Source organism: Litoreibacter sp. GN1-5 (assembly GCF_055693805.1).
The window spans coordinates 1,184,731-1,240,025 of the sequence record NZ_JBVFUP010000001.1 but is presented as its reverse complement, the minus strand read 5'-3'; the positions used below and the strand labels follow the sequence as shown (position 1 = coordinate 1,240,025).

General features: G+C 54.7%; 56 protein-coding genes, 1 tRNA gene and 4 pseudogenes (2 of these 61 only partly in view). 40 read left to right on the top strand and 21 right to left on the bottom strand.

Annotated elements, in window-relative coordinates:
- From ACZ1HF_RS06435 to ACZ1HF_RS06330, 22 genes and pseudogenes are all read left to right on the top strand, one after another.
- Window positions 1-129, top strand: the end of a protein-coding gene (locus ACZ1HF_RS06435) for a hypothetical protein (RefSeq protein ID WP_472656720.1). Its footprint begins 780 nt before the window's first position; only the last 129 of its 909 coding nucleotides appear in the window; its start codon lies off the left edge, out of view; it ends in the stop codon at window positions 127-129.
- Window positions 129-1,286 carry an NADH-quinone oxidoreductase subunit E gene (locus ACZ1HF_RS06430; protein WP_472656719.1) on the top strand — a complete coding sequence of 386 codons (1,158 nt, stop codon included), beginning with the start codon at window positions 129-131 and terminating at the stop codon, window positions 1,284-1,286. The genes ACZ1HF_RS06435 and ACZ1HF_RS06430 overlap by 1 nt, the downstream gene beginning before the upstream one ends.
- 27 nt (window positions 1,287-1,313) lie before the next feature.
- Entirely contained in the window at window positions 1,314-2,042 is a 729-nt protein-coding gene (locus tag ACZ1HF_RS06425) for a hypothetical protein (RefSeq protein WP_472656718.1), read from the top strand.
- Between the two features lie 3 nt (window positions 2,043-2,045).
- Window positions 2,046-2,278: pseudogene (locus ACZ1HF_RS06420) on the top strand (DUF5337 domain-containing protein).
- 3 nt (window positions 2,279-2,281) lie between these two features.
- Window positions 2,282-3,577 (top strand): NADH-quinone oxidoreductase subunit NuoF, encoded by a 1,296-nt coding sequence (gene nuoF / locus ACZ1HF_RS06415; RefSeq protein WP_472656717.1) that lies wholly within the window; start codon window positions 2,282-2,284, stop codon window positions 3,575-3,577.
- Window positions 3,578-3,587: 10 nt separating this feature from the next.
- A complete protein-coding gene (locus ACZ1HF_RS06410; RefSeq protein ID WP_472656716.1) occupies window positions 3,588-4,022 on the top strand; it encodes a DUF5333 family protein in 435 nt (144 codons plus the stop codon).
- 140 nt (window positions 4,023-4,162) lie between these two features.
- Window positions 4,163-4,504, top strand: coding sequence for a hypothetical protein (locus ACZ1HF_RS06405; protein WP_472656715.1), 342 nt, complete (start codon window positions 4,163-4,165; stop codon window positions 4,502-4,504).
- Between the two features lie 3 nt (window positions 4,505-4,507).
- Window positions 4,508-5,005: a DUF3291 domain-containing protein gene (locus ACZ1HF_RS06400; protein ID WP_472656714.1), complete on the top strand. Its 498-nt coding sequence runs from the start codon at window positions 4,508-4,510 to the stop codon at window positions 5,003-5,005.
- Between the two features lie 58 nt (window positions 5,006-5,063).
- A pseudogene (gene nuoG, locus ACZ1HF_RS06395) lies at window positions 5,064-7,080 on the top strand (NADH-quinone oxidoreductase subunit NuoG).
- A gap of 2 nt (window positions 7,081-7,082) precedes the next feature.
- Window positions 7,083-7,483, top strand: a pseudogene (locus ACZ1HF_RS06390) (hypothetical protein).
- A 6-nt stretch (window positions 7,484-7,489) separates the two neighbouring features.
- Window positions 7,490-8,527 (top strand): NADH-quinone oxidoreductase subunit NuoH, encoded by a 1,038-nt coding sequence (gene nuoH / locus ACZ1HF_RS06385; RefSeq protein ID WP_472656713.1) that lies wholly within the window; start codon window positions 7,490-7,492, stop codon window positions 8,525-8,527.
- A gap of 1 nt (window position 8,528) precedes the next feature.
- Entirely contained in the window at window positions 8,529-9,020 is a 492-nt protein-coding gene (nuoI, locus tag ACZ1HF_RS06380) for an NADH-quinone oxidoreductase subunit NuoI (RefSeq protein ID WP_472656712.1), read from the top strand.
- An 11-nt stretch (window positions 9,021-9,031) separates the two neighbouring features.
- On the top strand, window positions 9,032-9,454 hold the full coding sequence (locus ACZ1HF_RS06375) for a DUF4259 domain-containing protein (protein ID WP_472656711.1): 423 nt from the start codon (window positions 9,032-9,034) through the stop codon (window positions 9,452-9,454).
- Window positions 9,451-9,855, top strand: coding sequence for a carboxymuconolactone decarboxylase family protein (locus ACZ1HF_RS06370; protein ID WP_472656710.1), 405 nt, complete (start codon window positions 9,451-9,453; stop codon window positions 9,853-9,855). The genes ACZ1HF_RS06375 and ACZ1HF_RS06370 overlap by 4 nt, the downstream gene beginning before the upstream one ends.
- Window positions 9,855-10,469, top strand: coding sequence for an NADH-quinone oxidoreductase subunit J (locus ACZ1HF_RS06365; RefSeq protein WP_472656709.1), 615 nt, complete (start codon window positions 9,855-9,857; stop codon window positions 10,467-10,469). The genes ACZ1HF_RS06370 and ACZ1HF_RS06365 overlap by 1 nt, the downstream gene beginning before the upstream one ends.
- Window positions 10,469-10,618: a hypothetical protein gene (locus ACZ1HF_RS06360; protein ID WP_472656708.1), complete on the top strand. Its 150-nt coding sequence runs from the start codon at window positions 10,469-10,471 to the stop codon at window positions 10,616-10,618. Before ACZ1HF_RS06365 ends, ACZ1HF_RS06360 begins: the two co-directional genes overlap by 1 nt.
- 30 nt (window positions 10,619-10,648) lie before the next feature.
- Window positions 10,649-10,954, top strand: a complete 306-nt coding sequence (gene nuoK, locus ACZ1HF_RS06355; protein WP_472656707.1) for an NADH-quinone oxidoreductase subunit NuoK — start codon at window positions 10,649-10,651, stop codon at window positions 10,952-10,954.
- A gap of 122 nt (window positions 10,955-11,076) precedes the next feature.
- Window positions 11,077-13,182, top strand: coding sequence for an NADH-quinone oxidoreductase subunit L (gene nuoL / locus ACZ1HF_RS06350; RefSeq protein WP_472656706.1), 2,106 nt, complete (start codon window positions 11,077-11,079; stop codon window positions 13,180-13,182).
- Entirely contained in the window at window positions 13,182-14,723 is a 1,542-nt protein-coding gene (locus ACZ1HF_RS06345) for an NADH-quinone oxidoreductase subunit M (RefSeq protein ID WP_472656705.1), read from the top strand. The genes nuoL and ACZ1HF_RS06345 overlap by 1 nt, the downstream gene beginning before the upstream one ends.
- An 11-nt stretch (window positions 14,724-14,734) precedes the next feature.
- The gene (nuoN, locus tag ACZ1HF_RS06340; RefSeq protein WP_472656704.1) at window positions 14,735-16,174 is read left to right on the top strand and encodes an NADH-quinone oxidoreductase subunit NuoN; all 1,440 of its coding nucleotides are present in this window, start codon (window positions 14,735-14,737) and stop codon (window positions 16,172-16,174) included.
- Window positions 16,164-16,916, top strand: a complete 753-nt coding sequence (locus ACZ1HF_RS06335; protein WP_472656703.1) for a biotin--[acetyl-CoA-carboxylase] ligase — start codon at window positions 16,164-16,166, stop codon at window positions 16,914-16,916. The genes nuoN and ACZ1HF_RS06335 overlap by 11 nt, the downstream gene beginning before the upstream one ends.
- A 140-nt stretch (window positions 16,917-17,056) precedes the next feature.
- Window positions 17,057-18,469, top strand: a complete 1,413-nt coding sequence (locus tag ACZ1HF_RS06330) for a DEAD/DEAH box helicase (RefSeq protein ID WP_472656702.1) — start codon at window positions 17,057-17,059, stop codon at window positions 18,467-18,469.
- A 3-nt stretch (window positions 18,470-18,472) separates the two neighbouring features.
- Here ACZ1HF_RS06330 and ACZ1HF_RS06325 read toward each other — a convergent pair whose 3' ends face one another.
- The 6 genes from ACZ1HF_RS06325 to ACZ1HF_RS06300 form a co-directional block, all read right to left on the bottom strand.
- Window positions 18,473-19,717, bottom strand: a complete 1,245-nt coding sequence (locus ACZ1HF_RS06325; protein ID WP_472656701.1) for an NAD(P)/FAD-dependent oxidoreductase — start codon at window positions 19,715-19,717, stop codon at window positions 18,473-18,475.
- Window positions 19,718-19,816: 99 nt separating this feature from the next.
- Complete coding sequence (locus ACZ1HF_RS06320; RefSeq protein WP_472656700.1) at window positions 19,817-21,481, bottom strand: ribonuclease J; 1,665 nt, start codon at window positions 21,479-21,481, stop codon at window positions 19,817-19,819.
- Entirely contained in the window at window positions 21,481-22,254 is a 774-nt protein-coding gene (locus ACZ1HF_RS06315) for a type III pantothenate kinase (RefSeq protein ID WP_472656699.1), read from the bottom strand. Before ACZ1HF_RS06315 ends, ACZ1HF_RS06320 begins: the two co-directional genes overlap by 1 nt.
- 102 nt (window positions 22,255-22,356) lie before the next feature.
- A complete protein-coding gene (locus tag ACZ1HF_RS06310) occupies window positions 22,357-23,082 on the bottom strand; it encodes a C40 family peptidase (RefSeq protein WP_472656698.1) in 726 nt (241 codons plus the stop codon).
- Window positions 23,083-23,168: 86 nt separating this feature from the next.
- Window positions 23,169-24,776 (bottom strand): peptide chain release factor 3, encoded by a 1,608-nt coding sequence (locus ACZ1HF_RS06305; protein WP_472656697.1) that lies wholly within the window; start codon window positions 24,774-24,776, stop codon window positions 23,169-23,171.
- Between the two features lie 59 nt (window positions 24,777-24,835).
- Window positions 24,836-25,282 (bottom strand): hypothetical protein, encoded by a 447-nt coding sequence (locus tag ACZ1HF_RS06300; protein ID WP_472656696.1) that lies wholly within the window; start codon window positions 25,280-25,282, stop codon window positions 24,836-24,838.
- A gap of 318 nt (window positions 25,283-25,600) precedes the next feature.
- Here ACZ1HF_RS06300 and ACZ1HF_RS06295 point away from each other — a divergent pair, with 318 nt between their 5' ends.
- The 3 genes from ACZ1HF_RS06295 to ACZ1HF_RS06285 all read left to right on the top strand — a co-directional run bounded on the left by ACZ1HF_RS06295 (window position 25,601) and on the right by ACZ1HF_RS06285 (window position 29,007).
- Window positions 25,601-26,380 (top strand): SDR family oxidoreductase, encoded by a 780-nt coding sequence (locus ACZ1HF_RS06295; protein WP_472656695.1) that lies wholly within the window; start codon window positions 25,601-25,603, stop codon window positions 26,378-26,380.
- A gap of 105 nt (window positions 26,381-26,485) precedes the next feature.
- On the top strand, window positions 26,486-27,865 hold the full coding sequence (locus tag ACZ1HF_RS06290; RefSeq protein WP_472656694.1) for an SLC5/6 family protein: 1,380 nt from the start codon (window positions 26,486-26,488) through the stop codon (window positions 27,863-27,865).
- A gap of 65 nt (window positions 27,866-27,930) precedes the next feature.
- Window positions 27,931-29,007 (top strand): ABC transporter ATP-binding protein, encoded by a 1,077-nt coding sequence (locus ACZ1HF_RS06285; RefSeq protein ID WP_472656693.1) that lies wholly within the window; start codon window positions 27,931-27,933, stop codon window positions 29,005-29,007.
- A gap of 4 nt (window positions 29,008-29,011) precedes the next feature.
- Here ACZ1HF_RS06285 and ACZ1HF_RS06280 read toward each other — a convergent pair whose 3' ends face one another.
- The gene (locus ACZ1HF_RS06280; protein WP_472656692.1) at window positions 29,012-30,178 is read right to left on the bottom strand and encodes a cytochrome P450; all 1,167 of its coding nucleotides are present in this window, start codon (window positions 30,176-30,178) and stop codon (window positions 29,012-29,014) included.
- Window positions 30,179-30,311: 133 nt separating this feature from the next.
- Here ACZ1HF_RS06280 and ACZ1HF_RS06275 point away from each other — a divergent pair, with 133 nt between their 5' ends.
- From ACZ1HF_RS06275 to ACZ1HF_RS06265, 3 genes and pseudogenes are all read left to right on the top strand, one after another.
- Entirely contained in the window at window positions 30,312-31,316 is a 1,005-nt protein-coding gene (locus ACZ1HF_RS06275; protein WP_472656691.1) for a DctP family TRAP transporter solute-binding subunit, read from the top strand.
- Between the two features lie 49 nt (window positions 31,317-31,365).
- Complete coding sequence (locus tag ACZ1HF_RS06270) at window positions 31,366-32,025, top strand: TRAP transporter small permease (protein WP_472656690.1); 660 nt, start codon at window positions 31,366-31,368, stop codon at window positions 32,023-32,025.
- Window positions 32,025-33,412: pseudogene (locus tag ACZ1HF_RS06265) on the top strand (TRAP transporter large permease). The gene ACZ1HF_RS06270 and the pseudogene ACZ1HF_RS06265 overlap by 1 nt, the downstream one beginning before the upstream one ends.
- Window positions 33,413-33,422: 10 nt before the next feature.
- On the opposite strand, the gene tpiA reads toward ACZ1HF_RS06265, so the two are convergent.
- From tpiA to ACZ1HF_RS06245, 4 genes are read right to left on the bottom strand one after another with little or no spacing between them, the layout of a single operon-like run.
- Window positions 33,423-34,175: a triose-phosphate isomerase gene (gene tpiA / locus ACZ1HF_RS06260; protein ID WP_472658992.1), complete on the bottom strand. Its 753-nt coding sequence runs from the start codon at window positions 34,173-34,175 to the stop codon at window positions 33,423-33,425.
- A gap of 60 nt (window positions 34,176-34,235) precedes the next feature.
- Window positions 34,236-34,610, bottom strand: coding sequence for a TfoX/Sxy family protein (locus ACZ1HF_RS06255; RefSeq protein WP_472656689.1), 375 nt, complete (start codon window positions 34,608-34,610; stop codon window positions 34,236-34,238).
- Window positions 34,611-34,958 carry a HesB/IscA family protein gene (locus tag ACZ1HF_RS06250; RefSeq protein WP_472656688.1) on the bottom strand — a complete coding sequence of 116 codons (348 nt, stop codon included), beginning with the start codon at window positions 34,956-34,958 and terminating at the stop codon, window positions 34,611-34,613.
- Entirely contained in the window at window positions 34,958-35,320 is a 363-nt protein-coding gene (locus ACZ1HF_RS06245; protein ID WP_472656687.1) for an SUF system Fe-S cluster assembly protein, read from the bottom strand. Before ACZ1HF_RS06245 ends, ACZ1HF_RS06250 begins: the two co-directional genes overlap by 1 nt.
- A gap of 192 nt (window positions 35,321-35,512) precedes the next feature.
- On the opposite strand from ACZ1HF_RS06245, the gene ACZ1HF_RS06240 reads away from it, so the two are divergent.
- Entirely contained in the window at window positions 35,513-35,902 is a 390-nt protein-coding gene (locus tag ACZ1HF_RS06240) for a BrnA antitoxin family protein (RefSeq protein WP_472656686.1), read from the top strand.
- A gap of 439 nt (window positions 35,903-36,341) precedes the next feature.
- Here ACZ1HF_RS06240 and ACZ1HF_RS06235 read toward each other — a convergent pair whose 3' ends face one another.
- The gene (locus tag ACZ1HF_RS06235; RefSeq protein WP_472656685.1) at window positions 36,342-37,178 is read right to left on the bottom strand and encodes a class I SAM-dependent methyltransferase; all 837 of its coding nucleotides are present in this window, start codon (window positions 37,176-37,178) and stop codon (window positions 36,342-36,344) included.
- Between the two features lie 9 nt (window positions 37,179-37,187).
- A complete protein-coding gene (gene ettA / locus ACZ1HF_RS06230; RefSeq protein WP_472656684.1) occupies window positions 37,188-38,843 on the bottom strand; it encodes an energy-dependent translational throttle protein EttA in 1,656 nt (551 codons plus the stop codon).
- Between the two features lie 129 nt (window positions 38,844-38,972).
- Here ettA and ACZ1HF_RS06225 point away from each other — a divergent pair, with 129 nt between their 5' ends.
- Complete coding sequence (locus tag ACZ1HF_RS06225) at window positions 38,973-39,527, top strand: hypothetical protein (RefSeq protein ID WP_472656683.1); 555 nt, start codon at window positions 38,973-38,975, stop codon at window positions 39,525-39,527.
- Window positions 39,528-39,550: 23 nt separating this feature from the next.
- Entirely contained in the window at window positions 39,551-40,138 is a 588-nt protein-coding gene (locus ACZ1HF_RS06220; protein ID WP_472658991.1) for a nicotinate-nucleotide adenylyltransferase, read from the top strand.
- Here ACZ1HF_RS06220 and ACZ1HF_RS06215 read toward each other — a convergent pair.
- Window positions 40,104-40,988 (bottom strand): DMT family transporter, encoded by an 885-nt coding sequence (locus ACZ1HF_RS06215; protein ID WP_472656682.1) that lies wholly within the window; start codon window positions 40,986-40,988, stop codon window positions 40,104-40,106. The two genes, ACZ1HF_RS06220 and ACZ1HF_RS06215, sit on opposite strands and share 35 nt — an antisense overlap.
- A 373-nt stretch (window positions 40,989-41,361) precedes the next feature.
- Between ACZ1HF_RS06215 and ACZ1HF_RS06210 the strand changes: the two genes are divergently transcribed.
- The 3 genes from ACZ1HF_RS06210 to ACZ1HF_RS06200 all read left to right on the top strand — a co-directional run bounded on the left by ACZ1HF_RS06210 (window position 41,362) and on the right by ACZ1HF_RS06200 (window position 43,657).
- Window positions 41,362-41,802, top strand: a complete 441-nt coding sequence (locus ACZ1HF_RS06210) for a DUF2750 domain-containing protein (RefSeq protein ID WP_472656681.1) — start codon at window positions 41,362-41,364, stop codon at window positions 41,800-41,802.
- Between the two features lie 353 nt (window positions 41,803-42,155).
- Window positions 42,156-43,304, top strand: coding sequence for a D-alanyl-D-alanine carboxypeptidase (locus tag ACZ1HF_RS06205; protein WP_472656680.1), 1,149 nt, complete (start codon window positions 42,156-42,158; stop codon window positions 43,302-43,304).
- Between the two features lie 11 nt (window positions 43,305-43,315).
- Window positions 43,316-43,657, top strand: coding sequence for a D-alanyl-D-alanine carboxypeptidase (locus ACZ1HF_RS06200; protein ID WP_472656679.1), 342 nt, complete (start codon window positions 43,316-43,318; stop codon window positions 43,655-43,657).
- 669 nt (window positions 43,658-44,326) lie between these two features.
- Here the strand turns inward: ACZ1HF_RS06200 and ACZ1HF_RS06195 are convergent.
- On the bottom strand, window positions 44,327-44,611 hold the full coding sequence (locus ACZ1HF_RS06195) for a hypothetical protein (protein WP_472656678.1): 285 nt from the start codon (window positions 44,609-44,611) through the stop codon (window positions 44,327-44,329).
- Window positions 44,608-45,210 (bottom strand): TetR/AcrR family transcriptional regulator, encoded by a 603-nt coding sequence (locus tag ACZ1HF_RS06190; RefSeq protein ID WP_472656677.1) that lies wholly within the window; start codon window positions 45,208-45,210, stop codon window positions 44,608-44,610. Before ACZ1HF_RS06190 ends, ACZ1HF_RS06195 begins: the two co-directional genes overlap by 4 nt.
- A 78-nt stretch (window positions 45,211-45,288) precedes the next feature.
- On the opposite strand from ACZ1HF_RS06190, the gene ACZ1HF_RS06185 reads away from it, so the two are divergent.
- The 4 genes from ACZ1HF_RS06185 to ACZ1HF_RS06170 all read left to right on the top strand — a co-directional run bounded on the left by ACZ1HF_RS06185 (window position 45,289) and on the right by ACZ1HF_RS06170 (window position 48,792).
- Complete coding sequence (locus ACZ1HF_RS06185; protein WP_472656676.1) at window positions 45,289-46,014, top strand: DUF1499 domain-containing protein; 726 nt, start codon at window positions 45,289-45,291, stop codon at window positions 46,012-46,014.
- Between the two features lie 22 nt (window positions 46,015-46,036).
- Entirely contained in the window at window positions 46,037-46,576 is a 540-nt protein-coding gene (locus ACZ1HF_RS06180) for a hypothetical protein (RefSeq protein ID WP_472656674.1), read from the top strand.
- 62 nt (window positions 46,577-46,638) lie between these two features.
- The gene (locus ACZ1HF_RS06175; RefSeq protein WP_472656673.1) at window positions 46,639-47,175 is read left to right on the top strand and encodes a cytochrome b; all 537 of its coding nucleotides are present in this window, start codon (window positions 46,639-46,641) and stop codon (window positions 47,173-47,175) included.
- A gap of 75 nt (window positions 47,176-47,250) precedes the next feature.
- Window positions 47,251-48,792, top strand: a complete 1,542-nt coding sequence (locus ACZ1HF_RS06170) for a phospholipase D-like domain-containing protein (RefSeq protein ID WP_472656672.1) — start codon at window positions 47,251-47,253, stop codon at window positions 48,790-48,792.
- Window positions 48,793-49,039: 247 nt separating this feature from the next.
- On the opposite strand, the gene ACZ1HF_RS06165 is transcribed toward ACZ1HF_RS06170, so the two are convergent.
- From ACZ1HF_RS06165 to ACZ1HF_RS06145, 5 genes are all read right to left on the bottom strand, one after another.
- Window positions 49,040-50,059, bottom strand: coding sequence for an IS110 family RNA-guided transposase (locus ACZ1HF_RS06165; protein WP_472655593.1), 1,020 nt, complete (start codon window positions 50,057-50,059; stop codon window positions 49,040-49,042).
- Window positions 50,060-50,072: 13 nt separating this feature from the next.
- Window positions 50,073-50,303 carry a hypothetical protein gene (locus ACZ1HF_RS06160; protein ID WP_472656671.1) on the bottom strand — a complete coding sequence of 77 codons (231 nt, stop codon included), beginning with the start codon at window positions 50,301-50,303 and terminating at the stop codon, window positions 50,073-50,075.
- A 389-nt stretch (window positions 50,304-50,692) separates the two neighbouring features.
- Window positions 50,693-50,769: transfer RNA gene (locus tag ACZ1HF_RS06155), tRNA-Arg, on the bottom strand.
- Between the two features lie 468 nt (window positions 50,770-51,237).
- Window positions 51,238-52,746 (bottom strand): replicative DNA helicase, encoded by a 1,509-nt coding sequence (locus tag ACZ1HF_RS06150; protein WP_472656670.1) that lies wholly within the window; start codon window positions 52,744-52,746, stop codon window positions 51,238-51,240.
- 398 nt (window positions 52,747-53,144) lie between these two features.
- Window positions 53,145-54,068 (bottom strand): AraC family transcriptional regulator, encoded by a 924-nt coding sequence (locus ACZ1HF_RS06145; RefSeq protein WP_472656669.1) that lies wholly within the window; start codon window positions 54,066-54,068, stop codon window positions 53,145-53,147.
- Between the two features lie 153 nt (window positions 54,069-54,221).
- Here ACZ1HF_RS06145 and ACZ1HF_RS06140 point away from each other — a divergent pair, with 153 nt between their 5' ends.
- Together ACZ1HF_RS06140 and ACZ1HF_RS06135 are read left to right on the top strand one after the other, a co-directional pair.
- The gene (locus ACZ1HF_RS06140; protein WP_472656668.1) at window positions 54,222-55,169 is read left to right on the top strand and encodes an SDR family oxidoreductase; all 948 of its coding nucleotides are present in this window, start codon (window positions 54,222-54,224) and stop codon (window positions 55,167-55,169) included.
- 9 nt (window positions 55,170-55,178) lie between these two features.
- Window positions 55,179-55,295, top strand: partial view of an SRPBCC family protein gene (locus ACZ1HF_RS06135; RefSeq protein WP_472656667.1) — the beginning only. 372 nt of this gene lie beyond the right edge of the window; the window shows 117 of its 489 coding nt (coding positions 1-117); the start codon lies at window positions 55,179-55,181; its stop codon lies beyond the right edge, outside the window.

The following is a 55,295-nucleotide window of genomic DNA, read 5'->3' as shown; positions in this document are numbered from 1 at the left end:
GATGTGATGCTGATCGAAACGGAAGATGGATCGCATATGTGCAAGATTGCCTTGGAAGATGCGGTTTTTACTGATGCCGCAGCAGACGCGTCTGCCATTTGTATCCCAGCTGAAGAGTTCAATAACTGATGCTACGCCGCCTTCATCCATCCCAGCCCGAAGCATTTGCCTTCACGCCCGCCAATCAAGCCTGGGCCGAAGCCCAGATTACAAAATACCCCGAGGGCCGTCAGGCCAGCGCGATTATACCGCTGTTGTGGCGCGCACAGGAACAGGAAGGCTGGTTGACCCGCCCAGCCATTGAATCCGTGGCTGATATGTTGGGGATGGCCTATATCAGGGCCTTGGAAGTGGCGTCGTTCTACTTTATGTTTCAGCTGCAACCCGTTGGTTCTGTTGCGCATATTCAAGTATGCGGCACGACGTCCTGCATGATTTGCGGGGCCGAGGACCTGATCGCAGTTTGTAAAGACAAGATCGCGCCTAAACCCCACCAACTTTCTGCGGATGGGAAGTTTTCCTGGGAAGAGGTCGAATGCCTTGGGTCTTGCGCCAATGCGCCTATGGCACAGATCGGCAAGGATTATTACGAAGATCTGACCGCCAAGCGCATGGGCGAAATCATTGATGAATTGGCCGCTGGCAAAGTACCGGTGCCGGGGCCTCAGAATGGGCGGTTTGCGGCGGAACCTTTGAAAGGGCTGACCAGCCTGAAAGAGTTCGATAGCGGCAAGATGAAATACAACGCTTCTGTCCAGCTTGCGGTGGATATTGGTGATACCGTGAAACGTATTGACGGGACAGAAGTGCCGCTGATCACGCCTTGGCAAGGCAAGCCTGCGGGACGATCCAAATCAAAACCAGTGCCCGCGTCCCCTGACCTGTCAGAAGGTACACCAGTTGATGAAACCGGTGTCGACAAACGTGCGGCAGCTGCGAAAAGCAAGGCGCGTCCGCGCAGCACTGAACCTGCGAAAGCTGCCGAAGTAAAAAGTGGAAAGAAGCCTAAATTTCGGAAAGAAGCTCGTAAGGGTGGGCCAGACGACCTGAAGATGATCAAGGGTGTCGGGCCCAAGCTTGAGACGCTGTTACACAAACTGGGTGTTTTTCATTTCGATCAGATATCCAAGTGGGCTGCGGATGAGGTTGCCTGGGTGGATGAAAATCTGGAAGGCTTCAAAGGTCGCGTGTCGCGGGATAAATGGGTTGAGCAGGCTGACAAGCTTGCCAAAGGAGAAGAGACGGAGTTTTCAAACCGTGCGAAAAAAGGCGGTGTCTACAAGTAAGACTATAACGGACTAGGGAGTGGAATAATGAACCAGAATTCCGGAGGACTGACATGCGCAGTGACCTGCTGGCTTATAGCAGCACTTGGGGGCGTGTTTATCGCAACCATGCTGATTGTATTGGCGGGCTTTGCGATTGTCGCAGGTATATTCTTTGGTCTGGTGGTGTGCGCGCTGGCCGGGGTGTTGCTGAGTTGGACATTGTGCAAGCCCTTGCCCGGCCCGAATGAGGTCACGCTTGAACCTACCAAGCCTGCATCTGCTGCAATGGGCTCGACAGTCGTTGGGGAAACAAAACCTGCACCAGCGCCTGAACCTGAGCCAGTCGCAAAGCCTGCACCCGCGCCAGAACCAGTTGCAGAAGCCGCGCCAGCGCCGGAACCTGTTGTTGAGCCAGCACCCGAACCTGCGCCCAAACCGGTAAAGGCAAAACCTGCTGCTGCAGCGAAACCCGTTGCTGCAGACGGCAAGCCAGAATTGCTCAGCGCGCCACGTGAAGGTGGCCCGGATGATCTCAAGCAGATCAAGGGCGTTGGCCCGCAGATGGAAAAGATGTTGAACGAGATGGGCATCTATCACTTTGATCAGGTTGCGTCGTGGCGCAAAAAAGAGGTCGAGTGGGTTGATGGGAACCTACCCAAATTCAAGGGACGCGTCAGCCGCGATAATTGGGTTGATCAGGCCAAGCTTCTTGCTAAAGGAGGCGAAACTGACTTCTCCAAGAAGGTCAAAAAGGGCGGTGTATATGACGCTTAAATCATGACCGGGCCCTCGGATGGGGATCCGCGTCTTGTCAAACAGGCGCGACAAGCGGCCATCGTGATTTTTGTCACGATGTTTGTTTGGATAGGGGCGCAATGGTTAGGGGGCAGTTAGGCTGGCCGGTACGGTTTGCCTTTCTGTTCGATCTGGCCGCAGGGGCTGCGTTCATCTGGGCGCTGGTCGTATTATTTCGGGTCTGGCGTGCGCGCCAGGAACATAAAGGTAGCTAGGCGATGCTGGCAGACAAGGACCGTATTTTCACCAACCTTTACGGGATGCAGGACCGCTCTTTGAGGGGGGCGAAGGCGCGCGGGCATTGGGACGGCACGGCGAATATCATCAAAGGTGGTCGCGACAAGATCATTGATGACATGAAAGCATCGGGCTTGCGTGGGCGCGGTGGGGCAGGGTTTCCAACGGGGCTGAAATGGTCCTTCATGCCGAAAGAAAGCGACGGTCGCCCGGCCTATCTGGTCGTGAACGCCGACGAATCCGAGCCCGGCACGTGCAAGGACCGCGAGATTATGCGCCACGATCCGCATACGCTGATCGAAGGCTGTCTGATTGCCAGCTTCGCGATGAATGCGCATGCGTGCTATATTTATATCCGCGGAGAATATATCCGCGAGAAAGAAGCGCTGCAAAACGCAATTGATGAATGCTACGAGGCGGGCCTTCTGGGCAAGAATGCAGCCAAGTCCGGTTGGGATTTCGACGTTTATCTGCATCACGGTGCTGGCGCTTATATCTGTGGCGAGGAAACAGCGCTTCTGGAAAGCCTTGAAGGCAAGAAGGGTATGCCACGCATGAAACCGCCATTTCCGGCTGGTGCAGGGCTTTATGGTTGCCCGACAACCGTGAATAATGTGGAATCCATTGCTGTCGTGCCGACCATCCTGCGCCGTGGGGCAGAGTGGTTTGCAGGGTTTGGGCGGCCGAACAATGCGGGCACCAAGCTCTTTGCTATTTCAGGCCACGTGAATAACCCTTGCGTCGTTGAAGAGGCGATGAGCATCAGTTTTGAAGAATTGATCGACAAGCACTGTGGCGGTATTCGTGGCGGCTGGGACAATTTGAAAGCTGTGATCCCGGGTGGGTCGTCTGTTCCGATGTTGCCGGGCAAGATCATGAAGGAAGACGCCATTATGGACTTTGACTGGCTGCGCGAACAGCAGTCAGGTCTTGGGACTGCGGCGGTGATCGTGATGGATAATTCCACCGATGTGATCAAGGCGATCTGGCGGTTGTCGAAGTTCTACAAGCACGAAAGCTGTGGCCAGTGTACGCCGTGCCGTGAAGGAACAGGCTGGATGATGCGCGTGATGGACCGACTGGTCAAAGGCGATGCCGAGCCCGAAGAGATCGACATGCTGCTGGACGTCACCAAGCAGGTCGAAGGTCATACGATCTGCGCATTGGGAGATGCCGCCGCATGGCCGATCCAGGGGTTGATCAGGCATTTCCGTGATGAGATCGAAGATCGTATCAAGCACAAACGCGGCGGCGGCGTTCAGGTGGCAGCGGAATAGGAAGACAGTGATGCGTTTTGGAATTTATGTGCTGACATGTGCGCTGTGTGCCGGGGCTCCGGCATTTGCCAATGAAGACGTTTTGAAGAAAACGTTGGAGCTGACTTTTGTTGATATTGTTTTCGCAGGCACTGTTGCACAAAAAATTGGCGCAGAATGTCCTTCTATTTCTTTTGATCAAGCTTCGATCAATAAACAAATAAAGCCTTTGATTAGGGTCGCAGAAACAGTCTACCCATCCTTTGAGGCTTGGGATGAGGCTGTAAGTGTCTATCGTGATGATGAGGTTATGGCGGAAGCGGTTATAGCCTTCTTGAGTGAGCGAGGGGTGACTGAAGGGTCCGACAGCAACGCTTATTGTACCGTTGGCCAAACTTATATGGAATTAGGGACAACGCTTATTTCAAAGATGCTGTTCGAAGCAAATCTTGACGAGAAGAACTAGATGCAACTGTCCGTTCATCACCTTGTAACGCTGAAAGTTGGGTTTGTTTGGGGCCAGATTGATGATCTGCGTGTCAGGTCTTTCATAAATGTTGCCGATTGGATCAATATGTCTGGCAAACACATGTCACTGCGGAGTAAATGATGCGCATCTTTTTGATCCTGCTTCTTGTGACAAGCCTTGCGTCTTGCGGTCTCTTTCGGGGTGGCTCGACCCGAAATGCGCAGAGCGAGCGCGCTCTGCCGTTCAAGGCGAAACTGTCCAAAGGCGAGGATAAGCGGAATTTTTCGGTGTCAGTCGCGAACCGTGGTGCCGGGCTTGATGAAGTGCGTGAAAGCGTGCGGTTTCAGGCTACGCAATATTGTCTTTTCACCTATGGCGGCTCTGACACGCAATGGAAGATCGATCCAGCGACCCGCGATTGGGCCTTCAAGCAGGATGGCGGCAAGCTGATTTTTAACGCAAGATGTACAGCGAGATAACGGATGCAACCAGCCAACCATCACCTTGCGGAACTTAATGTCGGGCGTCTTGTGGCCCCGACAGATGATCCGCGTGTCAAGGATTTCATGGATAATCTCGACCGGATCAACGGGCTTGGCAGGCGAATGCCGGGTTTTGTGTGGATGATGGAAGGCTCGGGCGAGCCTGGGACTGGGAATACGGAAAACGCAATTGATGGCGATCCGCTTCATGTTTCAAACCTTTCGATTTGGGAAGATGCGCCGTCGCTTGAAAAATTCGTTTGGGGGACGATCCACAAGCAATTCTACGAACGCCGTGAAGAATGGTTCGAAGTTATGAACGACATGCATTTTGTCATGTGGTGGGTTCCCGCAGGTCATCGACCTACATTGGATGAAGCACTGGAACGGTTGGATCATTTGCAAAACCATGGTGACAGCGATCATGCGTTTGGTTGGAAATATCTAGAAAACGCGACGATGTGGCAAACCCATGGCTGTCAGGTCGCGGCTGAATGACATGCAAGACCTATTTGGATACGAACACCTACGCCGAAGTTGAGGCAAGAGGATAAAAATGAGCGATCTACGCAAAATCATCATCGACGATCAGGAAATCGAGGTCGATCCGGCCATGACGCTTATTCAGGCGTGTGAGCAGGCAGGGATCGAGATACCGCGGTTTTGTTATCATGAGCGCCTGACCATTGCCGGTAACTGCCGGATGTGTCTGGTTGAAGTCGTGGGTGGCCCGCCCAAGCCAGCGGCCTCTTGTGCAATGCAGGTGCGTGACTTGCGCCCCGGCCCAGAAGGCCAGCCGCCAGTGGTCAAAACGAACAGCCCCATGGTTAAGAAGGCCCGCGAAGGCGTGATGGAGTTCTTGCTGATCAACCACCCGTTGGATTGCCCGATTTGCGATCAGGGGGGAGTGTGATCTGCAGGATCAGGCCATGGCCTATGGTGTTGATTTCTCGCGCTATCGCGAACCCAAACGCGCTGTGACTGATCTGGACCTTGGCCCGCTCGTCGAAACCCATATGACACGCTGCATTTCCTGCACGCGCTGTGTGCGATTTACGTCCGAGGTCGCGGGCATCACGCAGATGGGCCAGACAGGTCGTGGCGAGGATGCAGAGATCACATCATATCTGGGCGAGACGCTGGACAGCAACCTGCAAGGTAACATCATCGATCTGTGCCCGGTTGGTGCGTTGGTTTCCAAACCTTATGCCTTCACCGCGCGCCCTTGGGAGCTGACGAAAACCGAAAGCATCGACGTGATGGATGCGCTTGGCTCGAACATTCGGGTGGATTGCAAGGGGCGTGAAGTCATGCGCTTTTTGCCGCGTAACCATGATGGCGTGAATGAGGAATGGATTTCCGACAAAACGCGCTTTGTCTGGGACGGCTTGCGCCGGCAACGCTTGGATACGCCCTACATTCGCGAGAATGGCAAACTACGCAAAGCCGACTGGGGCGAAGCCTTGACTGCGACGGCGGCGGCAATGAAAGGCAAGAAGGTCATGGGGCTGGTCGGTGATCTTGTGCCCGTAGAAGCAGCATTTGCCTTGAAGCAGTTGGTCGAAGGGCAGAGCGGTCAGGTTGAATGCCGTGTGGATGGCGCAAAACTGCCCGCCGGGAACCGGTCTGCCTATGTGGGTACGGCAAGCATCGAAGATATCGATGACGCGCAGATGATCCAGTTGATCGGCACCAACCCGGTGCTGGAAGCACCAGTGCTGAATGCCCGTATTCGCAAAGCCTGGACCAATGGGTGCAACATTGGCCTTGTTGGCGAAGCCGTTGATTTAACATATGAATATGCTCATGCGGGTACGGATCGGGCAGCGTTGGAAAAGCTGATCGGCCATCAGTTTGGTCCTGTGTTAGAGAAAAACTCGATCATCATTATTGGTCAAGGCGCGCTTCAGGAAGCCGATGGCGAAGCCGTGCTGGCGATGGCGATGGAATTGGCCGAGAAAACCAATTCGAAGTTCATGGTGCTGCATACTGCGGCTGGTCGCGTTGGTGCGATGGATGCGGGATGTACCTCTGACACCGGGATTGGCGGTCTGAAAGATGCCGAGGTGATCTACAATCTTGGGGTGGATGAGGTGGACATCGCGGATGGACCGTTTGTGATCTACCAGGGCTCGCATGGGGATCGTGGGGCGCATCGCGCTGATATTATTCTGCCGGGGGCCGCTTATACGGAAGAACAGGGGCTGTTTGTGAACACGGAAGGCCGCCCTCAACTGGCACTGCGGGCAGGGTTTGCACCAGGCGATGCCAAAGAAAACTGGGCCATTCTGCGCGCGCTTAGCGCCGAGCTGGGCGCGACGCTGCCCTATGACAGCCTTGCGCAGCTACGTCAGGCGCTTGTCAAAGAGGTACCGCATCTGGCGTTGATTGATGAGGTTGCGGAAAATGCATGGCAGCCGCTGAAAACCACAAAACCGGGCAAGGCTGATTTCCGGAACGCAATCAAGGATTTCTATCTTACCAATCCGATTGCACGTGCTTCTGAACTGATGGCAGAGCTAAGCGCCAATGCCAAGGCGCGGGCCTCAGCAACCTCGATGGCCGCTGAGTAAGGGTGTTACGCGGCCCTCATATTGCGGGTCTGGCGCTTGCCTTGACGGGATGTGCCGAGGCACCGCCATCGCAGGACTTAGAAGAAGTCCCTTTTGAGCCCGTCTACAAGGGATCGAGACTCGCAAGCTGGATGACGAATTGGTCAGTTTTCTGGTGACAATGGAAGGCGCGAGGGACAATGAGGACGTGGCAGACTACGGAAAATGCGCCGCAGCGCAGTATGCATTGATCAGAGGATACGGTTTTGCGCGACATCTGCGGACAAATGTTGCGGAAAAGGGTGGCATCTGGCGCGGGGATGCGGTTTACACCATCTCGGCAGCATTGCCCGAAGGATTGAGAACGATTGATGCCGAAGTTGTGGTCGATGACTGCAAGGAAAATGGCATACCGACGGTGTGAGGATATATGGCTGACTTTCTAGCAACCGGACCGGGGATTGCCCTGATCATCGTGGCGCAAGGTCTTGCGGTGATCGCGTTCGTGATGATCTCACTGCTGTTCCTTGTCTATGGCGACCGCAAGATATGGGCCGCTGTGCAGATGCGGCGTGGTCCAAATGTGGTGGGTGTGTTCGGCTTGCTGCAAACAGTGGCGGACGCGCTGAAATACGTCGTCAAGGAAATCGTCATTCCGGCAGGCGCGGACAAGACGGTGTTCATGCTCGCCCCGCTTCTGGCATTTGTGCTGGCGATGATCAGCTGGGCGGTGATCCCGTTCAATGATACTTGGGTATTGGCCGACCTCAATGTCGCGGTTTTGTATATCTTCGCCATCGGTTCTTTAGAGGTCTACGGCGTGATTATGGGTGGCTGGGCCTCGAACTCCAAATACCCGTTTCTTGGATCCCTACGCTCAGCGGCACAGATGATTTCCTATGAGGTCTCGATTGGTCTGATCATTATCGGGGTAATAATCTCGACAGGAAGTCTGAATTTCGGTGATATCGTGCGGGCGCAGGATGGGTCTTATGGCTTCTTTTCATGGTACTGGTTGCCACATTTTCCGATGGTGTTCCTGTTCTTCATCTCGGCATTGGCTGAAACCAACCGCCCCCCATTCGATCTACCAGAAGCGGAATCCGAGCTGGTAGCAGGCTATCAGGTCGAATATTCCTCGACCCCGTTCCTGTTGTTCATGGCGGGCGAATATATTGCCATCTTCTTGATGTGCGCCCTGATCACGCTTCTGTTCTTTGGCGGCTGGCTGTCACCTATTCCGGGTATCCCGGATGGGGCGCTGTGGATGGTTGCCAAGATGAGCGTATTTTTCTTCCTGTTCTCGATGGTCAAAGCCATCGTCCCGCGCTACCGCTACGACCAACTGATGCGTTTGGGCTGGAAAGTCTTCCTGCCATTCAGCTTGGCATGGGTCGTGCTTGTAGCTTTCTTTGCACAATTTGGCGCCTTTGGTGGTACTTACGCCCGCTGGGCTGTTGGAGGCTGATATGGCAACGTCTTTCACGCGCAAAGCAAAATACTTCCTGCTCTTTGACTTCTTCAAAGGGTTCGGGTTGGGGTTCAAATATTTCTTCGCGCCCAAGGCGACAGTGAACTACCCGCACGAGAAAGGGCCTTTGTCGCCTCGTTTCCGCGGCGAACATGCCTTGCGTCGCTACCCGAATGGTGAGGAACGCTGTATTGCCTGCAAGCTCTGCGAGGCGATTTGTCCAGCGCAGGCGATCACCATTGACGCCGAGCCCCGTGATGACGGCAGCAGGCGTACCACGCGCTATGACATCGACATGACCAAATGCATCTATTGCGGCTTCTGCCAAGAGGCCTGTCCGGTGGATGCCATTGTCGAAGGCCCGAATTTTGAGTTCGCCACCGAGACCCGTGAAGAGTTGTTTTATGACAAGGAAAAGCTACTGGAAAATGGAGAGCGCTGGGAAGCCGAGATCGCGCGTAACCTTGAGATAGATGCACCGTATAGGTAGGAAGACTGATCATGGGTGCTTGGGGAATAGGAGTATTTGAGAATGATGATGCCGGAGATTGGCTATACGACTACGAGTCTGCTGGCGCGTTGGCTGTAGCTTCCGCGTTTTCAGATGCATTGGCATCTTTTGATGCAGGGTATCTCGAGGCCCCCGAAGCTTCTATGGGATTAGCGGCCGCCGAAGTCGTGGCGACCGCGTATGGACATCCCAATCCAAAGTTTGACCCCGAGACGCTTACTAATCTTAGAGAGCATTCTACTGAGGTTGCCGCGTTGGATGACGGCCCAAAACAGGCCATCGCTGTAGTCGCAGCGACGATGAAAGATCCGAAAACATCTGAACTTGCCGCACTTTGGGAAGAGGCTGGAGAACTTGGTAGCTTTCAAGCGCTAGTAGCGGAAATTAAGATGCGCCTGGAGATGATCGAATGACGGATGCCAAAAACCCTTTCGACGCTATGATGCGTATGGGCCAGGACATGGCCAAAGCCATGAACCCTGCGCTGGAGGCATTCACGCCCAAAGGTTTTGAGAACATGATGCCTACCATGTCTGCCGAGATGTTGGAGCAGTTCATGGGCAAGACCTTCAACCCGGATGGGCTCGACGCCAAGACGCGGCTGCTTTTGACGCTGACAGGGCTGACCATTCAAGGCGCACAAGCCGAAGCGCAGATCAGGTTGACCGTGCGCCATCTGGTCGAGGCAGGTGCTACGAAACAAGAAATCGCCGAGACTATTGCGCAGGCCGCGATGTTTGGTGGCGTGCCTGCCATGAGCAAGGCAATGGAACTGGCGACCGAAGTTTTGGACACACCTGAAGGAGACACCTAATGGGGTTCGCCGATTTTGCATTCTATATGTTTGCCATAACCGTGGTGACAGCTGGGCTGTTCGTTGTGGTCTCGAAAAATCCTGTGCATTCCGTGCTTTGGCTGATCCTGGCCTTCCTGTCTTCTGCGGGTCTCTTCATTCTGTTGGGCGCTGAATTCGTCGCGATGCTGATGATCATCGTCTACGTGGGTGCGGTCGCGGTACTGTTCCTGTTCGTGGTGATGATGCTGGATGTTGATTTCGCCGAATTGCGAGGGGAGCTGGCGAAGTTCGTCCCGCTTGCAGGGTTAATAGGGGTAATCCTGCTGATGGAACTGGCGCTGGTTTTCGGCGTCTGGGAGACGGCAGAAAACGCGGCTGATCTGCGTGACGCCGTAACGCCCGCACTGTCAGAAACACAAAACACCGTGGCCTTAGGCCAGCTGATCTATACGAAATACATCTACCTGTTTCAGGCGGCAGGTCTGATCCTGCTGGTCGCCATGATCGGTGCCATCGTATTGACCCTGCGCCACCGCGAGGACGTTAAACGCCAGAACATCCTGAGCCAAATTTACCGCGATCCAGCAGAGCAGTTAGAGCTGAAGGACGTCAAACCGGGGCAGGGGTTGTGATGAAACGCGTCGTTATATTCGGCTTCCTTGCGCTGATGTTTGTGCAAATTACAGTGCTTGGTGTTTCGCCTGTGGACCTTGTTCATGGGGGTGGCCATAGCATAACGGGCGGTGGCGCTGTGCCAGCTGAAGGGGCATTTTTCCAATGATGCAGCGATATACTCAAAGAAAGATATGAAATGATCGGACTTGAACATTATCTCACTGTCGCGGCTGCGCTGTTTGTGATCGGCATTTTCGGCATTTTCGTGAACCGTAAGAATGTCATCGTGATCCTGATGTCGATCGAGCTGATGTTGCTGTCTGTCAATATAAACCTTGTGGCTTTCTCCAGCTTTGCGGGTGATTTGGTCGGACAGGTCTTTACTCTGTTCGTGCTCACCGTCGCCGCGGCAGAGGCTGCGATTGGGCTGGCTATTCTGGTCTGTTTCTTCCGTAATCGCGGTACGATTGCTGTTGAAGATGTTAACGTGATGAAGGGCTGAGGATATGACCGGAGCAATGTTGGTTGCCATTTTGATCGCGGGCGTCGGTGGTGGCGCAATGGTGCTTTACTTTGCTTGGCCGGACGTTGCGCCAAAAGACAAGAAGAAAGAGGGTTAAAACCTTGGAAACCATCATCCTCTTTGCCCCAATCATCGGGGCGCTGATCTGCGGCTTTGGCTGGAAACTCATTGGCGAACAGGCAGCCTGCGTGATCGCAACCGGAGGACTCTTCCTTAGCGCAATTCTAAGCTGGGTTGTCTTTCTGACCTTTGATGGTACGACCGAACAGATCGAGATCTTGCGATGGATACAATCGGGCACGCTTGATACATCCTGGGCCATTCGGATGGACCGTCTGACGGCGATTATGCTAATCGTCATTACAACGGTGTCCAGCCTCGTGCATCTGTATAGCTTTGGCTACATGGCCCATGATGAGAACTTCCGCGAAGGTGAAGTCTATAAGCCACGTTTCTTCGCCTATCTGTCCTTCTTCACATTTGCCATGCTGATGCTGGTTACAGCTGACAATCTTGTGCAGATGTTCTTCGGTTGGGAGGGCGTGGGCGTCGCATCCTACTTGCTGATCGGGTTCTACTATCGCAAACCATCCGCCAATGCCGCTGCGATCAAGGCGTTTGTCGTCAACCGCGTGGGTGATTTTGGCTTTGCGCTTGGCATTTTCGGGCTGTTTTATGTGACAGACTCGATCAATTTCTCCGACATTTTCGCAGCCGCCCCAACGATTGCTGAAACGCAACTGACCTTCCTATGGCGCGACTGGAATGCAGCCGAGGTCATTGCTTTCCTTCTGTTCGTTGGGGCTATGGGCAAATCAGCGCAGCTTTTCCTGCACACATGGCTGCCCGATGCGATGGAAGGCCCGACGCCGGTTTCCGCGCTGATCCACGCTGCAACGATGGTCACGGCGGGTGTGTTCCTTGTCTGCCGTATGTCACCCTTGATGGAATTTGCGCCAGGGGCCACGAATTTCATCGTTATCATCGGCGCCTCAACAGCCTTCTTCGCGGCAACTGTCGGGCTTGTGCAGAATGACATCAAACGGGTTATCGCCTATTCGACCTGTTCGCAGTTAGGCTATATGTTCGTGGCGGCTGGCGTCGGTGTTTACTCGGCGGCAATGTTCCACCTGCTAACGCACGCATTTTTCAAAGCGATGCTGTTCCTTGGTGCGGGCTCGGTCATCCATGCCATGCACCACGAACAGGACATGCGCAACTATGGTAACCTGCGCGGCAAGATACCGATGACCTTCTGGGCGATGATGATCGGCACACTTGCCATTACCGGTGTGGGGATACCGCTGACACATATCGGGTTTGCCGGCTTCCTGTCGAAAGACGCGATTATCGAGAGCGCCTATGCCTCAGGCTCGGGCTATGCATTCTGGCTACTGGTTGTCGCAGCACTGTTTACCAGTTTCTATTCATGGCGGTTGATGTTCATGACGTTCTATGGATATGAGCGTGGGGACAAGCACATCCACGAACATGCCCACGAAAGCCCGAAAACGATGCTGGTCCCACTGGGCGCGCTGGCCATTGGTGCGGTCCTGTCGGGAATGGTTTTCTACAAACCTTTCTTCGGTGATCATCATTCGGTCGAAAAATTCTTTGGCATTTCAGGCGAAGAGCACGCTTTGGTTGCCCCAGAGTTGCTCAGCATGACAGCCCTGGCGGCTGATGAGACAGAAGATGACGATGGTGGGGATCATGGCGAAGAGAAAACCGCTGCTGTTCCGGGACAGGGTGCCATTTACATGGCCCCCGATAATCACGTTATGGACGACGCACACCACGCGCCCAAATGGGTGAAGGTCTCGCCCTTCGCTGCGATGCTGATCGGATTTATGACAGCCTGGCTGTTCTATATCAAAAATCCAAAGCTTCCGGGGCGTCTGGCCGAGGCGCAGCGCCCGCTTTACGAATTCCTGCTGAACAAATGGTATTTTGATGAGCTTTACGACATCGTCTTCGTGCGTCCAATTAAATGGCTGGGAAGCTTCCTGTGGAAACGTGGGGACGGTGCTGTCATTGACGGTGGCATCAACGGGCTGGCCATGGGGATCATTCCTTTCTTCACACGCCTTGCAGGGCGCGCGCAGTCAGGTTTCATGTTCCACTATGCTTTCGCGATGGTGCTGGGCGTGGTGTTGCTGATCACTTACTTTGCTATCACCGGCAGTGTTGGTGGAGGGGCTGAATAATGGAAAACCTTCTCTCTATCATCACCTTTATGCCACTGGTTGCGGCACTCATCCTCGCGCTGTTTTTGCGCGGTGATGACGCGGCTGCGCAGCGTAACGCCAAGTGGCTGGCGCTGGTTGCGACCTCGGCCACCTTTGTGGTGTCGATTTTCCTATATACGGGCTTTGACCCTGCCAATACCGGTTTCCAATTCGTGGAAGAACGGGACTGGCTTCTGGGCATGAAATATAAGATGGGCGTGGACGGGATTTCGATCCTTTTTGTCCTGCTGACCACGTTCCTGATGCCGCTGGTGATTGCGTCCTGCTGGGACGTCACCCACCGCGTCAAGGATTACATGATCGCGTTCCTGTTGCTGGAAACGCTGATGCTGGGCGTGTTCTGTGCGCTTGATCTGATCCTGTTTTATCTGTTCTTCGAGGCGGGCCTTATCCCGATGTTCCTGATCATCGGCATCTGGGGCGGTGCGAACCGGATTTATGCGAGCTTCAAGTTCTTCCTCTACACGCTTCTCGGCTCGGTCCTGATGCTGGTGGCGATGATCGCGATGTATGTGGACGCAGGTACAACGGATATTCCCTCGCTGATGACCCACAGTTTCGCATCCGAGACGTTCGATATCGCGGGGGTTACGGTTGTTGGCGGCATGCAAACCCTGATGTGGTTGGCCTTCTTTGCCAGCTTCGCAGTGAAGATGCCGATGTGGCCTGTGCACACATGGCTGCCTGACGCACACGTGCAGGCACCTACCGCAGGTTCCGTCGTGCTGGCGGCAATCCTTTTGAAAATGGGCGGCTACGGTTTCTTGCGGTTCAGCCTGCCGATGTTCCCCGTAGGCTCTGAAGTTTTGGGAACCTTTGTGCTTTGGCTCAGTGTGATTGCCATTATCTACACCTCCCTTGTGGCGCTGGCACAGCAGGATATGAAGAAGCTGATCGCCTATTCCTCGGTTGCGCATATGGGCTATGTGACAATGGGGATTTTCACAGTAAATCAGCAAGGCATCGATGGCGCGATTTTCCAGATGATCAGCCATGGCTTTATTTCCGGCGCGCTGTTCCTGTGCGTGGGCGTTATTTATGACCGGATGCATACGCGTGAGATCGACGCCTATGGCGGGCTCGTCAACCGGATGCCAGCTTACGCATTGATCTTCATGCTGTTTACCATGGCAAATGTTGGTCTGCCGGGCACATCAGGCTTTATCGGAGAATTCCTGACGCTTATGGGCGTGTTCCAGGTCAACACGTGGGTCGCGATGTTTGCCACAACAGGCGTGATCCTGTCGGCGGCTTACGCGCTTTGGCTGTACCGCCGGGTGGTCCTTGGGGATCTGATCAAGGAAAGCCTCAAGTCGATCACTGACATGACAGGGCGGGAGCGCGCTATCTTTGCGCCGCTTGTCTTTATGACAATCCTTCTTGGCGTCTACCCTGCGCCGGTGCTCGATATTATCGGACCAAGCGTTGAGGCGCTGATCTCTAACTATGATACGGCATTGCTGGATACTGGCAACGCCACGGCTTTGGCCGAGAATTAAGGACGCCCAATATGATACAGGCTGATATTGCTGTTGTTCTGCCCGAGGTGATCCTCGCTGTCTTCGCGATGGCTGCTTTGATCGTGGCGGTCTACACTGGCAAAGACAAGACAGCGCCTCTGGTCCTTTGGATAACCTCGGGGCTGTTTGTTTTCTTGTCGCTCTGGATTGGTTTCGGCGGCGAGGGTGTGAACACAGCCTTTGGCGGCGCATTTATCGATGATGCGTTTTCCCGCTTCGCAAAGGTCACAATCCTTTTGTCAGCGGCTGCGATCCTTTTGCTGTCTCAGGATTATATGACCCGCAACGACCTGCTGCGCTTTGAATACCCGATATTGGTGGCGCTGGCAGTTGTCGGCATGATGATGATGGTCTCTGCCGGGGATTTGATGGCGCTTTACATGGGGCTAGAGCTGCAATCGCTGTCTCTCTATGTGGTTGCAGCTTTGCGCCGCGATAGCGTGCGCTCGACCGAGGCGGGGTTGAAGTATTTCGTACTTGGTGCCCTGTCGTCAGGCATGCTGCTTTATGGCGCGTCACTGGTCTATGGCTATGCGGGCACGACCCTGTTTGAAGGTATCGTCAGCACTGCCACAGAAGGTGAGATTGGCCTTGGTCTGCTGTTCGGCCTTGTCTTCGTGATCGCAGGGCTTGCGTTTAAAGTTTCGGCAGCGCCCTTTCATATGTGGACGCCTGATGTCTACGAAGGCTCCCCCACGCCGATCACCGCTTTCTTCGCCACCGCGCCGAAAGTTGCTGCAATGGGTCTGTTTGCACGTGTGGTTCACGATGCGTTCGGCGGAGCCGTCGCGGATTGGAGCCAGATTGTGGCGTTCCTGTCTGTGGCTTCCATGTTCCTTGGGGCGATTGCCGCGATTGGCCAGCGCGACATCAAACGGCTGATGGCCTATTCCTCGATCGCGCATATGGGGTTCGCGTTGATGGGTCTGGCGTCTGGCACGGCCGAAGGCGTGCAAGCCATGCTGATCTATATGGCGATCTATGTAACGATGAATATCGGCACCTTCGCTTTCATCCTGTCGATGGAGAAAGACGGCCAACCCGTCACGGATATTGATGCGCTGCAAAACTACTCCAGCTACCAACCCGGTCGTGCGCTGGCGATGCTGGTGCTGATGTTCTCGCTTGCTGGTATCCCGCCGCTTGTCGGGTTCTTTGGCAAATTCTACGTTCTGAAAGCCGCAGTGGATGCGGATATGGCATGGCTTGCAGTTGCGGGGGTTGTGGCTTCGGTGATTGGCGCATTCTATTATCTGCGTATCATCTACTACATGTATTTCGGCGAAGAACGCGACGCGCTTGATGGATCGATGCCGATGATCTCTTGGGCGCTTTTGATGGGGTCTGCTGCTGTCATGGTGATTGGTGTGATCAATCTGTTCGGGATCGAAAGTATCGCAGCGGTTGCGGCAGGGGCTCTTGTCAACTGAGGGCACCCTATGGCCCGAGGGCTATGATCGGATCATCTTTGATCGTGTGGACAGCACCAATGCGCAAGCGGCCCGGATTGCAGGTGATCTGAAGCGCCCGACATGGATCATGGCCCGCCAGCAAACCGCTGCCCGTGGCCGTAGGGGGAAGACTTGGGCGAACCCGGACGGCAATCTGGCAGCAACGCTGGTCATGAAGCCGGGCGGTCCCGTGGCAGATGCGGCCTATCGGTCTTTCTTCGCTGCCAACGCACTTTACGAGACATTGGCGCTTTATGTGGATCGGACCAGATTATCGCTGAAATGGCCCAATGATGTCTTGTTGAATGGCGGCAAGGTCGCGGGGATATTGCTTGAAAGTGCTGGCAATTCAGAAGCTGTGAGCTGGCTTGCGGTGGGGATTGGGGTCAACCTGCAACACGCCCCAAAAAACGTACAGGACGCCAGTTTTCCACCCGTAGCCTTGTTTGAGGAAAGTGGGCAAAGCGTGACGCCTGATGAATTCCTGAACGCTCTGGCTGCGAATTTTGCCACGGAAGAGGCGATTTTTTCCAAGATGGGTTTTGAGGTGATCCGGGAAAACTGGCTTAGACACGCAGCCCGATTGGGCGAGGTGATTACCGCCAGAACCTCGCAGGAGGAAATCACCGGTATCTTCCAGACAATTGATGCATTTGGAAATCTCATTCTCAAGACCGCCAAAGGCCCCATCGCGATCGCAGCCGCAGATGTCTATTTCTAAAGCCCCGTCTTCATTGACCCAAAGCGGCTTATAGGCTACATGCAGCACACCTGTGGAAAACGTCCACAGGTCGACGCAGGGACGCGTTGGAACCTGCGTCCCAAATCACTGCTGCAAGACGCCGCAATATTTGGATATAGATGACAAAATTTTCTGACCTGAAACTTCACGCCAAAGTTCTCAAAGCTATTGATGAGGCCGGGTATACCGAACCCACGCCCATTCAAGCTGGCGCCATTCCGCCTGCATTGGAAGGGCGCGATGTGCTTGGGATCGCACAGACAGGGACCGGTAAAACCGCAAGCTTCACGCTACCAATGATCACGCTTTTGAACCGGGGCCGGGCGCGGGCGCGGATGCCACGTTCGCTGGTCCTTGCGCCGACCCGTGAACTGGCGGCCCAAGTAGCTGAAAACTTTGATATATACGCGAAATACACCAAGCTGACCAAAGCTCTGCTGATTGGTGGGGTGTCTTTCAAGGAACAGGACCTTCTGATCGACCGGGGCGTGGACGTTTTGATCGCGACACCGGGCCGCCTTCTGGATCATTTCGAACGCGGCAAGCTGATCCTGTCGGACGTCAAAGTGATGGTTGTGGACGAGGCCGACCGGATGCTTGATATGGGTTTCATCCCTGATATTGAGCGTATTTTCCAGATTACCCCATTCACGCGCCAGACCCTGTTCTTCTCGGCCACTATGGCGCCCGAGATTGAGTGTATTACCAATACATTCTTGTCAAATCCGGAACGGATCGAGGTTGCACGACAAGCCACGGCTTCGGAAACTATCACGCAAGAAGTGTATGAAATTCCGGGCGCGGGCCGTGAGACATCCAAGAAGAAGCGCGATTTCCTGCGTCATCTGATTGATGCGGAAGGCGAGGCTGTCACCAACGGCATTATTTTCTGTAACCGTAAGGTTGATGTGGATATCGTTGCCAAATCCCTGAAAAAGCACGGCCATGATGCTGAACCGATCCACGGTGATCTTGACCAATCCTACCGCACCCGCACGCTTGAAGGGTTCCGTGACGGCAAACTGCGCTTCCTCGTTGCGTCAGATGTTGCTGCGCGTGGTCTCGACATTCCGAATGTCAGTCATGTGTTTAATTTTGATGTCCCCAGCCATTCCGAGGATTATGTCCACCGTATTGGCCGTACAGGTCGTGCCGGGCGCACGGGCAAGGCGATGATGATCTCGACACCAAAAGATGACAAGCTTTTGAAAGGTATTGAGGATCTGATCAAAGCCGCGATACCGCGTGGCGAAACTAATATGCCCGCGCCTGAACCAAAGGCAGAAAAGCCCGAGGCGAAACCCAAGCGCAGCCGCAGTCGGTCGAAAAAAGACGAGACCCCGCAGAAGGTGGCAGAGGCGAAAGTTGACACCAAACCTGTTGAGACCATTGAGGAAAAGCCAAAGCAATCCCGTGGTGGGCGTGGTGGTCGCAACGCTCGCGACAATGATCGTGGTCCGAAAGTTGTGGGGCTTGGCGATCATCTTCCCGATTTCATTGCCCATAGCTTTGACGAGCGCCGGGCAGGCTAAGCCCTATTCCCTGTGCATGATCAAGCGCACACCGCGTCGCCATGTGATATAGCTCCATAGCCAGTGGAGCACGACGAATAGGCGGTTTTTGAAGCCGATCAGAAAATAGACATGGGCGGCACCCCAAAGAAGCCAACCGATGAACCCTTTGACTTTCAAGCCAAAAATGTCGGCCACAGCCCGGTTGCGCCCAATCGTGGCCAAGGCCCCGGCATCGTGGTAGCGAAACTGCGTAGGTGGCGCTGTGCCATTTGCGTGTGCTGCAATCCGTTGTCCAACAAACTGCCCCATCTGCTTGGCGACAGGTGCAATTCCAGGCAAAGGCGTATCACCCGGCGCAAACCGCGCCGTATCACCGATGACATAGACATTATCGAATCCTTCAGGTCGCAACGTCTCATCAACTGTGACATGGCCTGATCCCAAGTCCAACCAATCCCCCGCGCGGGAGGCTTGAACGCCAGCGGCCCAAACACAGGTCCGCGCGTTGATGCGATCATCGCCTGCCATCACATGATCACCTTCAATCCCTGTCACCATCGTGTTCAGCCGCACCTCAACGCCCAAATCGCGCAAATCCTGCGCGGCGCGCATAGACAGGCTTTTGGTAAAGCTGGGCAGGACGCGTGGACCACCTTCCAGCAGGATCACCCGGTTATCCTTTGGGTCAATCCGCCTGAAATCACGCATGAGCGAGCTTGCAAGCTCTGCAATTGCGCCCGCCATCTCGACCCCGGTGGGGCCTGCGCCGATGACAACAAAACTCTGATAAGCGCGCGCGGCCTGCGGGTCTGTTTCTGCCAGAATTTCTGCTTGCTCAAAGGCGGTCAGGATTTTTTCTCTCAACCTGAATGCATCGTCCAGCGTCTTTAGCCCTGGCGCGTGTTCCGCCCATGCATCATTGCCGAAATAGCTGTGTCGTGCGCCTGTTGCGAGGATCAGCGTATCGTAAGCCATCCGTTGCCCACTGTCGCAGATAACTTCACAGGCCGCGTGATCCACATCACTGACTCTGTCCATTACAACGCGCGCATTCGACTGCCGACGCAGCACTTCGCGGATCGGAACCGCGATCTCGGCCGGCGTCAATGCAGCGGTGGCGACCTGATAAAGCAGCGGCTGAAAGAGGTGGTGGTTCTGTCTGTCAATAATCGTTACATCAACAGGTGCATGTGCCAGTTCTTTGGCGGCTGATAACCCGCCAAATCCAGCACCGACGATCACGACATGGGGTCTGGGCTGAGACATGGCTCTGGCCTTCCGCTTATCATTTGGGCCAACAGCTGACCAATTGATATGTAAGCGGTTTTCCTGGCAGTTACACCCCCTTTGGGGACGCATTTTTCGTTATACGGAGAGGCGCGAAATCAGCACCACGACTTCTGGTTTCTTGCCGATCTCATTGCCGCAGACCTGCCGGGCGATCCTTTTTATTTGATCTTCCAGCTTGTCATCATCCATGACCGTTTTGCTATCTGCGCGGCCAAGAAATTGCCCGACTTCTTCTTCAAGCACATCCGCCAGTGGCGCTTTGGAGCGGCCCAGTTCAGGCAGGCCGCGTAGCTCACACCACGCATCGGTCAGTGGTTCGTCCTCTTCGTCGATCAGCACGCCAATCACGACCTGACCGTTCAGCGCCATACGGATACGGTCGCGCACGATACCATCCAATGCGCCAATCTGAACACTGCCATCCAGATAGAAACGGCCTGTTTCAACGAATTCCGCAACTTCAGGGCGATTGCCTGACAAGGACACCATCGTCCCGTTGGGGGCCACAACAGACGCAATGCCGCCAGCTTCGCCCAGTTTTGCATGTTCGCGCAGCATTCTATGTTCGCCGTGCATCGGGATCAGTATTTGCGGTTTAACGAGCTGGTGCATCCGTTCCAGATCGGGTCGGTTTGCATGGCCAGAAACATGGATATCGGCCATCTTGTCATCAATCACGTCGACATCCATCTCGGATAGCGCATTGACGATACGCCCAACAGATACTTCGTTGCCGGGTATGGTTTTTGACGAAAACAAAAACGTATCACCAGCGCTGAGCGACAGTCCCAGATATTTCCCGCGTGACAGCTGCGCGCTTGCCGCGCGTCGTTCCCCTTGGGACCCGGTCGCCAGCAGCATCAGGTTTTGACGCGGCACATCCCGCGCCTCTTCCGGGGAAATTGTGCTTGGGAAATCCTGGATGATCTCTGTCTCGACCGCCGCCGTGATCATCTTTTTCATTGCCCGTCCCAACAAAACCACCGAACGACCGGCAGCAGTCCCAGCCTCTGCAAGTGTTTTGACCCGCGCGATGTTAGAGGCAAACGTGGTCGCCACAACCATGCCCGTTGCGTTGCGCACGATTTGCTCGATATTTGGGCCAACACTGACTTCGGATCTGCCGGGATGGCGCGAAAAAACATTGGTCGAGTCGCAGACCAGTGCTTTGACGGGACCAAGATCGCCCCAAGCCTGCGGATCAAAGGGTTCCCCCAAGCCGGGCGTTTCATCCAGCTTGAAATCACCTGTATGCACAATCCGCCCATCAGGCGTATCGATGATCAGACCGGAGCTTTCTGGGATCGAATGGGACACAGGTATGAAGCCCACTTTGAATGGGCCTGTCTGAACTTGCTCGGGCATTGGGCCAAGGGTGATGATCTGCGAGCCGTCATAGCCGTGTTCTTCCATTTTCAATCGGGCGATATGTGCCGTGAATTTACGCGCATAAATCGGGGCGTTCAGCCGGGAATAGAGGTGGCCTAACGCACCCACATGATCCTCATGTGCGTGGGTGATATAGATGGCATCCAGTTGATCTACCCGTTCAGCAATCCACGCGATATCGGGGAAAATCAGATCAACACCCGGCGTACTGTCCATATCCGGGAAAGTCACGCCCATGTCGACCATAATGAACCTCTCATGACCGGGTCGCCCATAGCCATAGAGATACATATTCATACCAACTTCGCCCGCCCCGCCAAGGGGCAGGTATACCAACCGATCCGCTGCCATCAGGTGCCTTTTCTGTTATAGTTATTAATGACAACCAGCCCGTGCATCGTCAGATCATCTTGGAATTCATCAAATAGCGCTTCGGATTGCTGAAACAACGGTGCGAGCCCGCCGGTCGAGATGATCTTCATCGGGCGGTCACGTTCGGCCTTGATGCGCGCGCAAATCTCGCGCACCAGTCCGATGTAGCCCCAGAAGACACCGGATTGCATACACGCCACCGTATTCGTTCCGATCACGGCTTGCGGTTTGGATATATCGACGTGGGGCAGGGCGGCGGCTGCCTGATGCAGTGCCTCAAGTGACAGATTTACGCCCGGCGCAATGACCCCGCCAATATATGCACCATCTTGAGCGACAACATCAAAGGTCGTGGCGGTGCCGAAATCAACGATGATCAGATCGCCACCATAAAGATCATAACCCGCGACAGTGTTTACCAGCCGGTCTGGACCGACCTGTGTACCTTCATCCACGCGCACATCTATGGGCAGTATGCAACCTTCTTTCCCGACGACAATAGGTCGGGTGCTGAAGTAGCGGTCTGCGAAGACACGCAGGTTGAACACCACGCGAGGCACGGTTGACGACACGATGACTTGGGTGATCTGCACATCAATGTTCTGAAACTTCATCAACGTGGTCAGCCAGACATAATACTGGTCCGCTGTCCGTTGCCACTCGGTCGAGGTCCGCCATGTTGCGATGAACTGCGTCCCGTCCCAGATCGAGAACACCGTATTCGTATTCCCGCAATCAATCGCCAACAGCATGCAAGCGCCTCGTCCTGTATTAAGTTCCGACGGTGTCTATAGACTGTCTTCCGCCCAAGCTGAACCGCGAATATGCGATTGCATAGCTGGGTGTTGCGCAGATCAGAGATGGCTCCAGCTAAGGTCGCGGTGGTCGAAGCCGTGTTCGATCGTTGGTTTGACGACACGAAAGAAGGGCGACAGATCGAAATCGCGCGGCGTGAACAGCGAATGGTGGCGAATATGCAGAATTTCGCGCGCCTGACCTCTGGCCTGTTCCGTCTCAACCCGTGGCAGGATCGGGTAATGTACCTTCTGATACGCCTCGGCAATCAGGGTCGAGCAGATGGCCCGCGTCGGATCGCCCGATCCAAGCGCCAGCATTCGGCGGCGAAACCGTTGTGGCACAGGTGGTTGAGGCAGCAAATAACGCATCAGATCGAAGATATGTTTCAAATCATAGACCCGCCCAAGGCTGTCGGTCATATGGGCGATCACATCGCGCAAGTCTTGTTCGCTCAGACCGATGGGTCGACAAATTCTGGTGTTGAAATTTTCATACTTGGACAAAGGTGCATGGATCACACCATTTTGCAGATCCGCCTCGACCAGCTCTCCATCTGGGTGATCCGTGCCGACATAAAACGCGGAATGCGACCATGTTGAATGGGTCAGATATTTGATCGCCGTTGAAACACGCGTATTGCCTTCCACCAACAACACATCGCCAGGGCGTAGCGTCTCGCGCAGCAATTCTTTCGGCGCGACCGAAAACGGCATATAGTCGGCAACTGGCTTTTCAAGATAGGCGGCAAGGCCTCGCCCGATCCGTGTCCTGATACTGTCCATGTCCTGCCCTTTGTGATCCGGGTTACACAGTCAAACTTACGGGACGCTGGCCGGAATTGTTGTAAAAACCCTGTGCATCTGCAACCTCACACCATCATTTCCTTTGTCATGGACAGTGTCACATCCGGATAGTCGCGTTCCACACGATCAATATCCCACTGCAAGCGCGTCAGATAAACAGTGTCGCCATCATTATCATGGCTGATATGCTGCTTGTTGGCGTTCACGAACGCATCGATTGCATCCTTGTCGCCTTTTACCCAGCGGGCCGAGGTAAATTGAGATCCCTCGAACCGGACGGGCAGGCCATATTCCAGCTCGATCCGGGAGGCTAGAACCTCGAACTGCAAGGCCCCGACAACACCCACAATAAAGCCCGAACCGAAGGCAGGCTTGAACACTTTCGCAGCCCCTTCTTCGGCAAACTGCATCAGAGCCTTTTCCAGATGCTTGGCCTTCATTGGATCGCCAGCGCGACACGTCTGGAGTAACTCCGGCGCAAAAGAGGGGATGCCGGTGGCGCGCAGCATTTCACCTTCGGTCAGCGTGTCGCCAATGCGCAATTGGCCATGGTTGGGGATGCCGATAATGTCGCCAGCCCATGCTTCTTCTGCCAGTTCACGGTCTGAGGCAAGGAACAGAACGGGGTTGCCGATCGCCATCTGTTTTTTTGAACGTACATGGGTCAATTTCATGCCGCGCTTGAAATGCCCCGAGGCCACGCGCACAAAAGCCACACGGTCCCGGTGTTTAGGGTCCATGTTGGCTTGAACTTTGAAGACAAAGCCGCAAACTTTTGTTTCATCAGGGGAAATCTGTCGCGGTTCTGCCTGTTGTGGCTGGGGTTGCGGCCCGAATTCAGCAATGCCGCGCATCAATTCCTGCACACCGAAAGAATTGATGGCCGAGCCGAACCAGATTGGTGTGAGCGTGCCATCCAGAAGCGCCTGGTGATCAAAGGGTGGCAAAAGTTCTTTTGCCATTTCAATCTCTTCAAGAAACGTCTTCAACTGTGCTTCCGGGACATGTTCCGCCAGTTTTGGATCGTCTAGCCCGGTAATCTTGATACTTTCGGCGACCTTATTTCGATCAGCGCGATCCATCAGTTCAAGCCGGTCATTCAGCAAATCATAACACCCCAGAAAATCGCGCCCCATACCGATGGGCCAACTTGCGGGCGTTACGTCGATGGCTAGATTTTCCTGTATTTCATCAATGATATCGAATGTATCACGACTTTCGCGGTCCATTTTGTTGCAGAAGGTGAGGATCGGCAGGTCGCGCAGACGGCACACTTCGAAAAGCTTGCGTGTTTGGCTTTCAACGCCTTTGGCGCCATCAATTACCATCACCGCAGCATCCACGGCTGTCAGTGTGCGGTATGTGTCTTCGGAAAAATCCGAGTGACCGGGGGTATCCACCAGATTGAAGCGGTACTTGTCGAAATCGAACGACATGGCCGACGCCGAGACAGATATGCCTCGGTCCTGTTCCATCTTCATGAAGTCTGACCGGGTGCGGCGGGCTTCGCCTTTGGCGCGGACTTGTCCTGCCATCTGGATAGCGCCACCATAGAGCAGGAACTTTTCGGTCAGGGTTGTCTTGCCCGCATCAGGATGGCTGATGATGGCAAATGTCCGTCGCCGAGCAATCTCGGGCGGCAGAGCGGGAAGATTTGAAGTGCGATCCAACATGTTCGCGATATAAGCACCAGATTACAGTAGCGCAATCAGAACTGCTTGGTGCGACGTGATCAGGTTGGGAAAATACTTTCTGGATCACATTCGCAGGCTATCAGGATATATTCGACATCTTCCAAAACAGGGTTGGAACAGTAGACATAATGCCGTGGTTCTACCGAGCCGCAGGTAAGCACAAAAGTGTCATGCAATGCGCCATGAGATGTCATCAGGGTCAACCGGGCAAGGATGCGAACGGATGTCCCCGCTTGTTCCGTTTCCGATCCGTCGGTTGTGACGAAAGAGTCGGCTGTACTCAGCGGCTGCTCGCCTTGGTCGATAACTTCCAGCGCATGTTGTTTTGCATCAGCTTTGAGAGTGTAGCTGTCACCGGGGCAAATCTCATTCACCATAGAAATGGCATCGCCATGATTTACGCCGTTTTCTACTCGAAAATCCTCAGCACGATACACAGAAACGCTGTGTTGGGCGCGCAGATTACCTACCGGAAGTCGCGTCATCAATTTCTCGTTCTTATGTTGTCATGGGTCTGTGATTTTAATTTCACGACCCGCCCCCAGATATGGTCCCTAACCATATTGTAACACTATATTTGGATTAAGCTGTTTCACAAGAAATGAATATCATGCATTTGAAAAAAAATTGCGGTGAATTTTCAGACACTTGTCCCCTCTAAGGTAAATAACTGATTATAAACAATTTCCTCTGTTGGATGGCTATTGCGCTATCTTCCCTGAAATAGTTCAAAATTTAGGGTTTTGCCTTTCGGGCGCGAATTTGCAGTGTTACCCAGATCAAATACGCAAAAAGGGGGAGCTATGGATCTGGACATTAAAGGGAAGCGGGCACTGGTGACAGCGTCAAGCAAGGGGCTGGGGCTGGGCTGTGCCGAAGCGCTGGCCGAAGCAGGGGTCGATCTGGTGATGAACGCGCGATCAGAAGGACCGCTGGCCAAGGCTGCGGAAGATATTCGCGCACGGTTCAAGGTCGAGGTCACAGAGGTGGCCGCTGACATCACTACGGAAGACGGTCGCGCAGACGTGCTGGCAGCGGCAGGCAAGGTGGACATCCTAGTGACAAACGCAGGCGGTCCGCCGCCCGGTCTGTGGTCGGATTGGGATCGCAACGACTTCATAGCCGCCCTCGATGCAAATATGCTGACCCCTATCGCGCTGATGAAAATCTTGCTGCCGGGTATGATGGATCAAGGCTGGGGCAGGGTGGTCAATATTACCAGCCAGTCCGTCAAAGCCCCGATCCCTGTGTTGGGCCTGTCAAACGCGGCGCGTGCGGGTTTGACGGGATATGTTGCAGGAACTGCGCGTCAGGTTGCCCCGTCAGGGGTCACGATCAACAATCTGCTGCCCGGCATTCATGCGACGGACCGGGCTGATGCATTGGACAAGGGCGTTTCCCAACAACAGAATATTTCCTTGGAAGATGCCACAGCGCAGCGTCAGGCAACGATCCCAGCCCGCAGGTATGGCACGCGTCAGGAATTCGGGGCGGCCTGTGCTTTCTTGTGCTCTCAACATGCGGGTTTCATTGTGGGGCAAAATATCTTGCTGGATGGCGGGGCGGTGAACACAACGCTCTGACACTTCCACATCTCACAATTGCGTTGATGGGTGTTTTGCACCTCGCCCCTGCGGTATGTCTTTGCTAGACGCCGCCTCGAACTGTGCGCTGACGGGACATCTATTATGGAAAGTATCGCTATTATTGGGCTTTTCGCCCTTGTCATTCTTGCGTCTTTTGTTGTTGCCCCGCGCCGCGCCGGGGTCGAGGGGTTCTTTGGCGGGCAAATCAATGGTCAGGCCCCCGGTTTATGGGTTCTGGTGCTGAGCCAGGTGACAACGTGGATATTCGCCCGCTCTCTGATGAATGCGGCTATTCTTGGCTATTATTACGGGATGCCCGGCACGATAGCCTATGCTGCCTACTACGTGTCGTTCCTGACCGGGGGATACATCGTTGGCCAGCTTCGCTTGCGCGGCGCAGTGTCCGTGCAGGATTGGCTTGGGGCGCGGTTCGGGGCCGCCGGAACGCTTAGCTATAACCTTGTGATTGCCCTGCGTTTGCTCAGCGAAGTCTTTGCAAACCTGCTGGTTGTCGGTTTGATTTTTACCGCTGTACTGCCAGAGGTCGTAGAGGCCGGGACCATTGCGATCATTGCTGTGGCTTTGCTTGGGTTGGCCTATTCGGCGGTGGGCGGATTGTCGGCGGCTTTGCGCACAGATGTCGTGCAGATGATCCTGTTTTTGGCGATTTTCGGGGTTGCGTTTGTCTTTCTGGTGTTCAGCCCTGACTTCTCGCTTGGCGCAGTCGTGACATCCGAGGGAACAAGCGGTGCCCGCTCTGGCTGGGTATTGCTTGCAGTGGCTGCCTTGCAGGTGTTCTCATATCCGGCGCATGATCCGGTGATGATGGACCGGGGCTTTCTTAGCGATCCGGCAACAACCAAGCGATCCTTCCTGCACGCATTCTGGGTGTCATCGCTATGTATCATCGCCTTTGGGATGTTCGGCATCCATGCCGCCGAGGTGGGGGCGGCTTATGAAAATGAGCTGCTGGCAACATGGCGCAATATATTCCCGGCATGGGTTTTTGTTGCGTTGATGGTGTCGTTGCTGGTCTCGGCCTTATCCACATTGGACAGCGCGCTCAGCTCTGCTGCGCGATTGTCGGTCGAGGAATTGCACATAGCACCGCGCAGCCTGAACGGCGGGCGCATGGTAATGGTGGTCTTCATGGCACTTGGCGGGGCATTGACGCTTTGGGGAAATGCAACGCTGTTTGATGCGGTTGCGGTCAGTGGCACAGCCTCCATGTTTCTGACGCCTATAATGGTGGGCGTCTTCGTTTTTAACTGTCAGATCCCGCTATGGTCCTATCTGGTGGCGTATGTCAGTGCAATGGCAGGGGCGTTTGTCTATTTCCTGCGGGAAAATCAGTACGTGGCTAATTTCTTGCCAGAGGCGCATAAATACGACCAGCTGCTGGTGATCTGTAGCGTCGTTTTGGTGTCTGGATTTATTGCTGTTGTACTTGGGGCTGTTTCTGGTCGCAGGGTTGCCGGGTAACTTGCTTGCTGTTACCAACAACCGGATTTCCGATTGTTTTGATCGGGTAAGAGGCAGGCAGGCGTGTGACACCAAGGTTGGAGCTCAGGCATATCCGCAAAAGTTTTGCGGGCAAGGTCGTTGTAGATGACGTATCGCTGAGCGTGGCACCGGGGCAGGTGACATGCCTTTTAGGCCCGTCGGGATGTGGCAAGTCGACCACCTTGCGGATTATTGCGGGCATCGAATATCCAGACAAAGGTGAGATTTACGCGGATGGTCAGCTGATCTGCGGTGACACTGTGCATATCCCGCCAGAACAGCGATCAATCGGGCTGATGTTTCAGGATTTTGCCCTTTTTCCCCATCTTAGCGTTGCCGGCAATATTGCCTTCGGCATGACAGGCGAAAAAGCAGCGAAAGCCGCGCGTGTGACAGAGCTTTTGCAGCGCGTCGGATTGGATGGGTTCGCCAATAAATACCCGCATGAGCTGTCGGGCGGTGAACAGCAGCGTGTTGCCCTGGCCCGCGCCTTGGCCCCAAAGCCGATGATCATGCTGATGGATGAACCGTTCTCGGGGTTGGATGACCGCCTGCGCGACGGGATACGCGACGAAATGCTGGCGGTGCTGAAAGAGGAAGGCACAGCCGTGGTGCTGGTGACGCATGAGCCGCATGAAGCAATGCGCATGGCCGATGAGATTGCTCTGATGCGAGCAGGCAGGATCGTACAGCAGGGCAACCCTTACAACATTTACAACGCACCTGTTGATAAAGAAGCGGCGGGGTTCTTTTCAGATATCAACGTGATCCGGGGGCAATCGATTGGGGCGTTGACCCAAACACCGTTCGGGCAGTTTCTGACGCCGGGTCATGCGGATGGGGCCGCGGTCGAGATTATTATCCGCCCGCAACATCTACGTATTGATTTTGACCGTCAGGGCCGTGGCCCGAACCCCACCCCCGAAGAGGGCGTGCCTGCCCGCGCCATTGTCGAGCGTGCCCGTTTCATGGGCCGCGAAAGTCTGGTGGAGTTTCGGATGGATTTTGACGGATCACATCTGAAAGCGACGGTTCCTGCGGTCTTCCTGCCAAAACCGGGCACGCCTTTGTGGCTGACCATGCGCCGGGATCGCTGCTTTGTGTTTCCGGCGAAAGATTAGAGCCCTAGCAGCGGACGATCAGTCGCTCCAGCCCGTGAAAATGATAAAGATTTGCATAAACCGGCGTCTCGGCAAGGGACAGATTTGGGCAGCGCTCAAACAGGATCGGTATGGCTTGGGCCAGTTCCAGCCGGGCCAGCGGTGCCCCGACACAGAAATGCAGGCCCGCGCCAAAGCTTGTATGGGCAGGCCCGTCACGGTTGGGCTCAAATTGTGCTGGATTGGGGTACGTGTCCGGATCGCGGTTGGCTGCGCCCAAAAGCAGTCCGATCTGATCACCGCGTTTGAAGCCGTGGCCGCAGAATTCCAGATCGTCCAGCGCATATCGGGTGAACATATGCAACGGCGGATCGTGCCGTAATATCTCTTCGATGAACGCGGTATCTGTATTTGGGCGCAGGCCCGTTTGTAAAAGCGTTTTCAGACCGTTGCCCATCGTATGAACGGTTGCTTCATGCCCTGCGTTCAATAACAATATGCAGGTGGTGATCAGCTCATCCGTTGACAGGCGCTGCCCATCTTGTTCGGCAGCAATCAGATGCGTGATCAGGTCGTCGGCAGGTGTTGCACGGCGCTTGGCGATGTAGCCGCGCAGAAATTCTACGAATTCTTCCGTGGCAGCTACGGCACGGTCCTCATCCGCGCGTGTGCGGCCGGCCTGATACATGCCGACCATTGCATTGGACCAGGCCAGCAGATCGTTCGCCATAGCTTCTGGCACGCCCAACAGGCGCGCAATGATGATGACGGGCAGGCGTTGAGCATACGCGGTCAGCAAATCGAACGGGCCGTCGGGGAAGCCATCGATCAGGCTATGGCACAGTGCGGTAATCTCGGGCTCCAGCGTTGCGATCCGGCGCGAGGTGAAGGCGCGCAGCACCAGCCCGCGCAGGCGGGTGTGACGGGGCGGTTCCAGTTCCAGCATGGAATGCGCCTCGACCGCATAGAATGGCGCCAGATGTTCATGGACAGGCACGCGCAGCTCAGCCGGTTGTTCCCGCCCGAAACGGCGGTCCCGCAGGGCGGCACTGACCGTAGCGTAGCTGACAGCAACCGGCATATCATAATCATCCCACCGGACCAGTTCACCCAGCGTGCGCACACGGTCATAAAACGGGTAGGGGTCTTGTACGAAAGCATGCTCAGTCGGAGATTGCGCTATAAATTTCATCGGGTAGCTATGCGGTTTACAGCCTTTTCTTTCAAGTCTGAGCGAGTATTGGAAAAAAACAGTTGTGCAGAAGAGGCAGCTTTGATCTGTTGCACTATAGTCTATGTAAGATCAGTTTCTGGGAGGAGCACTTATGAAAATTTTAAAAACAACAGCCATTGCGATGGCCGTTTCACTGGCTGCCGGGGCGGCCTATGCCGCGTGTGATGCTGGTGAGGAAGTCATCAAGTTCAGCCATGTGACCAACACGGACAAGCATCCCAAAGGGCTTGCGGCGTCGCTGCTTGAGCAGCGGGTGAATGAGGAAATGGACGGAAAGGCTTGTATGGAGGTTTTCCCGAACTCCACGCTCTATACGGACGAAAAAGCGCTTGAGGCGCTTTTGGCTGGTGAGATTCAAATGGCGGCCCCGTCGTTGTCGCTGTTCGAACCTTTCACCAAGAAATTCCGCATTTTCGATCTGCCGTTCATGTTCAAAAATATCGAAGCGGTGGACGCGTTTCAGGCGTCCGAGACCGGGCAGACGCTGAAAGATTCGATGCAGCGCCGTGGCCTTCAGGGTCTTGAGTTCTGGCATAACGGCATGAAGCAAATGTCAGCCTCCAAACCGCTGATTGAGCCGACAGATGCCAATGGCCTGAAATTCCGGGTGCAGCCTTCTGATGTGTTGGTCGCACAGATGGAAGCCATTGGCGGCGCACCTCAGAAAATGGCCTTTGCGGAAGTCTATGGCGCGTTGCAACAAGGCGTTGTGGATGGGCAGGAAAACACGTGGTCCAACATCTTTGGTCGCAAGTTCTTCGAGGTTCAGGACGGCGTGACCGAAACCAACCACGGCATCATCGACTATCTGGTGGTGACGAATGTCGACTGGCTTGAAGGGCTCGATGCAGAAGTGCGCGATCAGTTGCTGACGATCCTCAAGGAAGTCACTGCAACCCGCAACGGCGAATCCACGCAGGTGAATGAGCAAGCCAAACAAGCTGTGATTGATGCAGGTGGTGAAGTGCGCCAACTGACAGCTGAGCAGCGCGAGAAATGGGTTGAAGCGATGAAGCCGGTCTGGTCCCAGTTCGAGGCTGACGTGGGTGCGGAAAATATCGAGGCCGCACAGGTGATCAACGCCGCAACTAACTAAAATAACAGAGGCCTCGCAGCGATGCGGGGCCTTTTTGTGGGGGGGTAGCATGACGGATGACAGTTCTTTCATAGACCGGCTGGAAGAGACGCTGATTGCAGCGATCCTTGGTGTTATGACCCTGATCACCTTCGCCAATGTGATCACCCGCTATGTCTTTAATTTCAATATTCTCTGGGGTCTTGAAGTTACGGTTTTCCTATTCGCGTGGCTGGTGATCCTTGGTGCGTCTTATGCCCTTAAGAAAAGCGCGCATCTTGGGGTGGATGCCGTCATCAATGTGGTCTCGCCACCCGTGCGCCGGGTGCTTGGGTTGTTAGCCGGGGCCTGTGTGCTGCTTTTCAGCCTGATGATGTTCAAAGGCGCATGGGATTTCTGGGCACCCTTTGGCGAGATGAAAGCCACGTCAGGGCGATGGTTCCCGACGGGTTTGGAAGATGTACGTGGTCGCGGCTGGCTTGAAACGACATCGACACCGATCCCAGACATCATGCGCTTCCTTGAGCCGATCTTCAACGAAGGGGAGCGCTATGACAAAATGCCAAGGCTCGTGCCCTACTTGGTGCTGCCTTTGGGCATGGGGTTGCTGTTTTTGCGGGCCTGTCAGGCCATGTGGAAGCTTTGGACCGGCAAGATTGATCATCTGATCGTCAGCCATGAGGCCGAAGAAGATGTTGAGGCTGCCGCCGAGACATTAAAGGACCACTGATGGAAATCCTTCTCCTTTTTACGCTTGTCATCGGTTTCATGCTGATCGGGGTTCCGATTTCGATGTCGCTGGGCCTATCCTCGATCCTGTTTCTTCTGTGGTTCTCAGACGCCTCATTGGCCTCGGTCGCAGCGACCTTGTTCGAGGCGTTCGAGGGGCATTTCACCCTGCTTGCCATCCCCTTCTTCATCCTCGCCTCAAGCTTCATGTCCACGGGCGGTGTGGCGCAGCGGATCATCCGGTTTTCTATCGCCTGTGTCGGGCATCTGCGCGGCGGGCTTGCCATTGCAGGCGTGTTTGCCTGCATGATGTTTGCAGCGCTGTCAGGATCGTCCCCGGCGACTGTGGTTGCTATCGGTACAATTGTCATCGCTGCGATGCGTCAGGCGGGGTATACCAAGGATTTTGCCGCCGGTGTCATTTGTAACGCAGGCACATTGGGCATCCTGATCCCGCCCTCCATCGTCATGGTGGTCTATGCCGCCGCAGTCGAGGTTTCCGTGGGCCGGATGTTTCTGGCGGGTGTTGTACCCGGTATCCTCGCCGGTCTGATGCTGATGATCGCGATTTACATTATGGCGCGGATCAAAGATATGCCTGCCGGGGAATTCGCGGGCTTTGGTGAGATTTTCGAAAGCTTCGCCGATGCCTTCTGGGGATTGCTGCTGATTATCATCATTATGATCGGCATTTACGGTATTCCCGGCGTCACCGGCGCGATCTTCACACCGACCGAGGCGGCGGCAGTCGCATCGATGTATGCATTCTTCGTGGCCTGTTTCATCTACCGTGATATGGGGCCTTTGCGGCGCGGCGAAGAACGTCTGGCGCTTTATCAAAACCCCAAAGCCATCGTGACGGCTTTCTTTCACAAAGACACGCAGCGCACGCTATTTGAGGCGGGCAAGCTGACCATTACCTTGATGTTCGTAATCGCCAACGCGCTGATCCTGAAGCATGTTCTGACCGACGAACAGATCCCGCAGAAGCTGACCGCGATCCTGCTGGATGCGGGCTTCGGCCCGGTCATGTTTCTTGTGATCGTCAATATTATCCTGCTGATTGGCGGCCAGTTTATGGAGCCTTCGGGCCTTCTGGTGATCGTCGCGCCGCTGGTCTTTCCCATTGCCATTGAGTTGGGCATTGATCCCATTCACCTTGGCATCATCATGGTGGTGAATATGGAGATCGGGATGATCACACCCCCGTTGGTCTCAACCTGTTTGTAACCTCAGGCGTGGCTGGCATGCCGATGATGCGCGTCGTAAAGGCGTCTCTGCCGTTTCTCGCCGTGCTTTTTGTCTTCCTGATCATGGTCACGTATATCCCGGCAATCTCCACAACCCTGCCAAACGCCGTCATGGGACCGGAATTAATTTTGGAATAGACGCCGTGAGCTAGTCAGCGCTTGCATCCAAAGCACTGATAATCGATGAAAAATCTTTGGCCTTAAGCGACGCCCCGCCCACAAGCGCGCCGTCAACATTAGACACGTCGAAAATTTCCGCAGCATTATCCGGCTTGACCGATCCGCCATATAAAATACGCACCGAACGCCCGACACCCGCGCCATAGCGGCGCTCGAGACGCATACGGATAAAGTCATGCACTTCGCCGATTTGATCAAGGGTTGGAATTTTGCCGGTGCCAATGGCCCAGACGGGTTCATAGGCGATAACCAGATTTTCGCCGGTTGCCAGATCAGGAAGAGAGCCCGACATCTGCCCGCCAATAATATCGATCGTGTTTGCGGCTTCTCTCTGAGCCAGGGTCTCGCCGATGCAGACAACCGCCTTGAGGCCTGCGGCCAATGCGGCACGTGTCTTGGCGCGGACCTGATCGTTAGTTTCCCCATGATCCGTGCGTCGCTCGGAATGGCCAAGGATCACATAGCTTGCCCCCGCATCCTTCAGCATAGCGGCAGAGATATCGCCCGTATGCGCGCCGCTTTCCTCAGAATGGCAATCCTGTCCGGCAAGGACGACAGCGTCCCCTGCATGGGCGACCATCCGGCTGAGCAGGGTCGCGGGCGGGGCGATCATGATCTCGGTCTGTGTGGCTTTATGGGCTGCGGCAAGGGCATCTATTTCCCCAAGCGCGCTTTCCAGCCCGTTCATCTTCCAATTGCCTGCTGCCAGTTTGCGACGCATCATAGGCCCTTTCGATTGCTTGCCACAGGCTTGGCAAGCCGGGGCTCGCGGGTCAAGTCTTTAGGCTTTCGTCTTGTGCGCTTTTCTGCGGCGTTTGTTCTCTGCGGCTTTGCGTGCGGGGGGCAGCGATAGTTTCGCCCATTCCAACGCCTCAGCGGGGTCGTCCATGGCGCTATCGGGCAGGCTCAGTAAGCTGCGAACTTTGGTAGGGCCGTTGGCGCGATCATAGCTGAAAGGCCGTGCGCCCGCGTCAAGATAAGCGGTCCGAGTGTTGTCATCGCATTTCATCCAGATCGTATCCGCAATGATGGTCGCAAACATCACATCATCTTCCACATATAGCGCTGTACCAGAAAACATCCGCCCGGTCGTGATCGTCCCAAGCCCTGAAAACAGGTCTTTTGCATGGACTAAAAGCTCTGGGTTGGTGGGCATTTACGTATCTTTGAATTTAATGGATTCTCCGCAACCGCATGCTTCTGTTACGTTGGGGTTGTTGAATTTGAACCCGGATTCCAGCAGCGAGACCTCATAATCGATCTGGGTGCCAAATAGAAACATTTGTGCCATAGGGGCGATCATCACACGGGCTGGACCTTGTTCAACCACCTCGTCATGGGGGTCAACCTCATCCACATATTCCATCGTGTATTCCATGCCCGCGCAGCCGCCTTTTTTGACACCGATGCGCAGACCTTGATGACCATCTTTGGCCATCAGTTTAGCGATCTGGCTTGCCGCTGCGTCAGTCATTGTAACAGCTTGTTTTCCGGGCATAAACATCACATGAACCCCAGTTCCAAGCGGGCTTCGTCAGACATCATTTCCATACCCCAGGGTGGTTCCCAAGTGAGTTGGACGTCGACCTGCTTGACGCCGGGCAGGGGCTCGATTGCATCTGCAATCCAGCCTGGCATCTCACCCGCGACAGGGCAGCCGGGGGCGGTCAACGTCATGATGATATCGACCTCGTTTTCCGCATTTATATCAATCGTGTAGATAAGGCCCAGATCAAAGATATTGACGGGGATTTCAGGGTCATAAACGCTGCGACACGCCTCAACCACGGCTTCATGCAGCGGATGCTCGGTCGAAGACGGCCGGATCAGCGGTGCACCTTCAAGATGATCAGCAGGCTGGTTCATAATCTTATCCAAATTGAATAGTTGATTAAAGATATAGGGATTAGAACGCCCAGCGTCCAGAGGGGTGTTCTGAGTGTATGATAACCATCGGACTTTTATCGGGTTTTCATCGGACCCTGCGCACGGTCTGTTTTCCGGGCGTTAAGAAAGTGGTGTTATCACCGGCATCCGCAATAGAACGGGACCTGAGATATGACAGACACTCCGACGACCAGAAGGCTGACCAAGACGCAGCGCATTGCCAAAGAGAAGCTGAGCCTTTGTCTTTGGAGATCCACGCAAGAGGATGAAGTGAGCACGGCGTTGCGTGATGAGGTGCCTGCCGCTTGGTACCGTTTGGAAAATGATCTCGATGTCGCGGAAAAGAAAGTGAAGGTGACATTGATGTTGGACGACAGTGTCGCCAAATTCTACCGGGCAATGGGGCGGGGCTATCAGGCACGGATCAACCGGATACTGGAAACCTGGGCGCAGATGAAAATAGCGGGCGTTCTGGAATGGGAAGACAGAATAAACGATTTCCTGCGCGAGGGAATGCACGCCAAGGCAGCAGAGTCGCAGTTGCGGCATGGCGAGCAATAGCGCTTTGTTAAGGTGTGCGTTTTAGGAGGACGTTATGCTTGCCTAACTTCGTCCCAATATCTCTGGCGCCTGTGTGGTCTTTATGGTGAGCCTTGCAGACCGTCGCAGCGACCTGTTGATCCGGGGATTGATCATCTATCTGCGCGAGGCTGTGGGGGCCACGCAGTTTGTTATGGATGTGTGTCGTACTGCCGGACGATGGCTCTTGTATCGCACAAGAGCCGTGTTTTGGATAAGATAAAGAGGGAAATGAAAGCCCATATCCAGTAGTGTTGGGCGACCCCAGTAAAACATTGGTTTATCGAATGGACTGTAGCTTGGCCTATTCGTCTATACACCGGGATATTAAGCGCGGTTTTGTCAGATCGGGATAGGCGAGTCCGTTGCCGAACGTTGATTTTACGGAGCAAGCCGGGCTTGAAGCCCGGCCTACTGTTCCCTAATCGGGCCGTGACAGAACAGCCGTAAATTCATGCCGCCCAAACGGCGTGTCGCAGACTGTCTCGAGTTTCATTGGCGAAATCCCCATTTCATAAGCTGTATCAAGGATTTGCGCGAAAGCCAGTGGCGTGAACTGCCATGCATGACAGTCAATATAACTGCCATTTGCGTCCTCAATGCGTTTGAGCGCGTCTTTGGCCCGTTCAGCAAGAGGCTTGGTGTTTTTTGGGTCTTCGTGATGTCCACGCCAATGCCTGTTGGGCATATTGTGGGTGACGTAAGCAAAACCATCTATGATTGTGCTCATCGCATGACGGACCCTGTTTTGGTCATGGGCTTCCAGAACATCGCCAAGGGTGCTTTCCGGAATATAATAATCGAAGCAATAGCGCTTATCGGGCGCAATCACATAATAGCGGCCGCCCGGTTTCAGCAGGTCGTGAACCTGTTGCAGATGCGCGATCAGATTGGGTTGATGTTCGATACAATGCGAGCTGAAGGCGGCGTCAAAGGTTTCGTCAATACCCGACATGTCGCCATCTTTATTTACGTAATGTATATGGGGAATAGTGTCGACCGTGACCTGTGGGTCCGGATCCACCGCTGCGCGTTTCTTTAGCTCTTCGGTGTCGAAGACGTCGAAGTAGCGCACGTTTTCACCCCGGATGACAGGTGTAAAATATGCGCCAATTTCCAGAAATTTCTGGGTTTTGTCGAAATGAGAGACAAAGTCCTTACGTAAGGCCAGCGGGTGATTTTCGGCATGACATTTCGGGTGATCCGGTACTGGCTTGGGAAAGAACTTGCGGGTGGCTCGGCGCAGTTTGAATTTCATCGACATTTCTTACCTCGTGAATTTCTTATATTTCACTCGCTTAGGTTCTACACTATCCGGGCCCAGGCGTCGGATTTTATCTTCCTCATAAGCCTCAAAGTTGCCTTCAAACCATTCTACATGGGCTTCACCCTCAAAGGCCAGAATATGTGTACATAGCCGGTCAAGGAAGAAACGGTCGTGCGAGATGATCACCGCGCAGCCCGCGAAATCTTCCAGCGCATCCTCTAGGGCGCGCAGGGTTTCGACGTCGAGATCGTTGGTTGGCTCATCAAGCAGCAGCACATTTCCGCCCGAGCGCAGCAGTTTTGCCATATGGACGCGATTACGTTCGCCTCCCGATAGAAGCCCGACCTTCTTTTGCTGATCGCCACCCTTGAAATTGAAAGCCGAGCAGTAAGCGCGGCTGTTCATCTGCGCGTCACCAAGCGTGATAATTTCTGATCCACCGGAAATTTCTTCCCACACCGTAGCATTTGCATCCAAAGCGTCGCGGGATTGGTCAACGTATGACAAATCCACGGTCTCGCCATATTCCAGCGTACCCTCGTCGGGTTGTTCCTGCCCGGTCAGCATACGGAACAGGGTCGATTTCCCCGCGCCGTTCGGGCCAATCACACCGACGATGCCACCGGGGGGCAGGCTGAACGACAGGTCTTCGATCAGAAGTTTGTCGCCATACCCTTTCTTCAGGCCGTCCACCTCGATCACCTTTGATCCCAGACGCGGCCCATTTGGAATGATGATCTGCGCGCGCCCGACCTTTTCACGCTCGGACTGACCGGCAAGTTCTTCATAGGCGTTGATCCGGGCCTTTTGCTTGGCCTGCCGGGCCTTGGCACCTGCACGGATCCATTCCAGTTCGCGTTCCAGCGTTTTCTGGCGGGATTTGTCCTCTTTCGCTTCATGTTCCAGCCGCTTGGCTTTCTGTTCCAGCCAGGCCGAGTAATTGCCCTCGTAGGGCATGCCGCGGCCGCGATCCAGTTCCAGTATCCAGCCGGTGATATCATCCAGGAAGTACCGGTCATGGGTGACGATCAGGCAGGTGCCTTTGTAATCGATCAGGTGCTTTTGCAGCCAGGCGATGGTTTCCGCATCAAGGTGGTTGGTCGGTTCGTCCAGAAGCAGCATGTCGGGTTCTTCCAACAGCAGTTTGCACAGCGCTACGCGGCGACGTTCCCCGCCGGACAGTGTAGACACCTGAGCATCGTCGGGCGGGCAGCGCAAAGCCTCCATCGCGATGTCGATCTGTGCGTCGAGATCCCACAGGTTCTGGCTGTCGATTTCATCCTGAAGCTTGGCCATCTCGTCGGCGGTCTCGTCTGAGTAATTCATGGCCAGTTCGTTATAGCGGTCCAGAATGGCCTTCTTATCGGCAACCCCCAGCATCACATTGCCGCGCGCATCAAGGCTTTCGTCCAGAACGGGTTCCTGCGGCAGATAACCCACATGGGCACCTTCGGCAGCCCAGGCCTCGCCGGTGAAATCCGTGTCGAGTCCGGCCATGATCCGCATGAGCGTCGATTTCCCGGCCCCGTTGACCCCGACAACGCCGATTTTGACACCGGGCAGAAAAGACAGGCGGATGTTTTCAAAGCACTTCTTGCCGCCGGGATAGGTCTTGGAGACGCCGTCCATGTGATAGACGTATTGATAGGCTGCCATGAGGGGGCTCCTTGCTGAATTTTGTTGATCAGTATCGCCGAAGCGGCGAAAGCGCAACGTGCGGTTGAGGGCGTGGTGTGGACATTCGATATCAAAAGACAGCCCTTGTCCCGTCTCGACAAAATCTGAATGATAGCCGTGTTGGCAGATGAAGGTCTTGATTTCATGAAATGGCTTTGCATGACCGTTTTGTTCTGGTGCGCGTTGGCACCATCCATGGGGGCCGCCCATGAAGGCGAGCTGCCTTGTATGACGGTGTCACAAGCCAACTCGGACATGTCGCCAGCTGATCTGGCGCCCGCGATTGCGTCCTGTGTCGAGGAGGGCCGCGTGAAGGATGCCGTAGGTTTGCTTGCGCTGTTGACGGTCTATGGCAAGATCGACCGGGAACGTGTTTTGAAAGGCGGCCCGGATCAGAAAGTGAAGAATATTCTGGCCGGGATAAGTCGGCGGCTTGGGGATCGTCAGGCCAATATTTTGATTGATGGTATGATTGATTTTGGCCCGAACCATAAGATCACGGGACCACCGCTTTGCGCCCAGTTACGCAAGCTTGGGCCGCCAACCTATTATCCTGACTACTTGCTGCCCAAGGCTGCGGGGCGGGACGCGATTTTGCGACCCTATGATATGAAGGCGCGGTATAGGCTGGCGGTGACATCTTACATCGAGTGCTGGGAGTGAGTTTGCCGCACTTTCGGCACGTCATGCCCATGGCCGCGCCGGGTCTGGTGATCGGGCTTTTGGGGGGCTCGTTTGACCCTCCGCACATAGGGCATGTGCATATCACACGCGAGGCATTGAAGCGGTTTGGGCTGGACCGGGTCTGGTGGCTGGTCTCGCCGGGAAATCCGTTGAAAGCACACGGGCCTGCGCCTTTGGCGGATCGGATGAAAGCTGCCCGACAGATCATGAAACACCCGCGGGTCGAGGTGACGGATATAGAGGCGCAGCTTGGCACGCGCTACACTGCGCAGACGCTGGCAGCGCTGAGGTCACGTTATCCGGGCGTGCGATTTGTCTGGTTGATGGGGGCCGATAATCTGGCAGGGTTTCACCGCTGGCAGGACTGGCAAGAGATCATGCAAACTGTGCCTATGGGGGTGATCGCCCGCCCCGGCGACCGCATTTCTGCCCGGCGGTCCATTGCGGCCCAAAGATATGATTTCGCGCGATTGCCGGGCTCGATGAGCCAGCTTTTGGGGCGATCGGATGTGCCTGCGTGGTGCTATATCAATGTGCCGCTATCCGGGGCGTCTTCTACCGCTCTTCGCGCGCAGGGGGCGTGGAAATAGCCCCGCTACGGCGTTGCGGAAGGACAAGCGTGGCAAGGCCCGAGCTTAGCAGTAAGACCAGCCCGACAAGGGCAAACGGGTCAGGCCAGTCACCGAATACGGCCCAGCCAAGGGCCGCTGCGCTGACAAGCTGCACATAGACAAACGGAGCCAGCACCGAGGCCGGGGCGTGCCGATACGCAATGACAAGCATCAGATTACCCAGCATGGAGGCACCGGCAGACAGCACGATCAACCTGGTAACGGACCCGGTGATCTGTGGGGTCAGTGGCAGGGCGATTGGAGCAAGAACCAGCGTTCCGACAAAAAGCTGTGACAACAGCAGCAGCTTCGGGCGTGCCAGATCAGACACCCAGCGTGATGCTGTCAGGAACGTGCCGTAAAAAACGCCCGCCAGAAGGGCAAAGCCCATGCCGGGGGACAGGGTGAAACCCGGTTTGACCACCAGCAATACCCCGGCAAAGCCAAGCATCATCAAAGCGGTGCGCGCCCACGTAATCGGTTCTTTCAGGAACACGGCGGACAGGGTATAGCTGACAATCGGGCCAATGAAGAAGGCCCCGAAGACGGTTGCCAGTGGCTCGGTGCTTAACGCGCTCAGGATCGATGTGATGCCGCCTACCAGAAGCAATCCACGCAGCCAGATGCGCCAATTTGCCAGCAGCGGAACAAGACCTTTCAGCCCAACAAAAGGCACAAGGACCGCGGCCCCAATGGCAAAACGGCTCCAGGCGACAAAAGCGGGGTGAGCGCCGGCACTTGTCAGCGCCTTCCCGGCGGTATCGCCCAAAGGGATCAGGGACATGCCGAAAGCCATAATGGCAATTGCTCTGAGGATCGGGCGCTCCATCCCATGCCCATATATAAAACGTCAGATGGCTTCGACCCTTTACGTCACAACACTGACCCAAAATGGGAAACCATAGCATAGCTGACCTTCGTGCTGATTGCAGCGGATGTCTTGCAGGAGCCGATTGTGTTGAAAAACTCCGATTTTGGGCCTGACTGATGAATTTCTTCGCCGTACAGGCTGATCATCTTTTTGTGGCGAGGGGTTCGGCTAAATCATCAACCAGAAGCTCTTACGCCAGCTCTCGCGGCCTAACGAACGGTCTCATCTGACTTCTTAGTGTATTGGGTTTTCGCAAGAAAATCTCGACATCTGAATTTTGGAGTTTTTCAACACAATCAGCCCTTAGTTACCGATGCTGCGAATGAGGCAAATGGCGGTTTTTGTTACATTCTTTGCATTAACACTACAATCCGCATGGTATTGCTCAAGGCCGCTACTGTTGTTATCAAGAACCATGAGCATTTCGGCTGCACATGCGGACAATTTTGTTGTGGAAGTTTCTAGAACGGGCAAGCTGTGGGCCATTCGAGATGAAGCTGGGTTTGCAACATCGTCTAATCTATCAGGGGAAAAAGCGATGCCTTTTTGGTCATCGAAAAGTCGTGCGCTCAAAATTATCAAAAACGTTGAAGCATATACAACTTTTCAGCCGCATGAGCTAACTCTTGAAGCATTTCTAGATCGGTGGCTCCCAGGACTGGAAAGCGATGGTCTGCTAGTCGGACTTAATTGGTCCGGCGATAGAGCGACTGGTTATGATTTAACCTCAGATGAAGTGAAAAAGCGTTTTTTTGAACGGAGTCGTTTGTAGACACTGCTTCAGTAGGTTTTCGATATTGCGCATAGCGTCCAGCACCTAGTCTAACATCTTAGACTTACGAATAGCTGACTTTGGCATATTTATTGTCAACGGCAACAAAGTCCCACGTCTTACTAGCTTACGGCTGTCACAGTGAAGGTCAGGTCTGGGTCGGAAATGTTTGATGCTTGGGTCAGCATTGTTTAGTGCGGGATTCCTGATAGGATTCAAGAAATTAGGGGCATTGACTCAAAAGTGCGCTCCATCCCATGCCCATAGCAGTGTGCTGTGCAAGTCACCAGCGTCACAGCTTTATGAGTGGTCTGATCTTGCCTCTGCAAAGCAGTTGCGCATAGGGTTCGCCCATGAAGACTTTACCCCCCAAGCGATTTGGCCGCAGGACGGTTCTTGCGTTCCTGATGTACGGCACTGCTGGTGCTGCCTTGGCCAATGCACCGGAAGTATCCCTTCGTCCGCAGACCCGGCCTTTGGATGCTGTAAAGCGGGCGACCAAAGGGGCCGAGGCGTTGGTTTCCGCTGCGAAACTTGGTGGAAAAGTCAGTTTTGCCGTGGCCGATGCCCGCACGGGCGAGATTCTAGAGACATTAAATCCACTGGCACTGCAGCCCCCGGCCAGCGTGGCCAAGGCCATTACCACACTTTATGCATTGGATACATTGGGGCCGGAACATCGCTTTCGCACCCAACTGATTGCAACGGCCCCATTAGCCAATGGTGTGATCCGCGGCGATCTGGTGCTGGTTGGTGGGGCGGACCCTACTCTGGATCCGGATATGTTGCTGGATATGGCAGGTCGTCTGAAAGAGATAGGCATGCGCGAGGTGACAGGCAAGTTCAAGGTCTATGGCGGCGCATTGCCTATGCAGGACCGGATCGATCCGGGCCAGCCCGAGCATGTGGGCTATAACCCTGCTGTGTCAGGTCTGAACCTGAATTTCAACCGGGTCTATCTGGAATGGAAGCGCAATGGTGGGGGCTATGATGTGGTCATGGATGCCCGGACCGGCCGCATCAGGCCCGGTGTTGCTTTTGCGACAACCCTGATTGCAGAACGCGCCTTCCCGGTTTTTGCCTATTCCGGCGATAATGGCCGCGATACCTGGAGCGTGGCACGCAAGGCGCTGGGCGGTAATGGCGGACGTTGGTTGCCTGTGCGCAGGCCCGAGATTTATGCGGGTGATGTGTTTCAATCCGTGGCCCGTAGCCACGGCATAGCACTGCCTTATCCAGAAATAACGACCGCGATGCCGAAGGGCAGCGTTCTGGCAGAACATCTCAGCCCAAGCCTGACGCGCATTTGCAAGGATATGCTGAAATATTCTACCAACCTGACCGCCGAGGTCGTGGGGCTCAGCGCGACTGTGGGTCGTGACAGCACAGGATCCGGGCTGGCGGCCTCGGGTGCGCAGATGGCTGCGTGGCTGGCCGAGAAGCATGGCACACGCAAGGCGCATTTTGTGGATCATTCGGGGCTGGGGGGCAATCACAGATAACCGCACAGGAAATGGTTAAGGCGCTTGTCGGGGCCGGGGCAGATGGAACGCTGCGCGGTATCATGAAAGAGATCACGCTGAAGGATGATAAAGCGGCGACGATCAGGGCTGGGACACTTCAGGTCAGGGCCAAAACAGGCACCCTGAACTTTGTCAGCGCTTTAGCAGGGTATTTCAAAGCGTCAGACGGGCGTGATCTGGCCTTTGCGATTTTCGCTTCGGACGTGCCGCGCCGGGCTGCGCTGAAGGTCGAAGAGAAAGAGCGCCCCCGCGGCGCACGATCCTGGAATGGCCGCGCCAGACGGATGCAATGGGACCTGATCCGGCGCTGGTCGCTGGTACATACAGGCTAAGCGTTTTGCGTACAGGCGAAACCCTGACCCGTAACGATAAGGTGTTTATCGGGGTGATTGTCAGGTCGTGATATCGCAGAGGGTAAGGAGTTCTTAGCGAATGTTGGTTAGTGGGCTTAGTTGCTGTTCGTCCAGACTGCCAGACATTGACAACTTTTGGCACTCAAAGCCATCCTCGAAATTATGACTATTGCACTATTCAAACTCCGAAACGGTCATCTTTCTTTGGAATTCGAAGAAGATGACATTCCTGTAGTTGTGGAGGCAATTACAACCGTTTTCGGAAAAGCGGAACAAAAGCAGTTTCTTATAGCCGCCGAGGTTATATTTGGCGGAGCTACTTTCACCTTTCAAAACGAGTGGCAAAACCCCTGCTTGATCTCGTCCACGCATGAGGGCGATAGATGCCTTCGGCTGGTCCATGAGAGACTGAACACAGGCTAAAGCAGACTAAGAGAGTATTTTGAGCATGTAATTCTGCGCTTTGTGCGCCATTCGCTGCGATCCGCACGAACGGCAGCAATGCCGTTTTTCTTAAATTTTAGTCAGTTTCCCGAGAGGGGCGAGCCGGAGCGGAACCCGACCGGTCCGGCAATGGCTGCGGCGACACCGTTTTCCGCCGCCGAGGACAAGCCTCGGCTTTGCATCGCGATCCAAAACGGCGCCGCCTTAGCCATCCTCCGCTGACGCTTCGGTCCCTCTGATGAGGGATGCAGGCCCGGTCGCGTCCCGCTTTCCGTCGCCCATGAAGGCCGCGCGAGGCGCGGTCAGCGACAAGGAGGCACAACGCCCATGACCCAGCACGAACCCGAGACACGCTCCGCCACCCCGAACTTGGGCAATGGGCGCTTCGCCGCCCTCGCTGGGCAGCACCGCGCCCGGAACACCGAAGGACCAGACATAAGCACCAGCAACAATGGCGAGTGACACGATGACATAGAGAAACCTTTTCATGATTGGGCCTCATTGTTTTGTGTAGAAGACAGAAGCCGCGCCGCGTTGATCAGGCCGTCCCAGACAACATCCAAAGCCGTGCTAAGGGTCATGTCTTCTTCTTGTTGCCAAAGGAAAATCGTCGCCCCTATTGCGCTGGTGACACTGCCCGCGAGCGATGCAGCCGCTTGACGATTATCCAAACGCATGAGCAGCGTTTCAGTCAGCACACGACGCTCTGCGCCGAGAAGTCCTTCAAGGATTCCACGTGCTTTGTCATTTGACCGCAGAACATTTCCGACCATGCGAATAATATCTTGTCTTTCTGACAAGGCCGCGATGTGACTGTCCAGAAGCTGTTTGAGGTCTACCGCCAAAGGCCCAACTCCATCGCGCAAGGCGTCCATCTGCGCTTCAGTAAAGGCCGGTGGGTGACCGATCGCTGCGGCTTCTTTGTTTGGGTAGTAATTGAAGAACGTTCTCGTGCTGACGCCCGACTCCGCCGCGATCTCATCTGTTGTCACATTATCAAGACCGCTTTTCACGGCCAATTCCAGAGTAGCCCTCTGGATTTGAAGCGCAGTTTCTTGCCGCCTTCTTTCTCGTAACGAAAGTGTCATCAATCTAAACCTTGCATAGTCTGCAAAGTTTGCATACCAAGCACCCAAGCAACACGCAAGTCAAAGATTGGATAGAAAATGAAACATAGTGGAAAGATCGCCCTGCTCGTCGCCATCATCGGCGCAGTTGTTGCCGCATTGATACTGTTCGGAGCGCGGCTGGGGTTGTGGGAGCCGATTACCGGCTTTGGTCTTTATCGGACCTACTTCAATCCTTTGGCAGGGATCATTGCAGGCGTTGGGTTGCTCGCGTTGGTGATCCACCTGGTTCGCAAGGAAAAAACTCAAGCGACGCTTGGCGGTGTGGCAGCGATTGTCGGCGTGGCTCTGTTGATCCCCATGATCTCGAGCACGCTTAACCCGACGCCACGCGCAGCACCGATCCACGACATCTCGACCGATACAGCAAACCCGCCGGAGTTCGAAGTTCTCGATGACACACGTGCTGGGGCAAGCAATACACTTGAATATGGCGGGCCTGAATTGGCTGCAGCACAAGTCGCGGCTTATCCGGATATCGCATCGCTCGAAACAGACCTGTCCGCCGACGATGCGTACCAGCGCGCTTTGACTGTCGCCCAGGACATGGGCTGGGAGATCGTCGCGGCCGATGCGGAACGTCTTCGCTTTGAGGCAACCGCCCGCACGTCTGTCTTTTATTTCGCAGATGACGTCATAGTCGTCGTGACGCCTCAAGGCGACGGAAGCCGCGTCGATATGCGCGGTGTCTCACGGGTGGGGCGCAGCGACCAAGGCGTCAACGCGGCGCGTATCCGCGACTTTCAACAGCAGTTCCAAAACTAACCCATCAAGAAAGGACTGAGCTATGACAATCTCCCCTTCGATTTCCACCGCCCTGATCGCCGCTACTCTGGCGTCGTGGATCGCGCAACTTTCATTCGCTGACGCGCCCACCATTCAGACAGTGGGACCTGTGATCCACCTTGCGGACAACCTTGGCGAAGAAGCCTCGCTTGGTTGGTGCATCGACACCGAAGGCCGAGGCCTGAGCGACCAGCTGCATGCGCATTCCTGCAAACCGACCGGCGACGACGTGCTCTTCACCTACGCGGCTGATAGCGGCCTGATCCAATCGGCGACCTATGCGGACATGTGCATGGCCTATAACGCGCCGGATAACACCGAAAATCCGTTCGGACTGATTGCATGTGACGAAACGGATGAAGCCCAGCGTTTTACCTACGACGAAGCCAGCATGGAAATCCGTCTGGGCAACGATGGGGCGCAATGTGTGACGGTCGCCGCAACCATCGACGACGCTGGCCCTTTCCAATCGCGTGATCTCATCCTGACTACCTGTGACGGACTGGTGCCTAGCTTCAAGCAATGGGTCATTCGGCAATGATTCACTAACCCTGGGGTGCCCTCGCATCCAGACAGATACCTTTAACGCGAAGGACAGTTTCAATGACCAGTTTGACCGACAGCCCAGACCGCTACGGCCTTGTGAGCCGCCTTTTCCACTGGGGCATGGCCGCCCTGTTTGCTCTGCAATTCGCTTCTGCTGCAGCGCATTGGGCATTGCCGCGTGAAAACACATTGCGCGATGCCCTTTGGAGTTATCACGCTGATTTGGGCGTGACCTTGCTCCTTCTGGTGCTTTTGCGCGGTGCTTGGGGGCTCTGGAATCTCCGCAATCGGCCGACAGAGACGGGCCTTATGGGCTATGCAGCAAAGGCCGGGCATGCCGGGCTCTATGCACTCATGGTGATCGTTCCAGCACTCAAGATTATCGGGTCAGCGGGTGGAACGCGGGGCTTCAGCTATCTAGGTTTGCAGGTATTCCCCGCCCAGGACGCCGCTATAGCTTGGACAAAGACGATCTCAGACTGGCACGGAACATTGGGATGGATCCTCGCAGCAGTGGTGCTTGGGCACATTGGTGCTGCTATAGTTTGGCATCAGCTCGTCAAACGTGACGGTGTTCTAAAACGGATAGCGTGAGGGAACAGACCATTCAATGCTTACGACCCACTGCGGCATCCAAATCGGCAACGCGAAACCAGGGACTTTGAGAGATTGAAACGCACTTTGAAAGTCCTTGCGAAGCTGGTCGTTGCTTTCCTTGTTTTTGTCGTTGTGGCGCGGGTGTTATTCCCGTTACCGGACATTTCGACCCGCCAAGAGAGTGCTGCCATCCCAGCCGATCTGGAGACGCATCTTGGTGCCTCCTTCATTGATGCAGCCGCCCAACAGCCCGGCTTGACGGGCGTCATTCCCCTTCAAAGCGGATCCGACGCACTGGCAAGCCGACTTGAGCTCGCGGATGTGGCCGAGCGTTCAATTGATGCCCAGTACTATATCTGGCAGGACGATACGTCCGGCATCATGTTGCTGGACGCGCTGTATCAGGCGTCAAAGCGCGGCGCGCGTGTGAGATTGTTGCTGGACGACAACGGCGTACCAGATATGGATGACGTCATGGCCGCGCTGAACGCGCAACCCAATTTTGAAATCCGCCTCTTTAATCCATCCACGGTGCGCAGCCCCAAATTACTTGGGTACGCGTTCGATTTTTTCCGCATGAACCGGCGGATGCACAACAAATCCTTCATCGTTGATGGGGCTATCGCAATTGTCGGTGGGCGCAACATTGGCGATGAATATTTCGACGTTGGCGATGATGCCTTCTACATTGACTTGGATGTGCTTGCCGCCGGTGCAGTGCTTCCGGAAACAGCCGATATGTTCGACGCCTACTGGAACAGCGCATCAGTCTTTGAGGTTGAAACCATCATCGACGGTGAGGGTGACCTTTCAGCATTCGAAGACCGTGTCGCCGACGTTTTTTCGTCCTCTGAAGCAGAGACGCTCCTAGGAGATTTACAAAGCAGTGTGGATCAACATGCAAATGGCCAAATACCATTTGAGTGGACGACCGTGCGGCTTATCGCGGATGATCCGGCAAAAGGGCAAGGGACTGCAACAGCTGATCAACTGATGATCACGCAGTTGGGAGAAATACTTGGGAGTGTCGAAAACCGGCTGGATCTGGTGTCCGCCTATTTCGTGCCGGGTGTGCAAGGAACCACGTATCTGACCGACCTGTCAGAGGCAGGTATCGACGTTCGAATTCTCACGAATGCGATGAATACCACCGATGTCTTGATGGTCCATGCCGGATACACCAAGTATCGGCGCGAATTGCTGGAAGCGGACATATCGCTTTATGAGCTGAAATTGCGAGGCGACATGTCGTCTGAAGTTGATCTGCAAGTATTTCCGTTGGGCCTGTCGGGGGCCAGTCTGCATGCAAAGACATTCGCAGTCGATAGTGCGCGCGTTTTTATCGGATCATTCAATTTTGATCCCCGCTCGGCCAGACTGAATTGTGAAATGGGCTTTCTGATCGACAGCCCTACTCTCGCGGCGGAGTCGAACGAGCGCTTTGACGAACACCTAGAACTTGTCAGCTATCGGCCACAACTTACGCCCGAAGACAAGATGATCTGGCTTGAACTTCTCGAAGACGGCGAAACGGTGGTTTATCAAGAAGAACCCGGAGCGAGCTGGTTCCAACAGGTCGCCATCGTTTTGATAGGATTGCTGCCGATTGATTGACCGTCTGTGGATGGCTCCTGCATTGCAAGACATTTTTGACGTTTATTGCGGCGTTTAATCAGTACAGTCGTCTGTCCGGCCTGTTCATGTGGTGATCTGCCACTGGCCTTGATGATTTCCGCAAGCGAGGTTCCAATCGGCTTCACGGCCTTCGAGGGCCAACGTCATTCCCGGAGTGTCCTCGCTCTTGGTTGACTTAGTCCGCATCATCACGTCATGCGCCTTGCATCTCTGGCAGGTGTCCCGATCAGGTGACCGGCTGCCGGTAATTCTCCTGTCTCGTCAACATTGCCCAGATCACGCGCGCGGTTTTGTTTGCCATGGCAACTGTTGCAAGTCGAACCGGCTTTCCAGCGAGCATCCTCGCTGTCCAGATATCGACTTTCTCGGGATGGAGTTTTGCCATCAATGCGCGCGATGTCATGCCAACGATAAGAAGTTTCCTGAGGTAATGATCACCTTTCTTGGTAATCCGCCCAAGCCTCTCTTTGCCGCCACTGGACTTGTTGAGCGGGGTTAAGCCCAGCCAAGCGGCCAGATCTCGTCCGGTTTTGAACTGTTTGGCGTCGCCGACGGTCGCCACGATGGCCGACGCCGTAATTGGACCAATCCCAGGCACCTGCATCAGTCGGCGTGCGTTGGCATCTCGCCGAGCATGGCTCTCGATCAACTTGGAAAAGCCTTCAATTCGGGCGCTGAGCCCAAGGAGTTGATAACACAAGGTGCCGAGAACCCCGTTCGCCAGTTCGGGAATTTTAGGTTGATCACCGTCCAGGTGGCTTTTGGAAAAGCGGGCCACAGCCTCAACCCCGGTTGGGAGAACATAGCCAAACTCACGCAGCATCCCCCGTATCATGTTTGAGACCTGGGTTCTCTGGCGGACGATGAGTTCGCGCGTGCGGTGGGCGGTCAAAAGAGCTGGCTGGTCTTCGGTCTTGATCTCAACAAATCTCATCGTCGGGCGGCCAACCGCTTCGCAGATTGCCTCTGCATCCACTGCGTCGGTCTTTCCGCGTTTGACATATGGCTTGACGTAAGTTGCTGGCATCAAACGGACATCGTGCCCTAACTTGCGAAGTTCACGGCCCCAATGATGGGCCGAACCGCAGGCTTCCATACCGACCACACAAGGCGGTAGGCCCTCAAAGAACTCTAACAGTTTTGCGCGTTTGATCTTCTTGTTGAAGACCTTGTCGCCAGTCACAGAAACTCCGTGAACCTGAAAAACATTCTTGGCCAGATCCAGTCCTATGGTTTTTACTTGCATTGGGTGGCTCCTCTCAAAAGCAGATTTCGACACCTGCATTATGGCGCATTGCGACGCCGGGTGGAGCAGGAGCCATCCACTTCATCCGCTCAGTCGTGATGGGAACGCTGTCTTCAGCAACTTGCTCGCCGTTCACACGCATTTCGAACCAGTTGTCCGCCCAAACATCGGCGTCATAGGTCTCGGCGTATAGCGAAGACGTTTGGACAAGTGCCGAAATCAGTGTGATGGTCATCAGGCGCATGACGACCTCCAAAATGTCTATCTATTTTTTTATACTACGGACTTGCCACTCATTTCCGTCTGTTTTTTTTGGATAATCACAAAGAGCGTGCTTTCGCGCAGACACATCGAAGGTACACCTTGTCCGCAACCTGTGAGTTACCCTGAAAACCCTCGCTGCGAGGTGAACGAATGGCACCGATCCCCGCTGCCGCGCGGCGTCCCGAACTGAGCATCTGCAGCAAGTCTTGTGCTGCGAGCGCACGCAGCGAGAAAAGTCGATGGCCGGGTTGGGCTCTTCGCTGACCTTAGCTGCGATCCGTACGAACGGCGGCTTTCCCGCATTTCTGATTTTTGGGTCAATCTCGTTACGTGAAGGTCAAAGTCAACTGACGTTCAACAAAGAAGAAATGGTGCACCCGGCGCGATTCGAACGCGCGACCTTTCGCTTCGGAGGCGAATACTCTATCCAGCTGAGCTACGGGTGCCCTATTTTTTCCAACTGCTTACGCAGTGCTTACGTGAAACTTCGACCCGTTTGAACAGCGAATCCGATATCCGCCCAAGTCTTTGTTCCATAACCTCTTTCTTCCAGCACCCTTGACCTTCGCCAGACTTGACATCCGCCTTCGGAGGGCAGCGCTCTATCCAGCTGAGCTACGGGTGCGTTTGTCGTGATATAGCTTTGGGCGACAGGGGCCGCAATGCTCAATTTTGGATGTCTGTCTGAAGTCTATCGGGATCGGGTCTGAATGGCCTCAAGATAAAGGACGTGTGCAGTGCAAAAATTCGCAACCTTCACATCAAAACCGCCGCTTGAATGCGGCGGTCTGACGAAGCATCTCTCATGCGCAATGTTAAGAGGTTATGCCTGGAATTGAAGCGCTGAAGACGGCTTTCATACATAATCCATACCATAAAACCGGGTGAGTCGCAGCAACGGAATTCAGGCAAGATCAGAAACTGTCTGATCCCCCATCATTCTGCCAAGGCTTTACCAGATTGCCGAACCTTGTGAAGCGGCCTTCGAAGGACAGATCGACCGACCCAATCGGGCCATGTCTTTGCTTGCCGATGATAACTTCCGCTTTGCCGTGTACGGCTTCCATTTCCGCCTGCCAATTGGCCATTTTTTCCAATTCGTGATCACCGGGTTTTTCGCGCTCTTTGTAATATTCCTCGCGGTAGACGAACATCACCACATCCGCATCCTGCTCAATCGAGCCGGACTCGCGCAGGTCTGACAGTTGCGGGCGTTTATCGTCACGACTTTCAACCTGACGCGATAGCTGGGACAGGGCGATGACAGGGATGTCTAATTCCTTGGCGATGGCCTTGAGGCCTTGGGTAATCTCGGACACTTCGTTCACGCGGCTGTCTTTGGCGGTCGCAGGACGGACCAGTTGCAGATAATCGATGATCAGCACATCCAACCCGTGGGTCCGTTTCAGGCGGCGGGCGCGTGCGGCAAGCTGGCTGATGGGCAGGGCAGGCGTGTCATCGATATAGAGCGGGCAGGCTTCGAGCGCCTTGGCTGCCTCGACAAAACGGCGGAATTCCCCTTCGGTCATATCCCCGCGGCGGATTTGCTCGGATGGCACCTCTGCGGCCTCAGACAGAACACGTGCGGCAAGCTGTTCGGCGGACATCTCAAGGCTGAAAAATCCCACAGCGCCCCCTTCGATGGCGCCTTCCTGTCCATCTGGCATCTGACCTTTTTTATAGGCTTTGGCGATGTTGAACGCGATATTTGTCGCCAGTGAGGTCTTACCCATAGACGGGCGTCCGGCAAGGATTAGCAGGTCGGATTTGTGCAGCCCGCCTAGTTTTTTGTCCATATCCATCAGGCCGGTGGACACACCTGCCATGCCACCATCACGTTGGTAGGCGGCATTTGCGACATTAACAGCATCTGTTACGGCTTTGAGAAAGCTTTGAAATCCGGTTTCCGAGCGCCCATCTTCGGCCAATTTATAAAGCCGCTGTTCCGCATCCACGATCTGGCTTTTCGGATCGCTTTCCGTGTCAACAACACCCGCGCGGGAGGCAATTTCCTGTCCCAACCCGATTAATTCGCGTCGGATCGCCAGGTCATAGATCATCTGCGCATAATCGCGCGCGGCAAAGGCCGAAATCGAAGCACCTTGCAGCCTTACCAGATAGGCCGGGCCACCAAGTTCCTTCAGACCCTCATCTTCTTCGAAATACGGTTTGAGCGTGACGGGTGACACCAGCAGGTTCTTATGGATGCGGGCCGCTGATGTCTCGAAAATGCGGCGATGAACCGGATCAAAGAAGTGCTCTGGCGTTATAATAGAGGCGACTCGGTCAAAGACCTCGTTATTTGTCAAAATCGCGCCCAGAAGCTGTTGCTCAGCTTCAATGTTATGGGGTAACGCCCCGGTTTCATCTACATTTGTGCCCGTATTCGTCCCAGCGCTCGGCAGCGTACTCAGGTCATTCATGACCGTCCCTTTTGTTTTTTGAATGACCTGTCATCGCTGATCCGGAGCTGCGGTTCAATCTGGATATCCTGTGGATTGTCTGTGAGCTATTTTATTTTCCCTTATATTGCGCCCAAAGGGCGTACTGGGTCAAGATATAGTATTTTTGCGGTGATTTTTTTGCCTAGGTGGTAGATATTGGCTCATAGGTGTGAAACGTCACGCAACATTGACTCCATGCAGCGGGTTTTCTGAAAGTAGCTGTGTAGCTCTGTCAGGCAGTATTGGCCCAAACATCAAGCATCTCTGACCCTGACCGGACCTTCATTATGACAGCCACGAACTGGTAAGATTGGGACTAACCAGCCATTTGCTTCGAAAAAATAAATGTCCGCTTCCTGCAAAACATCGTGGGACACTTATGCTGGAAACGGCCCTGGAGCCATCATGGCGCGCCTTCCGTTCGGGAGTTGCAACGACTCGCTCCATTGTCTGGGAGACTGGCCATACATGCGTTTGAATTCTCTGCTAAACTGAGACGAGCTTACATAGCCCACATCCATTGCAGCTTCGTTTACGGTGGTGCCTCCTACAATCTTCATCGCGGCGCTGTTTAGACGCATAGATTTCACGAATTGAATGGGTGACATCGTGGTCGCCTGTTTGAATTTGCGGTGGAATACCGCGCGGCTCATCCCTACCTGTCCGGCCATGTCATCGATAGTGACCGGTTCATCGAGGTGGGAAGACAGGAACTTGATTGTCCGCGCAATTTCGTTGCCAACGCCGAATGCACGCCTTGCCGATGCTCCCGCTTCTCCTTTCAGAATTGCGTAGTACAGCTCGCGAAGGCGACCGTCGGCAAGCACCTCCGCGTCAACCCTGCTATCCCCCAGTTGCAGAAGACGCAACAACGCCTCGGTGAACATGGAGTCCCACCCGGCCAGTGTAAGCCCATGCGAGACTTGGCCGCGATTGGAGGGGCCGACAGCACCGACAGAAGTCTCTATCTCGATAGCCAATTCAGCCATCACGCGCGTCTCCAGCGAGACAAGTACACCCAGGAGAGGATTGTCTGGTGAGGAGGCGGGCGTTCCAGCTTCCACAGGCATGGACATAGGGCAACACATGTATCGACTGCTATCGTACACATACCGCCGACCGTCCAGAACGGCCTCCTTGGCGCCACTCACAATCGCGACCACGCACGGTTGGTACACGGCCGGAGCACAAGGAATTGAGTTGATCACGCGAAAGAGTTGCACGCCCTTCAAGCCGGTTTCAACCATCCCGGCCTCACCGACCCGGTTCTCAATAATCTGTGCGATCTGTTGCTTACTCATACTGATCACCTTGCACGGCAGAGCCTCAATCTCAATCCCGTTGATACGAATAGGCAACTATTCGAGACGATCTCGCCTAATAAGCGGGTCCCGTGAGATATACCTATAGCTCTAAGGGAAAACGGCAAACCGTTGTTTTTAGGAGATGCTGACATGGCAGGCAAAGCATTTGGACCAAAGGGCTGGACACCGGAACGTCTCGCCTCGTTGTCCGGCAAAACATATGTCATCACCGGTGCGACCACCGGGATCGGATACGAGGCCACACGCGTGTTCCTGTCAAAGGGCGCGCGTGTTGTGATGTTGAACCGAAACGGCATTGCGTCAGCAGCCGTCATCGCCAAGATGAAGGAAGAGTTTGGCGATAACGCTGAGATTTCTTTCATCCACTTGGATTTGTCCATGATGAGCTCCGTACGGCTCACAGCAGCGGCTGTAATGGAGAAAGTTCCTCCCATAGACGCACTTATCTGCAATGCCGCCATCTCGGCGGTGGCCAGGCAAGAGATCACCATAGACGGCTTCGAAAGCCACTTGGGCGTCAACTACATCGGGCATTTTCTATTATGCGCATTGCTCTTCGATCAGATTGAGCAGTCGAAGGGGCGTATCGTGCTTGTTGGCAGCGAAGGCTACAAAATGGGACTGAAGCGAATTCAGTTTGAAGATCTCAACTTCGACAAAAACTACCATCCTCTGAACACCTATGCTCATAGCAAATTGGCGCTGATGATGTTCGGTTACGAGTTGCAACGCCGAATTCTGACTGCGGGGAAGAGTGTTCAGGTTCAGGTTTGTCATCCCGGTTATTCACGTACGGATTTGTTGAAGGGCGACAATATCTACCGCCCGATGAAGATCGTCACGACACTGGTGTCACCTATCATCGGACAATCCGCCGAGAAAGGGTCCTGGCCCATAGTGCTATGCGCTACCGAACAGAACCTGAAGTCCGAGGCTCTATACGGTCCAACAAAGCGGTCCAATTTTGTAGGCCCAGTCGATCAATGCGATCTCGCGGAGCATGCTCTCGATCCGGAAGCCGCAACAGAGCTCTGGTCAGTCTCAGAGCGGATGGCATCCGCAAATTGGTCTCCGTAGAGCGGTATCATGGCTCCGAACAAGCAGGTCCAATATCAACTTGAACACTTCTATCCCGGGTTCGATCGGCAAAGGTTCTGGGACTTGTTTGTCGACCATGTCGCCTGGTCGAAGTCGGACATCTTG

Excerpts from the sequence above, each read along its gene's own strand:
- nuoF (WP_472656717.1), top strand. The coding sequence starts at position 2,282 with ATGCTGGCAGACAAGGACCGTATTTTCACCAACCTTTACGGGATGCAG.
- ACZ1HF_RS06225 (WP_472656683.1), top strand. The coding sequence starts at position 38,973 with ATGATAGCCGTGTTGGCAGATGAAGGTCTTGATTTCATGAAATGGCTT.
- ACZ1HF_RS06185 (WP_472656676.1), top strand. The coding sequence starts at position 45,289 with ATGAAACATAGTGGAAAGATCGCCCTGCTCGTCGCCATCATCGGCGCA.
- ACZ1HF_RS06430 (WP_472656719.1), top strand. The coding sequence starts at position 129 with ATGCTACGCCGCCTTCATCCATCCCAGCCCGAAGCATTTGCCTTCACG.
- ACZ1HF_RS06270 (WP_472656690.1), top strand. The coding sequence starts at position 31,366 with ATGACGGATGACAGTTCTTTCATAGACCGGCTGGAAGAGACGCTGATT.
- ACZ1HF_RS06295 (WP_472656695.1), top strand. The coding sequence starts at position 25,601 with ATGGATCTGGACATTAAAGGGAAGCGGGCACTGGTGACAGCGTCAAGC.
- ACZ1HF_RS06315 (WP_472656699.1), bottom strand. The coding sequence starts at position 22,254 with ATGCTGTTGGCGATTGATTGCGGGAATACGAATACGGTGTTCTCGATC.
- nuoK (WP_472656707.1), top strand. The coding sequence starts at position 10,649 with ATGATCGGACTTGAACATTATCTCACTGTCGCGGCTGCGCTGTTTGTG.
- ACZ1HF_RS06410 (WP_472656716.1), top strand. The coding sequence starts at position 3,588 with ATGCGTTTTGGAATTTATGTGCTGACATGTGCGCTGTGTGCCGGGGCT.
- ACZ1HF_RS06305 (WP_472656697.1), bottom strand. The coding sequence starts at position 24,776 with ATGTTGGATCGCACTTCAAATCTTCCCGCTCTGCCGCCCGAGATTGCT.
- ACZ1HF_RS06330 (WP_472656702.1), top strand. The coding sequence starts at position 17,057 with ATGACAAAATTTTCTGACCTGAAACTTCACGCCAAAGTTCTCAAAGCT.
- ACZ1HF_RS06360 (WP_472656708.1), top strand. The coding sequence starts at position 10,469 with ATGAAACGCGTCGTTATATTCGGCTTCCTTGCGCTGATGTTTGTGCAA.
- ACZ1HF_RS06180 (WP_472656674.1), top strand. The coding sequence starts at position 46,037 with ATGACAATCTCCCCTTCGATTTCCACCGCCCTGATCGCCGCTACTCTG.
- ACZ1HF_RS06165 (WP_472655593.1), bottom strand. The coding sequence starts at position 50,059 with ATGCAAGTAAAAACCATAGGACTGGATCTGGCCAAGAATGTTTTTCAG.
- ACZ1HF_RS06365 (WP_472656709.1), top strand. The coding sequence starts at position 9,855 with ATGGGGTTCGCCGATTTTGCATTCTATATGTTTGCCATAACCGTGGTG.
- ACZ1HF_RS06150 (WP_472656670.1), bottom strand. The coding sequence starts at position 52,746 with ATGAATGACCTGAGTACGCTGCCGAGCGCTGGGACGAATACGGGCACA.
- ACZ1HF_RS06190 (WP_472656677.1), bottom strand. The coding sequence starts at position 45,210 with ATGACACTTTCGTTACGAGAAAGAAGGCGGCAAGAAACTGCGCTTCAA.
- ettA (WP_472656684.1), bottom strand. The coding sequence starts at position 38,843 with ATGGCAGCCTATCAATACGTCTATCACATGGACGGCGTCTCCAAGACC.
- ACZ1HF_RS06235 (WP_472656685.1), bottom strand. The coding sequence starts at position 37,178 with ATGAAATTCAAACTGCGCCGAGCCACCCGCAAGTTCTTTCCCAAGCCA.
- nuoI (WP_472656712.1), top strand. The coding sequence starts at position 8,529 with ATGGCAACGTCTTTCACGCGCAAAGCAAAATACTTCCTGCTCTTTGAC.
- ACZ1HF_RS06325 (WP_472656701.1), bottom strand. The coding sequence starts at position 19,717 with ATGTCTCAGCCCAGACCCCATGTCGTGATCGTCGGTGCTGGATTTGGC.
- ACZ1HF_RS06210 (WP_472656681.1), top strand. The coding sequence starts at position 41,362 with ATGGCGGTTTTTGTTACATTCTTTGCATTAACACTACAATCCGCATGG.
- ACZ1HF_RS06205 (WP_472656680.1), top strand. The coding sequence starts at position 42,156 with ATGAAGACTTTACCCCCCAAGCGATTTGGCCGCAGGACGGTTCTTGCG.
- ACZ1HF_RS06345 (WP_472656705.1), top strand. The coding sequence starts at position 13,182 with ATGGAAAACCTTCTCTCTATCATCACCTTTATGCCACTGGTTGCGGCA.
- ACZ1HF_RS06275 (WP_472656691.1), top strand. The coding sequence starts at position 30,312 with ATGAAAATTTTAAAAACAACAGCCATTGCGATGGCCGTTTCACTGGCT.
- ACZ1HF_RS06255 (WP_472656689.1), bottom strand. The coding sequence starts at position 34,610 with ATGCCCACCAACCCAGAGCTTTTAGTCCATGCAAAAGACCTGTTTTCA.
- ACZ1HF_RS06200 (WP_472656679.1), top strand. The coding sequence starts at position 43,316 with ATGGTTAAGGCGCTTGTCGGGGCCGGGGCAGATGGAACGCTGCGCGGT.
- nuoN (WP_472656704.1), top strand. The coding sequence starts at position 14,735 with ATGATACAGGCTGATATTGCTGTTGTTCTGCCCGAGGTGATCCTCGCT.
- ACZ1HF_RS06145 (WP_472656669.1), bottom strand. The coding sequence starts at position 54,068 with ATGAGTAAGCAACAGATCGCACAGATTATTGAGAACCGGGTCGGTGAG.
- ACZ1HF_RS06405 (WP_472656715.1), top strand. The coding sequence starts at position 4,163 with ATGATGCGCATCTTTTTGATCCTGCTTCTTGTGACAAGCCTTGCGTCT.
- ACZ1HF_RS06245 (WP_472656687.1), bottom strand. The coding sequence starts at position 35,320 with ATGAACCAGCCTGCTGATCATCTTGAAGGTGCACCGCTGATCCGGCCG.
- ACZ1HF_RS06310 (WP_472656698.1), bottom strand. The coding sequence starts at position 23,082 with ATGGACAGTATCAGGACACGGATCGGGCGAGGCCTTGCCGCCTATCTT.
- ACZ1HF_RS06290 (WP_472656694.1), top strand. The coding sequence starts at position 26,486 with ATGGAAAGTATCGCTATTATTGGGCTTTTCGCCCTTGTCATTCTTGCG.
- ACZ1HF_RS06280 (WP_472656692.1), bottom strand. The coding sequence starts at position 30,178 with ATGAAATTTATAGCGCAATCTCCGACTGAGCATGCTTTCGTACAAGAC.
- ACZ1HF_RS06195 (WP_472656678.1), bottom strand. The coding sequence starts at position 44,611 with ATGAAAAGGTTTCTCTATGTCATCGTGTCACTCGCCATTGTTGCTGGT.
- ACZ1HF_RS06220 (WP_472658991.1), top strand. The coding sequence starts at position 39,551 with ATGCCCATGGCCGCGCCGGGTCTGGTGATCGGGCTTTTGGGGGGCTCG.
- ACZ1HF_RS06300 (WP_472656696.1), bottom strand. The coding sequence starts at position 25,282 with ATGACGCGACTTCCGGTAGGTAATCTGCGCGCCCAACACAGCGTTTCT.
- nuoH (WP_472656713.1), top strand. The coding sequence starts at position 7,490 with ATGGCTGACTTTCTAGCAACCGGACCGGGGATTGCCCTGATCATCGTG.
- ACZ1HF_RS06375 (WP_472656711.1), top strand. The coding sequence starts at position 9,032 with ATGGGTGCTTGGGGAATAGGAGTATTTGAGAATGATGATGCCGGAGAT.
- ACZ1HF_RS06400 (WP_472656714.1), top strand. The coding sequence starts at position 4,508 with ATGCAACCAGCCAACCATCACCTTGCGGAACTTAATGTCGGGCGTCTT.
- ACZ1HF_RS06175 (WP_472656673.1), top strand. The coding sequence starts at position 46,639 with ATGACCAGTTTGACCGACAGCCCAGACCGCTACGGCCTTGTGAGCCGC.
- ACZ1HF_RS06215 (WP_472656682.1), bottom strand. The coding sequence starts at position 40,988 with ATGGAGCGCCCGATCCTCAGAGCAATTGCCATTATGGCTTTCGGCATG.
- tpiA (WP_472658992.1), bottom strand. The coding sequence starts at position 34,175 with ATGCGTCGCAAACTGGCAGCAGGCAATTGGAAGATGAACGGGCTGGAA.
- ACZ1HF_RS06160 (WP_472656671.1), bottom strand. The coding sequence starts at position 50,303 with ATGCGCCTGATGACCATCACACTGATTTCGGCACTTGTCCAAACGTCT.
- ACZ1HF_RS06370 (WP_472656710.1), top strand. The coding sequence starts at position 9,451 with ATGACGGATGCCAAAAACCCTTTCGACGCTATGATGCGTATGGGCCAG.
- ACZ1HF_RS06425 (WP_472656718.1), top strand. The coding sequence starts at position 1,314 with ATGAACCAGAATTCCGGAGGACTGACATGCGCAGTGACCTGCTGGCTT.
- ACZ1HF_RS06250 (WP_472656688.1), bottom strand. The coding sequence starts at position 34,958 with ATGTTTATGCCCGGAAAACAAGCTGTTACAATGACTGACGCAGCGGCA.
- ACZ1HF_RS06240 (WP_472656686.1), top strand. The coding sequence starts at position 35,513 with ATGACAGACACTCCGACGACCAGAAGGCTGACCAAGACGCAGCGCATT.
- ACZ1HF_RS06140 (WP_472656668.1), top strand. The coding sequence starts at position 54,222 with ATGGCAGGCAAAGCATTTGGACCAAAGGGCTGGACACCGGAACGTCTC.
- ACZ1HF_RS06320 (WP_472656700.1), bottom strand. The coding sequence starts at position 21,481 with ATGGCAGCGGATCGGTTGGTATACCTGCCCCTTGGCGGGGCGGGCGAA.